Origin of the sequence: Nocardia sp. NPDC049190, from assembly GCF_040648115.1 — a bacterium.
Taxonomy (GTDB): Bacteria; Actinomycetota; Actinomycetes; order Mycobacteriales; family Mycobacteriaceae; genus Nocardia.
In genome coordinates this window covers 1-57,671 of record NZ_JBEZDE010000036.1, presented here as the reverse complement: position 1 = coordinate 57,671, position 57,671 = coordinate 1, and the positions used below count along the sequence as shown (strand labels likewise).

The following is a 57,671-nucleotide window of genomic DNA, read 5'->3' as shown; positions in this document are numbered from 1 at the left end:
AACAGCTGAGGGTGCTGCAGCGGGCGCAAGAGAAGGCGAACGGCAAGAACGGCCACTGAGCTGCCGCTACGCGACGGCCCCGAGTTGAATCCGACTCGGGGCCGTCGCGTATCACGAGGCGGATGTCACCAGCGGGGCGTCGAGCGTCGAGCCGCCTCGATAGCCTCGAACTTGGCCAGATTATGCCGGGCGTCGGCCAGCGCGTCATGCGCGTCCGAGGGAACCGGGGGGAGCTCGGGCCGGCCGTGCGCCTCCCAGTGCTGGCGCAGCTCGTTGGTGTAGCGCGGCAGCGCATTGGGCAGATCCACCATGGAACCCCACAGCTGGCACAGTGCCACATGGTCGTAGGCCGCGACCCAGGCCCACAGTTCCGGCTGCACGCTCGCTCTGGGGACCAGGAACCGGTAGAGGTCGTCGCGGATCTGTGCGCGGCTGCGCCACAGTGGGGAGGACGGCGGCGGCAGCTGCGGAAGAACGTATTTGCGCACCCACGGGCCTGCACGGTCAGGGTCGAATTCGGTCGACACCGCGTAGTACTCACGGCCGTCCTCGCAGACGAATCCGATCGAGATCAAATCGATGGTCTTACCATCCTCGATGAATTCCGAGTCGTAGAAATATCGCAGCGAGATCGGTCTCTCCTCGACGTTCGGGTGCCGTACGGCAGGTAATGGGTTCCGGGCAACCCTATGCGGACGGTCGGAGAAGCGTGTGCAAGGGGCCATATGGTGGAGATTTCCGCCACCTTGGTGGAGCGGGTTACCCCTTGGCACCGGGTATCCCCGGAGGGCGGTCGGTCCGTATTCTGGACAGGTGAACTGGACTGTCGACGTACCCATCGATCGCCTGCCGGAACTGCCGCCGCTGCCCGTCGGTCTGCGCACGCGGTTGGATGACGCGCTGGCGCGTACCGCGCTGCAGCAGCCGTCCTGGGATCCGGCGCAGGCAGCCGAAATGCGCACCGTGCTGGAGAGCGTGCCGCCGATCTGCGTGCCCGCCGAGGTCGAGGAGCTGCGCAGGCAGCTGGCCGAGGTCGCGCGTGGCGAGGCGTTCCTGATGCAGGGTGGCGACTGCGCGGAGACCTTCGCGGACAACACCGAGCCGCACATCCGTGGCAACATCCGCACGCTGCTGCAGATGGCCGTCGTACTCACCTACGGCGCGAGCGTGCCGGTGGTGAAGGTCGCTCGGATCGCGGGTCAGTACGCCAAGCCACGCTCGGCGGACACCGACTCCCTCGGCCTCAAGTCCTACCGCGGCGACATGGTGAACTCGTTGGTCGCCGACGAGCAGCTGCGCCAGCACGACCCGTCCCGCCTGGTCCGTGCCTACGCCAACGCGAGCGCCGCGATGAACCTGGTCCGCGCGCTCACCGGCGCGGGCATGGCCGACCTGCACAAGGTGCACGACTGGAACCGTGATTTCGTGGCCAAGTCGCCCGCGGGCGCGCGTTACGAGGCGTTGGCCGAGGAGATCGACCGCGGCCTGGCGTTCATGACCGCCTGTCGGGTGAACGACCCGAGCCTGCAGGCCGCCCGTATCTACGCCAGCCACGAGGCGCTGGTGCTCGATTACGAGCGCGCCATGCTGCGCCTGAGTGAGAACGCGAACGGCGAGCCGGTGCTCTATGACCTGTCCGCGCACTTCCTGTGGATCGGTGAACGCACCCGTCAGCTCGATGGTGCGCACGTGGCGTTCGCGGAGCTGATCGCCAACCCGATCGGCTTGAAGATCGGCCCGTCCACCACGCCGGAGCAGGCCGTGGAGTACGTCGAGCGGCTGGACCCGAATAACGAGCCGGGCAGGTTGACCCTCGTGTCGCGCATGGGTAATGGCAAGGTTCGCGACGTGCTACCACCGATCATCGAGAAGGTGCAGGCCACCGGCCACCAGGTGATCTGGCAGTGCGACCCGATGCATGGCAACACCCATGAAGCCTCCACCGGCTTCAAGACCCGTCACTTCGACCGCATCGTCGATGAGGTGCAGGGTTTCTTCGAGGTGCACCATGCGCTGGGCACGCATCCCGGCGGCCTGCACATCGAACTCACCGGTGAGGACGTCACCGAATGCCTGGGCGGCGCACAGGACATTTCCGACCTCGACCTTTCCGGTCGCTACGAAACCGCCTGTGATCCACGCCTGAACACCCAGCAGTCCCTGGAGCTGTCCTTCCTAGTCGCGGAGATGCTGCGCTGAGGGGTGATCGGCGCACCGGTCCCGTTCCGGTGCGCCGAATAGCGCGGCGGTCGTCGCGTAGCGCTTCAGCATGATCTCCCGTGCTGCGATAACGCACAGGGTGGGCACGACTCGGCGTGCCGCAGGGTCAGGGAAGTGCGACAAGGGAGACGCTGCTGCCTGGCTCGACGTTGGCACCGATGGCGGGGGTCTGCGAGATCACCACCGACGCATCCGAGCGCGTGAGCTGGCTGATCTGCACGTGCAACCCCAGGCCCTCGAGGCGGGCGCGGGCATCGCCGACACTCGCACCGAGCAGGCTCGGCATCTTCAGCGCGTTGGACACGAGCAGAACGACCCCATCGCCGCTCTGCACCGTCTTTCCGGCGGTGGGATCGGTGCCGATGACGTGGTCGGCCTCGACGCTGCGATCGAACTGGCTTCTATTCTCGCGCACGGTGATTCCGGCGGCCGTGAGGATCTGCACCGCCTCCGCGGTGGAGCGGCCCTGCACGTCGGGCACCCGCACCGGCTGGGATCCCTTGCTGCGGAAGACCTTCACCTGCGCACCCATGGGTAGCACGGTTCCCGGCTGCGGGTCGATTCTGGCGACGGTTCCCTTGGGTGCGGCGTTGGACTCCTCTCCGGCGTCCACTGGTTGCAGCCCGGCGTTCCGGATCATCTGTTCGACATTCGACACCGAGTCACCAGGTTTGACCCCCGGCACCCTCGGCTTTCCATTGGAGACCAACACCGCGACCGTCGATCCTTTGGTGACCTTGGTCCCGGCCGACGGGTCGCTACCGACCACGCCACCGACGGGGATCGTATCGGACGCCTTCGGCCGGGTCTCGGTCTCGAAGCCGGCCGCTCGGAGCGTGGCGATCGCCTTGTCGGTGTCGAGCCCAGCGATCGGCGGGACCGCCGAATAGCGGCCGAAACCGAGCCACCAGCCGCCGATACCCACCAGCAGCGTGACGATCGCGATGATCGCCACCCACAGCCATACGGTGCGCCGGGACCTGTCGCGGTCGGTGCCGTAGGGCCGATACGGTGGCGCTGGATGCGCTCCTCGCATTTGCTGTGGCTGGTCGTAGCCGTCCGGCGCACCGTAGTCGACCCGCGGCCGCTGTGCGGTGACCACTCTGGTGTGTTGCACGGAGTGCGCCGTGCGCGGCTCGCGTACCGGCGCCACCGCGGTCTGCAGGTCATCAGGGTTGACCGTCCGGTAGCTGGCGCTGAGGTGCTCGGCCGACTCCTGCGGCGCGGGCACCCGGTAGGCGGGTAGCTGCAGCGTCGCGCCGATCTGTCGCAGCGCGTCCACCATCTCGTTCGCGTCGGCGAACCGATGTCCCGGTTCGCGGGCGGTCGCCTTGGCGACCAACTCGTCGAATTCCGCGGGCACCCCGGCGATGAATCGACTCGGGCTGGGCACGTCGTTTTCGATACGTTGGTAGGCCACCGACAGCGAGGTGTCACCAGTGAACGGGACCTGGCCGGTAAGCAATTCGAAGATCAACACGCCGAACGAGTAGACATCGCTGCGCGCATCCGCGGTGCCGCTGGTGACTTGCTCCGGGGACAAGTAGGCGGCCGTGCCGAGAATGACGCTCGCCGAGGTGGTGTTCGCCGCGGCCACCGCCCGTACCAGGCCGAAATCGGCGATCTTCACCTCGCCCGCATCGGAGATCAGGACGTTCTCCGGCTTGATGTCGCGGTGTACCAGCCCCGCCGTGTGCGCGACACCGATCGCCGCGAGCACCGGCTCGGCGACGGCGCGCACCGCGTGTGGTGGCATCGGGCCGCGTTCACGCAGCAACTCGCGCAGCGTGCCGCCCTCGACCAGTTCCATGATCAGGAAGGGGTGGTCGCCGTCGATGCCCTGGTCGTACACCGCGACCAGCGATGGATGCTTGAGCTTGGCGACCGCACGTGCCTCGAACTCGAATCTCGACAGGAACTGCGGGTCACCTGCGAACTTCGGGTCCATCACCTTGATGGCAACCGGTCGGTCCAGGCGGGTATCGACCCCGCGGAAGACCGTCGACATTCCGCCGCGGGCAATCGGCGCATCGATCCGATAGCGCCCTTCCAGCATCTGGCCGATCAAGTGACGTCCTCCGGCTTTCCCAAACCTCGCACCCCTCGCGGTCCATGCCACAAGCGATCAGCCGCCCTGCGCGGCCCTCACGATGGTATCGACCGAACCGGCCCGGGTGTCTCACGACGTGCGAGGAAGGACCGTCTACCGTTGTCCGGGTGAGTGCATTTCCCTGCAGTGATGACGTCCTTCCGCAGTCGGTGGCGCTGGTGCCGCTGCCCGAGGTGGCGGACAACCTCGGACTGGTGGTAACCCGGGTACATCAGATGCTGCGCGACCACCAGCTGATCGCCGTCCGCAGAGACGGCGTGCCCGGCATCCCGGCGCGATTCTTCGACGACACCGGCGCGGTGGTGAAGCCATTGCCTGGGCTGATCACCGTGATGCGCGACGCCAAATACACCGACGAAGAGATCCTGGAGTGGATCTTCACCGAGGACGACAGCCTGCCCGGCAAGCCGATCGATGCGTTGCACGGCCCACTGGCGCGCGAAGTTCTGCGTCGTGCGGCGGCCGATCCGTTCTGAGTTGTCGGCCGCGCGGGCGCGGCGGATTCGCGGCCCCTTGTGGCTTCCCTCCGAGCGGACGACGCTGGCGACTTCGTCGCGTGCCCGTCGGCCGCTCGGACGGAAGCCGGGCCGCGAACGGCGCTCGATGGCCGGGTGGGGTTGTGTGGGTGGGGGTTATGTGTGCGGGGTCGGTAACTGTAGGTGGTCGGCGCTCGATGGTGTTGTGAGTGGGTGAGGTTGGTATCTGGTCGGCGGGGTGTCGGGCTGCGGTCCGGGCGTGATGGTCTTGCGCGGGTATCGGTTTCGGCTGACTTGGATGTGTGTGGTGCGGTCAGTGTGGAGCGGGCCGCGCGGGTGGCGGTTGTGAATTCGGTTGCGGCTACGCGCAAGTGGTGGGGAGTCGTAGCGCGTTGCGCGACGACGGCGCGGTCGAAGCGGTACGAGATGTCGGGTACTGGGGGGTAGCGGTGCACACGGCCTCGGCCGTCAGGTGGCCATTGGTCGTGGTTCGTCGGGTGGCGCCGCTTGCGTTGCGGCGCTCGGCGGACCGGCGCGCAACCGTAGCGGATCCACGGTGCACAGCGACGTCGCCGCCACCACGGCGGCGAAGGTCGCGGCGGCGACGTGCCAGAAGTTGTACAGCCCGATCGAGCCGTCCGGCTGGAACACCAGCATCAGCCAGGTACATACACCGACCAGCGTCATCAGCGTCGTGGTGGACAGCGCGAATCCCGCGGCGAGCGCCAGCGGCCACGAGTAATACCAGGGCAGCGCGGCGGGGGAGAGAATGACGATCGCCACGAACGCGATCAGAATGCCGAGCACTGCTTCCCGCTCGCTGTGCCGGAACCGCCACCACGTCCAGGCGAGCACCGCGACCAGCGCCAGCGCGCACATCGCGCGAGTCACCCCGAGTACCGACTCCATCCGCAGCGGGGTCAACCAGGTGACCGCGTGCGCCATGATGGTCGGCAGCGACAGCCAGTTGATGATCTTCTTGGATCCGGACAACGCGGTGAGCCAGCCGATGCCGACCCCGGCGATCGCCGAGGTGGCCACGAAGACCACCGCGAATACGCTCAGGCCCAAGCCCGCGATCTTGGCGAACATCGTTGCCGGGTGGGGCATGTCCTCGGTCGGCTCGGCGGCATCGTCGGGCTGTGCACTCGCGGGCAGGTGCGCCGGGTCACGCCCGACCCGTTGCGCCGCGCGGCGTTCGCGCTCGTGCAGCATCCAGATCCAGACCAGGAACGGCAGTGCCACGCCCGCGGTCGCCTTGATGGCCACGCCGATCGCGACGACGACGATCCCGGCCACGTGATGACGCTCCAGCACCAGCGCGATGCCCGCGCACATCAAGCCGACCATCAGCATCTCGTTGTGCACGCCGCCGATCAGGTGGATCAGCACCAGCGGGTTCAACACAGCCAGCCACAACGCCACGGTCGGCTTGCCGCCGAGGTGTTTGGTCAGATACGGCACCGCCCACATCATCAGCGCGAGGCCGGGCAGCATGACCAACCGCATCGCGATGGTGCCGGCCACCACGTTGTCGCCGGTTACGGCGGTGATCGCACGTCCGAGTAGCAGGAATACCGGGCCGTACGGCGCGGTGGTGGTGGTCCAGACCGGGCTCACATTGTCCAGCAGCACACCGGGATTCGCCACCGGTCCGACCTGGTACGGGTCGAAGCCGTCGCGCAGCAGTGCGCCCTGGGCCAGATAGGAGTAGGTGTCCCGGCTGAACATCGGCACGGCGAACAGCAGGGGGAAAATCCAGATGCCGACGATCGCACGCAGCTCGTTCGGTGTCACCCCGGCGCTGGTTCGATTACCCGTCCCGATCGTGGCGCGACCCAGCCGGACCCAGGCGGTGATCATCAGCAGCACGCCGATCCAGATGCAGATGGTCGAGAGGGCGTACCCGTGGCCGAAGCGCAGCCAGGACAGGTGCATAGCCTCCAGCAGCGGGTCGCGCTTGCGGACACTACCCGCGCCGAACCCACCGAAGGTGATCATGATGGCGCCGACGAAACCGAGGAGGGCGGCGTGACCCTCGGGACTTCTGGCGAAGTCGGCGCAGGCGCGCATCCACCACAGGGAACCACGGGCGGTGGCCGATTCGCGGCGTGCCGAGGTGTCGGGCGCCTGGCCGGTGCTGTCGGTGGTGGCGGCCTCTGCGGTGCGCGTTTCGGGGGATGCCATCTGGTGTCGGTCCCCCCGAGTGGTCGGCGGTCGCAACCGCGAGCGAATAGGTCGGCGCTCAGTTTACGGCGTCGATCCGAACACTATGCCGCTGGTGCTCGGGGTTTCGCACGGAGTGGGCCGGATATCGCCGGAAAAGTGGTTTGCCGCTGGTTTTCTGGAGCGCCGTGCGGTGCGCCCGCCAACCCCGGTCGTGGTGCCGCAACCAGCGATAACTACATCATCGCTGGAGGCTGGAAAATTGCGCGGTCGACGTGGCCCGGTTTGCCGGAAAAGGTGCGCGGAACGGTGTGCCCGCGATCATCCTCGATCCAGCCACGCTTGCCGTAGCCGACCCGCCAACCCGGCGTCGACGACGACCACGCGATCGGTCGGTCCTGCCACGGATTTCGTTCAGCCGTTTGGGCATCGTCGCGGCGCGCGAGAGCCGTACCCGCTCGGCTCACGCGGAGCGTTCGGTAGCGGCCAGCGCCATCGCGCGCAACCGTTCCTTCGCGGCGGCTGTCGCGGTGCTGGCCTCGATCGCGGCCACGCCGCGTGCGGTGAGTTCGGAGATCATGCGCTCCACCTCGTCGACCGCGCCGAGTTCGGTGAGCACCTCGCGCAGCCGTTGTACCTCGTCGGCACTCAGATCGGTGCCGATGCTGGTCCGCAACAGCGTGCCCGCGGCGGGATCGGTCGCATCGGCCCGACGCAGCGCCTCGGCCAGTAGCGCGGTCCGCTTTCCTTCTCGCAGGTCGTCGCCGGAAGGTTTGCCCGTCACCGCCGGGTCGCCGAAGACGCCGAGCAGGTCGTCGCGCAGCTGGAAAGCGATGCCGATGTCGGTGCCATACGTGCGAAAGGATTCGATGAGGTCCTGATCGGCATCCGCTATGGCGGCGCCGAGGTGCAGTGGGCGTTCGACGGTGTAGGCGGCGGTTTTGTACCGGTTGATCCGCAGCGCGGCTTCGACCGATTCGTCGGCGCCCGCCTCGCCGTGGATATCCAGCAGTTGGCCGCCGAGCACTTCGGTGCGCATTCCGGCCCAGACCGGTGCGAACCTGGCGATGGCCGCCGGGGCGAGGCCGGAGGCGTGCACCATGTCGTCGGCCCAGGCCAACGCCAGGTCGCCGATCAAGATGGCCACGCTGGTGCCGAAGTGTGCCGAGTCGCCCGCCCACTCGCGTTCCCGGTGGCGCCGCTCGAAGTCGACGTGCACGGTGGGGAAGCGGCGACGGGTACGGGACGAGTCGATGATGTCGTCGTGGACCAGCGCGCAGGCCTGCACCAGCTCCAGCGCCGAACAGGCGGTGAGCACCGCGTCCGCCTCGGCGGCGTGCGGATCGCCGCCGGCGCCGAGCCAGCCGGTCCACGCGAACGCGGGTCGGGTGCGCTTTCCGCCGCGCAGGACGAACAGCTCGAGCGCCTCCGCCGCCTCGATGACGACCGGCCCCAGGTGTCCGACGATTTCACGGCGGGTCAGGAAGAACCGTTTCAGGGCCTCCTGCACGGCGGAGACGAAGGCGGGGGTGCCCGGCACCGGCACGGCGGCCTGCGGGGTGTGGGTACCGATTCCGGCGGACAGAGTGGAGCCTCCAAAGTCGTGTGGCGGTGGACACGCGGGGTGCGGTGCACGGGTGCCGGCCACTGCGTGTGATCCGGCACCGTGCGGGGTGTTCGCAGGTGGCGCCGGGCGCGGCGTATGAGTTGCCTGATCCGAGAGAATACGCGGGGTGGCCGAGCGACTTGCCGGCGCTGCCGTCGGCCACCTCTAGACTGAACCGGTGACTTTCGACAACGTGCGGGGACGCTCGACTCCGGGCCGGGCCTCCCGGACGCACCCGAACGTCTCTGGAACACCCTCGGTTGTGCAGAGTCTGCAGGTTCACGCCGGGAGCGCGGTGCCGTTCTCCGTAGAGTTCAATCCGCCCCGGGACGGCGCCACCGAGGCGAGGTTGTGGCGTGCGGCGCGCCAGTTCGAACGGATGCACCCCGCGTTCGTATCGATGACCTACGGCGCCGGCGGTTCCACCCGTGACCGTACCGTGCGCGTGACCGGCGAGCTCGCCGAAGAGACCACTCTGCTTCCGGTCGCGCACCTGACCGCGGTGGAGCACAGCGTCGCCGAGTTGCGTTCACTGGTCGGCGCCTACGCCGACTCCGGCATCCGCAACATCCTGGTGCTGCGCGGTGATCCGCCGGGCGATCCGCTCGGTGAGTGGCACCGGCATCCCGAGGGCGTCTCCTACGCCGAGGAACTGGTGCGCATCGTGCGCGACCTCGGTGATTTCCATGTCGGTGTCGCCTCGTTCCCCCAGGGGCACCACCGCTCGCCGGATCTGGCGACCGACACCGCGTTCCTTGTCGCGAAACTGCGCGCGGGTGCGGAGTATTCCATCACCCAGATGTTTTTCGACGTCGAGCACTATTTGCGGCTGCGTGACCGGGTCCTGGCCTGCGATCCGGTCGAAGGCGCCAAGCCGATCATCCCGGAGCTGATGCCGATCACCTCGCTGCGCACCGTACAGCGCGCCGAAGAACTCTGCGGCAGACCGCTGCCCGACGCGATCATGCAGCGGCTGCGCAAGGCCGCGGGCGACGGTCCCGAGGAGAACGGCGCCGCGGTGCGCGCGGCAGGTATCGAGATCGCCACCGAGATGGGGCAGCGGCTGATCGACGAGGGCGCGCCCTGCCTGCACTTCATCACGCTCAACTTCGCCAAGGCGACCAGCGAGGTGCTCACCAACCTCGGCTACGGCGTCACCGCCGCACCGATCAGCGCCTGACCTCCACGTTCCGGATCGGACGTGCCCACCCCGGCGTCGAGGCCCGGTACCGCTGGTCTATACCTGCGCTGTCGCGTGATTCGACCACATCGTGTGATCGGCTGCGGCGCCGGTGCGGACGACCGAGGCGTGCGATCGACCGAGCGTGCTGACGGGTAACGCCGGTGATCAGCAGTTCGTCCGCGGATCCTGCTCGCCCGCCTCGACGGCCACCCGCAGCCGGTTCTGTGCGGGCGCGACCGGGCATGTCGCGAAATCGGTGAAGGCGCACGGCAGATTCGTCGCCCGGTTGAAGTCGAGCAGCACCGCGCCCTCTGCCTCGGGTGCGCCGACGGCCAGCGAGCGCGCCGCGGGATAGGTGGTGACACCACTGGTGGCGTCGGTGAACAGCACCCTTAGCTGGTCCGGGTCGCCGAACGCGACGATCCGCTCGGTCACCCCGCCGAGGGTGAATTCGATGGTGCCCGAGACGATGTGGTGGTGTTCGAGCCCTACCACCACCGCACCCGTGGTCAGCGTCTGTTTCCGGTCGAACGGCGTGAACCGACCGGGCACCACCCAGCGCGGATCCGGCGGGTAGGTCGGGATTCCGGCGAAGCTCAGCAGGCCGGGGGCGGCCGGATCGTGCACCCGGACGGCGTAGCGGCTGGTGCGTCGGATCACCTCGAGCACCCGGTGTTCCTGCAACACACTCAGTCCCGGCGCGCCCTCGGCAGGCGTGATGATCTGCACGCCTGCGATGCCGAGGCCGTCGTACTCCAGCCGGTCGGCAGGTTGCGCGGTGATGAACACCTTGTCGTCGGTGACCCACCAGGTGCCGGGAACATCCGGCAGTCGCTCGGGCCGGTCGGTAAGCCAGTGCAGTCCGGTCAGACTGAGGACGCCGAGCGGGTCACGCAACTGGTCTTCCCTCGCGTGGTGCCAGCGCGCCCATTCTGTCTCGAAAATACTGGTGATGCTGGTGGTCATGACGCTTCGGTTCCTTCGTCGACGGTGCTGCGATGGTGGGGATGGCGCAGGCCGAGGTTCATCGGACAGGTGGATCGCCTCGTGGCCGAGCTGCTCGGGTCGGTGGGCGGAGTCGGGTCGGCGGCTGCGGGAAATCAGCGACGACAACCCGCGGAGCGGACGGTGCGGTGGTCGATGTGGCGACGGGTCCCTCGGACGTCGCGGGTGGCGGAGCTGATCACTGCGGTCCTCCATCGGTCCCGGCGGAAGCACCCACGCCCGGTGACCGGGGGGTTGCTGCGACATCGATGAGCCAGGTCTCTCGGCCGCTCTGGATGGTTGATGTCGGCGCCCGGCGCGCCGATCCCAGGTCGGGCCGAGTCATCATGCCCAGCAAGCGAGCCTTGGAACAAGGGAAGTAATCATCGTGAGCACAGATCTTGCCGCGTGCCGAGCTACCGGATCTGTGTGTAACCAGATATCCGCCGTCGCGGGGGAACGGCCTACCTCGGTCAGTCCGACCCGGGCGAATATCACCGACTGTCCGGGGGCCGCGGCATTCGCAATGGCGGGCGCTTGCGAGGTGCTGCACGCGGACGGGTCGTGGCACTATCCGCTCGTCGGTTCGAGCGTACGACCCTTCCAGCGCAGCGCGCCCCGGTGGCGGGCGCGGTGTGAGCGCGCCCATAGCAGCAGATAAACCGCGACCGAGAGCGGGTGTGCCAGGGCGACAACGACATCCGAGCGCGTGGGTGGGCCGCCGATCTCCGTGGAGCGGGCGAGCAGCCTGCTCGTCACGGCGGCCAGGGAGCCGAGCAAGCCCGTCCACCGGACGCCCGATTTACCGAGCACGGCGGCCATCGGCGGCGCCCAATGGATCAGGGCGGCAAGCAGTCCCACCGCTGCTCCGCGGGGAATCGTGCCGCCGTGGGCCGACCAGAGCCAGCGGGTGTACCCCGCCTCGAGGTCGATCGCGCTGTGGTACATCCTGGTGTGTGCCAACGGCCCGGCGGCCACCACGGCGGTGGAATATCCGGCTCGGCGCAGGGCTCGGGCGATATCGAGGTCCTCGGTGACGGACGCGGCCACCGCGGCGTGACCACCGACGGCGCGGTAGTCGGCGTTGTCGAACACCAGGAACTGGCCGCAGGCCACCGCGGACGACGGCCGTGAACTGCGATCGTCCGCCGTGATCGGCAGCGTCGCGGCCCAGGACCAGCACAGCAGCGGCTGCACCATGGCCTCGGCAGCCGACTCGGCCAGCTGTAGCGGCCACGGTGATACCAGAGCGACGCCTCGCCTGCGCAACTCGGCCACTGCCGCCGCGATGGCGGTGGGCGCCAGGCGCACATCGGCGTCCAGGAAGACCAGCACCGGCGTACGCACCCCGTCGGCCAACCGGGCGCAGGCGGCGGACTTCCCGGTCCAGCCTGGGGGAGGTTCGGACTCGGTGCGCAGCAGCGTGAATCGCGGGTCGCCGTCGATGGCGGTGCTCGCCGCTGCGGAGGTGTCGTCGGTCGAGGAATCGTCGAGAATACGCACCGACATGCCCGGAATGCGTACCTGAGCACGCAGATCGGCGATCAGACCGGGTCGCCGATCGGCCTCGTCCCGTGCGGGGACGCACACCGTGACCGGCTCGATCGCCGTCGGGGGTGTCCTCGCCAACCGTCGCAGGGTGAGCCTGTTGTACAGGGCGATGCCCGCGCCCAGCACTGCGAGCGCTGCGGCGCACGTCACGGGGACCGCGGTCACTGGCGTCTTCGACCGATCGGCACGCACCATGGCGCCACGCTATCGCGGCGTGCCGACGAAATGCTCAGCGATTCTGCGTCACCGAGCGCCACCAGCGGCTCAGTGAGAACCCGATCTCCGGCGCGGCGGGCGCGGCCGGGTTGCGATCCATGAACGCCATGGCGGCGATGATCGCGGCCACAGCGAGGGTGATGCCGCCGACGATGCCCGCCCAGCCCGCGAATGAGCGGGTGTTCGGGTCGGCATAGCTGACCTCGGCGCGCAGCGTGGAGACATCACCGGGCGGCAGCTTCCAGGAGACGATGTTGTCGCCCTCGCGGCTGCCGTTGGTCTTCGCGACGCGGGCCGGGAACGCGATGGTGAACTGTACGTCGGAGCCGTGTGGCGGCACGGATTTCAGATCGACCCGGCCGGTGAGGCTGACCAGATCGCCGGTACGCACGAACTGCAGTTGGAACATGCCCTGGGTCTGCTCGGACAACTGCCCGAGTTGCTGCACTTCGCCGAATGACAGATCGTCGAAGAACACCTGGCTGCCCGCGTAACCGTCCTGGGCGTACGCCTCCACCCGCACCTTCGCCGCGAGCGACTCGGGCGCCTTCAACTGCGGTCCTTTGTCGTTGGGGTCCGTGGGCACCACCGCGGCGACGATCCGGCCGGACACCCGATCGTTGGATGAGACACCCATCGAGACCTGGACTCGCAGGCAGCCTGCGAGCACCGGGGCCAGCAACACCGCGAGCAGGACAGCCGCGGCGATACGCACGCCACGGCGTGGTGTCCGTTGCGGCGGGAGTACCAGGGCATCGGGCATCGTGGTCTGCACGGGTGACATCGTGCCAGGCCACTCGCCCGGCATGCCACGCGACGGGCGCAACCCGTGTCGCACCCTGGCAGCGCGGGGGACATCGGGTCAGGTCAGCGCCGTGATCGGAGCAGGACAACCAGCAGCGGGACGCCGAGCACACCCATCCCTACCAGTCCATAGCAGGCGGAATAGGGCAAGCCGAGGAACACCGCGTGGGCCAGTGCCGACCCGAGCCAGGTCCACACGAACATCGCGCCCGGGACGGCGAGACCGGATACCGGGGCGCCGGCGGGCGCCGCACGCTCCCACACCGCGAGTAGACCGGCCATGACGAGCGCGACGCCGAACCACCCCAGGTAATTCACGGACGGGATCTGCTCGAGACCAGGTAGGCCGGAGCCAGCATCACACCAGGTCCACTGCCCGTCGGCGACCATCTGCGGGTCGAGGAACAGGTCCCAGCCGACGGCGCCGAGGGCGGTCAGCGTGATCCGCGCCGTTGTCCGCCGAGATACCGCCCCGGCTACCACCCACGCCGGATACATCCCGCCGATCCAAGTTGTCGCGACGATCAGCGGCACCCCGAACAGCGCGGGCCCGAGCCGGTCCACCGCGTATCCGTAGCAGCCGAACGGCGCACCCGTCGCGGTGCCGACCACCTCGGCCAGCAGTCCGATTCCGGAGACGAGCACCACGCCGACGGCATAACGCAGTCCCCGGGTCGCTGACGCGTGGGCGAGCGCCGTCCCGGTGGACAGCAACACGACCGCGATCGTGATCCGGTCACGCCCGTCGCCGGAAGTCAACGGATAGCCGATCTGCGCGGCGACTGCCAGCACCGCGCAGGCCACCGACAATTCGAACAGTGCGGAACGATGTTCCGGCATCGGTCGCACGGCGCCGATCTCGGCGGTCACGGAAGGTGTCCGGGCAACGGCTCGGATGTTTCGGCGCACCCGCGTGACGCCGACGGTGGGTCGCCCGCGCCCGTCACCGTCGGTGCCGTCGGAGAAATTGGCCGAGTCGAAGGTCGTGTAGGGCCGAAGTGGTCGCCGTGGCGCGGAGGATGTGGGCGTTCGGTGGCGGGCCGGGCGGGAATCCCCATCGATCGCCATCGATGTATTGCAGCCCGAAATGGGTGAACTCGAGTTCTTCGATGATCCCGGTGTGCCGGACCATGAGGTGCTCCGACGACCGGCGATCGACCCGATGGCAGGGAAACCGCTGCACCGTCGACACCGCCCCACCGCGCATCTCGTCGCGTTCGAGCACCTCTACCGGGTGCCCGGCGCCAGCCGGATAACACGGGGCGACCACCGCGTTGTGGCCGGAGCCGACGACAACCGTCACCCGGCCCTCACAGCGGCAGCCGCCTGCCGAGGATCGCGAAGGGCCGATTGTCGCCCGCGAACACGAAATCGCGTACCACGTCGTCGAATCCCTGCCTGCGGTAGAGCCGCCACGCGCGGTTGTCCTCGCCGTCGACTTCGGGCGTCGACAGCAGCACGGCGCGCTCGGGTCGGTCGCGAAGCAGTCGTTCCAGTAGCGTGGCGCCGATACCGCGGCCTTGCGCGGTGGGATGCACATGCAGTTCGGTGAGTTCGAAATAGTCCGCGAGCAGTTCGCGTGTGGAGTTCTCCGGCCAGCCGCAGCGGCGCATCCCACTGTGCACCTGTTGATGCCACCACTGGTGCGCGGCGCCGCGGTAGCCGTAGGCGATCGCCACGATCGGCGCGCACCGCAGATCGATTCGACCGGAATCGTCGGGCACCACGGCGGCCACCGCCTGCCAGCCCGACCTGGTGGTGTGCTCGGTCCACATCGGCGCGCGGTGGTGCTCCGTGCCGCGCGGATAGGCCATGGCCGCGACGTAAACCGCCAACGCGTCGTGCAGCCGGGCGCGCAGGTCCGCGACCGAGAGGTCGACGATGGCGGGTGCGGGGGTGTGGTTGGGCTTGACGGCGGTCATGGCTCTCGTGGGCCGCGCGGACGCGGAAGTTTGTCGGTGGGCGTCTCTATATTCAAGCTCAATTCAAACGTTCGAATACCTGTTCGGTCCGTGCGGTGGTGGGAAGCGGAGTGATATGCCGCCTCCCATGCAGGCTACGGGCCAGGGTGTGCGATTGCTGCGACTACTGCGACTACTGCGACTACTGCGACTACGGAGGGCAGGCTGATGTCTGGTCGAGTCGAACATCCAGGGCAGCCGGGCCGGGCCGGCAAGTTGCTGCTGCGGGCCGATGGTTTGCTCATGCAGGCGCACGGGGAGCGGGATCCGCGCGAGCGGTTCCGCACCGCCTACCTGGCCGCGCTGCGCGGCGCGGGTGCGGTGATCGCGCTCACCGGTGCCGATGCCGCGGCCAGGGCGCGCTCGCGCAATGCGTGGGTGCTCTTGCAGCGCGCCGCGCCCGAGTTCGTGATGTGGGCGGACTACTTCAGCGCGCGCTCGGAGATCCGGGCCGCACTGGAGGCCGGATTGGACCGGGATGTCGATGATCACGAGGCCGACGAGTTCTCTTCGCGGGTGGGCGCATTCCTACATGACGTCGAAGACCTCCTGTCCGTGTCGGCGCGGTTGCGCCCCGCGCCGGGATGGAGCGGCGGCATGACCGCTTAGTTATCGACGAGAAGGTGGTACGGCTGTGATCGAACTCGTATCATTGGTGACAGATAGCCGCCAAGGTCGGCTATCTGTCGCCTACCCGGAGGCGGCAGCCACGTCCTAGTGCCGGGGGAGGTACCGTGCCACTCTCCGAGCACGAGCAGCGCATGCTCGAACAAATAGAGAGCGCTCTCTATGCTGAGGATCCCAAGTTCGCCTCGTCCGTTCGCGGCGGGCGGCTACGTTCGACCTCGAGTCGCCGCAGACTCCAGGCCGCGGCGTTGTTCGTCCTCGGCCTATTTCTCCTCGTCGCCGGCATCGCCGCACCGGTGAAGCCCGGCGGCTTCCCGATCATCAGCCTGATCGGATTCATCGTCATGTTCGGTGCGGGCGTGCTCTTGCTGCTCGGCAGTACCAAGAGCATTGCCAAGAACAGCCGAGCCGGCGGTGACACCCCGTCTGGTGGTCCGGGCGGATCGAGCGGACGCGGGCGTCAGCGCAAGTCCGGTGGTTTCTCCGATCGCATGGAGGACCGGTTCCGGCGGCGGTTCGAGCAGGAGTAGCCCGCCGCCGGACTCTCGTCAGATAGACGCGACGCCGCACCGTGATGGTGCGGCGTCGCCGTTTTGTGCGTTCGGGCGCCGAACGCGCGGGATGCTCTCCACCTGATTCGGCACCGGACTTTCGAGCTTCCCCACACCTCCCCGCATACTTCCCCCACCATGCCCCTCCGGTCGGTTCCGACAGGGCTGTCCAGGGGGTTTGCTAGGTGTTATCGGACATTTGCTCCGTGGCCTGGCGCGTGTCGGTAGAACTCGCAAAAGGTCGCCATGCCGGTGATAGCTGGGGTGACCTGCGGAATCGTCTGAGTCGGGAGCCAGATCACCGCTTGTTTCGATTGAAAGTGGGGGAAAGTGGGGTAATGTGGAGCGCGCACTTACTGAAAGGGCCGACCATCGAGGTGATCGACTAGGGAGGTGTCGAGATGTTTCTCGGTACCTACACACCTCGCTTGGACGACAAGGGGCGACTCACGTTGCCTGCGAAGTTTCGAGACGATCTGGCGGGAGGGTTGATGGTCACGAAGGGGCAGGATCACAGCCTTGCCGTGTACCCGAAAGAAGAGTTCACCGCGCTCGCTCGGCGAGCCGCGGCCGCGTCTCGAAGTAATCCGCAGGCTCGCGCGTTCGTCCGGGCGCTCGCGGCCGGAACGGACGAACAGCGTCCGGACGCTCAGGGCCGGATCGTTTTGTCGGCAGACCATCGCCGCTACGCCAACCTGGATAGAGATTGCGTGGTGATCGGGTCGGTCGATTTCCTGGAGATATGGGACAAGCAGGCGTGGGAGTCCTACCTCGCCGAACATGAGGAGGACTTCTCGCAAGCCAGAGACGAGTCGCTGGGCGGAATCTTCTAGCCCCGACCGAGCGAGTGCCGCGCGGTCTCTGCCCGGACACGGACCCTGACGTACTTCCCCGACGCCAGGTGCCGAGGTTCGGTCAGAGACCACGGGGCATTCGTGTCCGTATCAAAAGCACTGTGTATCAACGCGGCCCGTGTGCGGCGCGCGACGACGTGAGGCAGGATTCCGGGAGGTCGAGGTGAACCGTGAACAGCGCGGCCCTCGTCATGTTCCGGTTCTGCTCGAGCGGGCCGATGCGCTGCTCGGTCCGGTCCTCGGCGAACCGGGTGCGGTGTATGTCGATGCGACCCTCGGCCTCGGCGGCCACGCCGAACATTTTCTGCGCTCCTATCCGAACCTGCATCTGGTCGGCTTGGATCGCGACACCACCGCACTGAAGCTGGCTGGTGAGCGGCTCGCGCCGTTCGCGGATCGGATCACGTTGGTGCACACCCGCTATGACGGCATCGCCGCGGCGTTGACCCAGGCGGGACTGTCGGCCACCGGCTCGGTCTCGGCGATCCTGATGGACCTCGGGGTCTCGTCGATGCAGCTCGACGAGACCGACCGTGGCTTCGCCTACTCGGTCGACGCGCCGCTGGACATGCGGATGGATCCGACCACCGGTCCCACCGCCGCCGACGTGCTCAACACCTACAGCCACGGTGATCTGGCCCGGGTACTGAAAACCTATGGCGACGAACGATTCGCGGGCCGCATCGCGGCCGAGGTGGTCCGCCGTCGCAAGCTGAAGCCGTTCACCACCAGCGGTGAGCTGGTGGAACTGCTGTACGCCACGATTCCCGCGGCGACCCGCCGCACCGGCGGGCATCCGGCCAAGCGGACCTTCCAGGCGTTGCGCGTGGAGGTCAATCGGGAGCTCGATTCGCTACGGGACGCGTTGCCCGCCGCGTTGGCCGCGCTGCGTGTCGGCGGCCGCGTGGTCGTCATGTCCTACCAATCGTTGGAGGACAAGGTGGTCAAGCAGGCGTTGGCTCCGCGCGCGATGTCCAGGACGCCGGTGGATCTACCGGTCGAACTGCCCGGGATGGGGCCGGAATTCCGCATGCTCACCCGTGGCGCGGAGAAGGCGACCGAGCAGGAGATCGAGGAGAACCCACGGGCAGCGCCGGTGCGGATGCGCGCAGCGGAGCGGATTCAGGAGGCGCGGTGAGGCATCATCGCGCAGCGCCTTGTCGCGCCGACCGGGTGCGGGTGTCCCGCAAGATCCAGTGGCGCGGTGCGGCATCATCGCGCAGCGCCTTGTCGCGCCGACCGGGTGCGGGTGTCCCGCAAGATCCAGTGGCGCGGTGCGGCATCATCGCGCAGCGCCTGTCGCGCCGACCGGGTGCGGATGTCCCACACGACACAGGAGGCCGGATGAGACAGCGTCGCGCTGCGCCGATCCGGCATCTCGTGCGGACAGAGGAGGGGAACCGATGAGCGTGCGGACACGGACCGTCGAAGCGCCGGGCCGGATCGCCCGGCGGGTCCAGGAAGCCGAACGGGTGAAGTCCGGTGCGGCACAGCGGGCTTACGCCCGGCGCAGACTGCGTGCCGAAGGTCGTTCGGATGCGATGCCGCCCGCCATGCGGCGCTCCGCGATGGCCGCGCGGATTCCGTTCGTCACGGCCATCATCGCGCTGCTCGGCTGTGGCCTCGCGCTGACCCTGTTGCTCACCACCCGGGCCGCGGAGGACAGCTACCAGCTCGGCGACGCGCGGGCGACCAACCGGAAATTGGCCGACGAGCGCGCCGCCTTGCAGCGGGAGGTCGAGGCCGCCGATTCGGCGCCCGAGCTGGCCGCGCGGGCGCGGGAACTGGGCATGATCCCGGCCAAGGACCCGGCCCGCCTCGTCATCGCGCCGGACGGCACTGTCACGGTGATCGGCACACCGACGCCCGCCCAAGGCGCGCCGGTGCCACCGCTGAATGTCTCGCCGTCGGGCCCGCGGGTCGGTAACGCGCAGGCCAGGGGCGAGCGGGTGATACCGGTCACCACGATGCCCGCCGTGCCTGGGCAGGGCCAGGCGGCTACCGGAGAACAGAACACCGTCCGGGGCGATGCCGCGCCCGCGAGCCCGGTGCCGGTCGCCCCCGTGGTGGTCGGCCCCACTCTGCCCGGCCCGGTGCCCGCCGCCCCGCAGGCGACGGATCAGCAGTCGCACGCCGACGTGGAACCAGGGCCCCGGCCGCCAGCTGGAGCGCCGCAGGCCCAAGCAGAAGAATCTCAGCTGCCACAGGTGGAAACACAACAGCCGCCACAGGTGGAAACACAACGGCTGCCGCAGGTGGAAGCGCAACAACCGCTGCAGGTGGAGGTCGCTCCGGCTCGAGTGGAGCAGCAGCCGGACGAGGAGACGCCGCAGTCGCAAGTTCTCCTCGACGGAGGGCCGCTATGACGCGTCCTGGGCCCGCGCCGCGTCGGCGTCGCGGGCCCGCCGCGTCCCAGGGCGCAGGTCCACGCAGGTCCACGGCGCTCGGACCGGATCAGCCGCTGCGGCTGCGGCTCGGCGTCGGCCGCGTCGTCATGTTGGTCGCGCTCGCCGTCGTCGCACTGCAGCTGCTGTGGGTGCAGAGCGTCGCGGCACCGGGGCTGTCGGCGCAGGCGGCCAGCCAGCGCACCACCCATCAGCCCGACCAGGCCACGCGTGGGCCGATCACCGATCGCAACGGCAAGTCACTCGCCTTCACCATCTCCGCCAAAGCCTTGACCTTCCAGCCGGTTCGGGTGCGCAAGGAGTTGTCCGACGCCAGAGCCAAGAGCGACAAGGCGCCTGATCCGGATGAGCGGTTGCGCGATATCGCGCGCATGATCCACGAGAAGCTCGGTAAGGACGCGCCCACGGAAACGGATCTGCTCGCCAAGCTGCGCGGTGACGATCAGTTCGTGTATCTCGCCCGTAACGTCGATCCGCGGATCGCCGGAGAAATTACCGAGAAGTTCTCGCAAGTCGGTTCCGACCACCAGAGCATCCGGGTATATCCAGGTGGGTCACTGGCGGCGAACGTGGTCGGCGCCACCGGGTGGGACGGCCACGGGCAGGTCGGGCTGGAGTCGTCGATGGACTCGGTGTTGGCGGGTACCGACGGATCGCACACCTACGATCGCGGATCCGACGGTGCGGTCATTCCTGGCAGCTGGCGGGATGAACAGCCTGCGGTGAACGGGTCCGCGATCGAGCTCACCGTGGACTCGGATCTGCAGTATTACGTCCAACAGCAGGTGCAGCAGGCCAAGGAACTGTCCGGCGCGGGCTCCGCCTCGGCGGTCGTCCTCGATGCCAAGACCGGCCAGGTGCTCGCGATGGCCAACGACAACACCTTCAACCCGGCGCTGGGACCGCAGAGCTGGGCCAGGGCCGATCTGAACAATCCCTCGGTCTCGGACGTGTTCGAACCGGGGTCGGTGAACAAGATCATTACGGCGGCCGCGGCCATCGAATACGGCTTGACCAGTCCCGAGGAAGTGTTGCAGGTTCCCGGCGATATTCAGATGGCGGGCGTCACCGTCCACGATGCGTGGACGCACGACGTGGCGCCGTTCACCACCACGGGTATCTTCGGCAGATCCTCCAACGTGGGAACGCTGATGCTGGCACAGCGGGTCGGTGAGAACCGGTTCGCCGACATGGTGCACCGGTTCGGGCTCGGTCAGCGCACGGGCATCGGCTTGCCGGGAGAGAGCGCGGGACTTGTGCCCGACCGCGACCAGTGGTCCGGTGGCACATTCGCGAATCTTCCCATCGGACAGGGTCTTTCGATGACGACGTTGCAGATGGCAGGGATGTATCAGGCCATCGCCAACGACGGCGTCCGCATCCCGCCAAGGATCGTCAAAACCGAGATCGCGCCGGATGGCACGCGCACCGAGGAGGCCCAACCGGAGGGGGTGCGGGTGGTGAGCCCGCAGACCGCCGCGACATTGCGGACAATGTTCCAGGCGGTCATGCAGCGCGACCCGATGGACGCCGAGCAGAACGGAACCGGTTGGCCCGCTGCCATCACGGGCTATCAGGTGGCAGGAAAGACCGGCACCGCGCAGAAGGTCGATCCAGATTGTGAATGTTATTCCACGTCGTCGTTTTGGATCACCTTCGCGGGTATGGTCCCAGCCGACAATCCGCGCTACGTGATCGGTCTCATGCTCGATGCGCCCGTTCGGAGTTCCGATGGTAGCGGTGGCGGTTCGGTGGCTCCGCTGTTCCACAACATCGCCTCGTGGGCGCTGCAGCGCGATCGAATCCCGCCGTCACCGCAGCCGTCCAAGCGATTCGTGCTGCAGGCAGGGTGATTCTGTTCGTCGGCTCGGTGCGGCGGCACGCACAGCCGACCGTGGAAGTGGCCGACACCTCGCGCTCCGATCGGCTGGGCGCAGCTGGGCCGCCGGAATGCGGCGGTGCTTGCCTCGCCCGCGATGGGTCACTGTCTTCTGCCGCGTGGCGCGGTCCGTTCACGATGGTGCAGCCCGTAGGGTTCGGGTATCGACATCGCCGACGTTGCGGTGGGGCGCATGGTCCTGCCGTGATCGGTCGCCGGTAACCTGACACGTCGATCGCTGCCCTCGAAAGGAGCCTGGTTTCTGTGCAGTCCGGTCAACCACGCGCATTGCGGCCCGAGCACTCGCCGGCAACGCCGCTGGCGTCTTTGGCCGCCACCATCGGGGCACGAACGAATCTCGAATCGGCTGCGCGTGAATTATCGGTCAGCGGCATCGAGCAACGCTCGGACGCTGTACTGCCCGGCGACCTGTTCGCCGCATTGCCCGGCGCCCGCTCGCACGGCGCCCGGTTCGCCCGGGACGCGGTCGCGCGAGGCGCCGTCGCGGTGCTGACCGACGCGGTGGGTGCGGAGTCGGTGGCGGAACTGGGCGTGCCGGTGCTCGTGCGGGATGATCCCCGCGCGGTGCTCGGCGAGCTGTCGGCGACGATCTACGGCAACCCCTCCGAGCGGTTGCGCATCATCGGGATCACCGGAACCTCGGGCAAGACGACGACCTCGTATCTGGTCGAGGCCGGCCTGGCCGCAGGGGGACTGTCCACGGCACTGATCGGCACCATCGAGACCAGGATCGGCGGCAGGCGCGTGCCCAGCGCGCTGACCACCCCGGAGGCGCCGCAGCTGCACGCGATGTTCGCGCTGATGGTCGAGCAGGGGGTGGACGCGGTGGTGATGGAGGTGTCCAGCCACGCGCTGGCGCTGGGTCGGGTGGACGGTGTGCGCTTCGCGGTCGGCGCGTTCACCAACCTGTCGCAAGACCACCTGGACTTTCATGCCGATTTCGAGGACTACTTCGCCGCCAAGCGCAGACTGTTCGATCCGAATTCGGCGGTGGCGTCGCGCATTCCGGTGATCTGTGTGGACGACGCGTGGGGACGACGGCTCGCCGAAGACGTCGCGAACCCGATCACCGTGTCCACCAAGCGATCCGCGGACTGGAGCCTTTCCGGTGAGGTGTCGGCGCATGGCGGCGAGCAGGATTTCACGGCGTCCGGCCCGCAGAGGGATGTGCCGGTGCGGCTGCGACTTCCCGGCCACTACAACGTCGCCAACGGTCTGCTCGCGATCGCCGTGTGCGCCGCCGCGGGAGTCGAACCGGCGGTTGCCGCACCTGCGTTGGCCACCGTGGACGTCCCCGGCCGAATGCAACGGGTGGAGCGCGGGCAGGAATTCTTGGCGATCGTCGACTACGCGCACAAACCCGCGGCGCTGGAGTCCGTAATCGCCACGCTCCGTGGGCATCTCGCCGCGGACACAGCCGGACGGCTCGCTGTGGTCGTCGGCGCCGGTGGTGACCGCGATGCGGGCAAGCGGCCGCTGATGGGCGCAGCCGGTGCACGCGGCGCCGACCTGCTGATCATCACCGACGACAACCCGCGCACCGAGGACCCGGCAGCGATCCGAGCCGCGGTCCGCTCCGGTGCGTCGGAGGTGCCGGAGGCCGAGCGCGGCGAAGTGCGTGAGATCGGCGATCGGGCCGAAGCCATTGCGGCCGCGGTGGAGTGGGCGAACCCCGGTGACGTGGTTCTGATCGCGGGCAAGGGACATGAGGTAGGGCAGGAGATCCAGGGCGTGAAGCATCCCTTCGACGACCGCGAGGTGCTTGCGGTCGCATTGGAAAGACGAAGTCCGCAAGGAAATCACGCGGAGGACTTGACGGTTTCATGATCGAGATGACACTGCGGGAGATCGCGGACGTCGTCGGCGGCACGCTGCACGACGTTCCCGACCCGGAGGTGCGAGTGACCGGTGCGGTCGAATTCGATTCGCGCCGAATAGGTTCCGGTGATCTCTTCCTGGCGCTGCCGGGAGAGCGCTCCGACGGCCACGAGTACGCAGGGGCGGCGATCGCCGCCGGGGCGGTCGCGGTACTCGCCGCGCGGCCGGTGGGTGTGCCTGCCGTTGTCGTCGCACCGAATCGCGACTCGGTGCCCGCGAGTTCGGTTGCCCTGTCCCATGATTCGGACGGCTCGGGCGCCGCGGTACTCGCCGCGCTCGCGGCACTGGCGCGCGCGAGCGTGTCGCGCCTGGTCGCGGACGGCGGGCTCACCGTCGTCGGCGTGACCGGGTCCTCCGGCAAGACGTCCACGAAAGATCTGCTGGCCGCGGTACTCGCCCCGCTGGGCCCGGTCGTCGCACCGCCTGGATCGTTCAACAACGAACTCGGCCACCCGTGGACCGCGCTGCGCGCCGATGCCGAGACCCGCTTCCTGGTGCTCGAGATGTCGGCACGTGGTCCGGGCCACATCGCCGCGCTGGCCGAGGTGGCACCGCCGAGTATCGGTGTCGTGCTCAATGTCGGCACGGCGCATCTCGGCGAGTTCGGCAGCCGCGCGGCCATCGCGCAGACCAAGGGCGAGCTGGTCGAGGCGCTGCCGGCGACCGGACTCGCGGTACTCAACGCCGACGATCCCCAGGTCGCCGCGATGGCCGCACGGACGACGGCCCGCGTGGTGACCGTCGGCCAGGCCGAGACCGCCACCATCCGCGCCACCGGCATCCGGCTCGACGAGCAGGCACGGGCCGAGTTCACCGCGCACACTCCCGTGGGCGAGATCCCGGTGCGGTTGGCTGTGCACGGCGAGCATCACGTCGGCAACGCGCTGTCCGCGATCGCGGTCGCACTGGAGTGCGGCGCGGATCTCGAAGCCCTCGCCCGGACGCTGTCGGGTGCGCACGCTGCGTCGGCCCGCCGGATGGACGTGCGGACCACTGCCGACGGGATCACGGTGGTCAACGACTCCTACAACGCCAACCCGGACTCGGTGCGCGCCGCGCTGAAAGCGCTGGTGAGCATGGCGCGAGCGGGGGAGACCCCACGGCGCAGCTGGGCGGTGCTCGGCGAAATGGGGGAACTCGGCGCGGAATCCGTCCTGGAACACGACGCGATCGGCCGACTCGCCGTGCGACTGGATGTCAGCCGCGTGGTGGTGGTCGGGACCGGACGGCCCTCCCGCGCGCTGCACCAAGGAGCGGTGATGGAAGGGTCATGGGGCGAGGAGTCGATCCTCGTACCGGACATCGAGGCGGCGATCGCTCTGCTCGACGAAGAAGTCACCGCGGGTGACGTGGTGCTGGTCAAGGCATCGAAGTCGGTGGGCCTGTGGAAGGTCGCCGAACATCTGACCGATGCGGCTTCCGCGGCAGGACGCGACGCCGCCGCGCCGGGCAGCAGGGCGGGACATGACACGGAGGCAGCAGGATGAGACAGATTCTCTTCGCGGCGGCGATCGCGCTGACGGTCTCGATCCTGCTCACCCCGTTGTTGATCAAGATGTTCGCCAAGCAGGGTTTCGGCCAGGAGATCCGGGTCGACGGTCCTGCCAGCCACCAGGCCAAGCGCGGCACCCCGACCATGGGCGGAGTGGCCATTCTGGTCGGGCTGTGGGCGGGATATCTGGGTTCGCATCTGATCGGTATCGGGTACGACGCCGAAGGACCGTCGGCCTCGGCACTGCTGGTACTCGGCCTGGCCACCGCACTCGGCGCGGTGGGCTTCCTCGATGACTTCATCAAGATTCGTAAGCAACGCAACCTGGGTCTGACCGCGGCAGGTAAATATCTCGGCCAACTGACCGCGGCGGTGATCTTCGGTGTGCTCGCACTGCAGTTCCGCGGCGCGAGCGGGCTGACCCCTGCCAGTAGGCACCTGTCCTACGTGCGCGACATCAGCACGGTGACCATGGGTGTGGTCGTGTTCCTGGTGTTCGTGTGCTTCGTCGTGGTCGCGTGGTCCAATGCGGTGAACCTGACCGATGGCTTGGACGGCTTGGCCGCCGGATCGATGAGCCTGGTCCTCGGCGGGTACGTGGTCATCACGTTCTGGCAGTACTACCACGCCTGTGAGACCAAGCCGGAGACCGGCTGCTACAACGTTCGCGATCCGCTGGATCTGGCCCTGGTATGCGCCGCGGGGGCCGCCGCGTGTGTCGGCTTCCTGTGGTGGAACGCCGCGCCGGCGAAGATCTTCATGGGTGACACCGGTTCGCTGGCATTGGGCGGCATGCTCGCCGGTCTGTCCATCACCACCCGGACCGAGCTGCTGATGATCGTCATCGGCGCGCTGTTCGTCGCCGAGACGGCGTCGGTGGTGTTGCAGGTTGCCGTGTTCCGCACGACGCGTAACCGGTTGTTCAAGATGGCGCCGTTCCATCATCACTTCGAGCTCAGCAAGTGGGCCGAGACAACGGTGATCATCAGGTTCTGGCTCTTGGCCGCGATGGCCTCGGCCGTCGGTCTCGGCTTGTTCTACAGCGAATACCTCTCTGCGGTCGGGTGAACGAGATGGTCGAACATTCTCCTCGGGCCCTTCGTTCACCAGGGCCCATGCTCGAATTCCTGCGCGGACGTGACGTTCTGGTCGCGGGTTGGGGTGTATCGGGGCGTTCGCTGGTCGAGCCACTGCGGGATATCGGCGCGCGACCGGTGGTCACCGACGGCGGCGCCGCCGCGCTGTCGGAGGCCGCCGGGCTCGGACTGGATGTGGCCACCCCCGCCGAGCTGGAATCCACCGACTGGAGCCGGTTCGCGCTGGTGATCACCAGTCCGGGCTGGCGGCCGGATTCTCCGGTGCTCGCCACCGCGGTAGCCGAGGGCACACCGGTGTGGGGTGACGTCGAATTCGCCTGGTGGGTCGATCAGGCGAGGATCTACGGGCCGGTTCGCAAATGGCTAGTCGTCACCGGCACCAATGGCAAGACCACCACCACACAGATGACCCACGCGATTCTGCGCGCCGCGGGTATCGCCAGCGTCGCCTGCGGCAACATCGGCCTTCCGATTCTGGACGCGCTGCGCCGCAATCCCGGTCCGCAGGTGCTCGCGGTCGAGCTGTCGTCGTTCCAGCTGCACTGGGCGCCGTCGGTGCGGCCAGAGGCGGGTGTAGTGCTCAATGTGGCCGAGGATCACCTGGATTGGCACGGTGGCTTGGACGCCTATGCTGCGGCGAAGGCGCGGGCTCTGGTCGGCCGAGTCGCCGTGGTCGGTCTGGACGATCCCGTCGCGGCTTCGCTGGCGCGCAAGTCCAAGGCGCGCAGGACAGTGGGCTTCCGGATCGGAGTGCCCGCGGATGGCGAGCTGGGCGTGGTCGACGGCAAGCTGCTCGACCGGGCGTTCACCAAAGCCGCCATCCTCGCCGAGGTCGGCGATATCAGCCCGCCCGGTCCGGCCGGTGTCGCCGACGCGCTCGCCGCGTCCGCGCTGACCAGGGCGATCGATGTCGCGCCGCAGTTCGTCCGCGAGGGTCTCATCGAGCACAAGGTGGGTCCGCACCGCGCCGAACTGGTGCGTGAACTCGCCGGCGTCGAGTTCGTCGACGACTCCAAGGCCACCAACCCGCACGCCGCGCGCTCCTCGATTTTGGCGCACCCGCAGGTGGTCTGGGTGGCCGGCGGCCAGCTCAAGGGCGCGCACGTCGAGGATCTGGTGGAGGAGGTCGCCGAGCGGCTGGTCGCCGCGGTGCTCATCGGCGCCGACGCCCCGGTGATCGCGGCCGCGTTGGCGCGACACGCGCCCGAGGTCCCCGTCGTCGAGTTGATCGCGGGAGACGATGCAGGGATGGGTGACGAAGCGGCGAACACCGAGGCGTCCGACGCGATGATGGCCCGTGCCGTTCGCGCGGCCGCCGGATTCGCCCGCAGCGGTGACACCGTGCTGCTGGCTCCCGCCGCCGCGTCGCTGGACATGTTCGCCGACTACACGCACCGGGGCCGCAGCTTCGCCGCGGCGGTGCACACCTTGGAAGACGGTGACATCGGGCGGCGGCTATGACGACATCGGCGCGGCGTGATCCCGCGCCGGCCACCCGGTTCGGGGCCTGGCTCGCGCGGCCGCTCGCGTCGTTCCACTTGGTGGTCACGATCGCCACGCTGTTGACGACACTCGGACTGGTCATGGTCCTGTCGGCATCGGGGGTTGTGGAGTACGCGGTGGGTGGGTCGGCTTACTCGCTGTTCATCCAGCAAGCGTTGTTCGCGGCCCTCGGCGCCGTCCTGTTCTATCTCGCGTTGCGGGTTCCGCTGCGCCGATTGCGCCAGGTGTCGTTCCCGCTGTTCGCGATGTCGGTCTTGGCGCTGGTACTGGTCCTTGTTCCCGGTATCGGTACCCGCGCTCAGGGCGCACGCCGTTGGCTGATGCTCGGCCCTGTTTCGGTGCAGCCGTCGGAGATCGTGAAGGTGACGCTGATCGTCTGGGGCGCCCACCTGCTGGCTTCCCGACGGGCCAGCGGTTCGAGCTTGCGAGATCTTCTCGTTCCGCTGGTCCCGGCGGGTCTGCTGGTATGTCTGTTGATCGTGGTCCAGCCGAACCTCAGCACCACGGTCGCGGTGGGACTCGTTCTCGGTGCGCTGCTGTGGTACGGCGGGCTACCGGTCCGCCTCTTCGTGACGATCGCGGTTTCCGGTGTCGTGGCTGCGGGCGTGCTCGCGATGTCCGCCGGTTATCGGTCGAACCGGGTCCGGTCCTTCTTCAACCCGGGTTCGGACCTGCAGGGCGACAATTATCAAGCTCGACAGGCTCTCTATTCCCTTGCCGACGGCGGAATCTGGGGTAGAGGGCTGGGGCAGAGCCGCGCCAAATGGAGCTACTTGCCGAACGCGCACAACGACTTCATCTTCGCGATCATCGGCGAGGAATTGGGCTTTCTCGGCTGCGCGCTGGTGCTGGGGCTTTTCGCACTGTTCGTCTACACGGGACTGCGTATTGCCAGCCGGTCGGTAGATCCTTTTCTCCGGTTGTTGACCGCTGCCGCGACGACGTGGATCGCTGGACAAGCCATGATCAACATCGGGTATGTGGTCGGTTTGTTGCCGGTCACCGGTCTACAGCTACCACTGGTGTCCGCGGGTGGTTCCTCGCTGGCGATCACCCTGATCATGTTCGGCTTGATCGCCAATGCTGCTCGGCACGAACCGGAAGCGGTCGCGGCGCTACACGCCGGACAGGACGGTCGCTTCAGTAGGCTGTTGCGGTTGCCCAAACCCGAGGTGTACGCACCGGCTCGGGCGAGCGCCCGGGCCGCGGCGGCGCGCCGCGGTCGGGCGCCCGACCGCGGATCCTCCGCGCTGCCGATCGGTGGCCGTACGCGATACGGTGCGGAGCCGGTGCGGCGTCGTGCGTCGGAGAGTCGCGGCACCAGCTCGGCCCGCGCCACCAGGGCGTGGGAACCCAGCTATCCGGTCAATCACGCAAGAGAACGGGGAAGGTCCAGGTGATCTCGGTAATCGTCGCGGGCGGCGGTACGGCGGGCCACATCGAACCGGCACTGGCGGTGGCGGATGCGTTGCGGCGGCTCGACGCCTCGATCCGGGTGACGGCGCTGGGCACCGAACGTGGGCTGGAGACCCGCCTGGTTCCGGAGCGCGGCTATCCCCTCGAGCTGATCCCGCCGGTTCCGCTGCCGCGCAAGCCCACCGCCGATCTGCTGCGGCTGCCAGGGCGGGTGCGGGCCGCGGTGGCCAGGACCCGAGCGGTGATCGACGCGGTCGAGGCCGACGTGATCGTCGGCTTCGGCGGATATGTCGCTCTGCCCGCGTATCTCGCCGCGGGTGCGGGCGTCCTGCGTCGTCGGCGTGCCGTGCCGGTGGTGGTGCACGAGGCCAACGCCAAGGCGGGAATCGCGAACAAGGTCGGCGCGCGCGGCGCCGCGCGGGTGCTCGCCGCCGTTCCGGATTCGGGCCTCGCGAACGCCAGGGTCGTCGGCATCCCGGTGCGTGAATCGATCACGAGTCTGGACCGAGCCGCGCTGCGCGAGGAAGCACGTGCCCATTTCGGCCTGCCGGCCGAGGGCCCGGTGCTGCTGGTATTCGGTGGTTCGCAGGGCGCGCGAACCCTGAACGAGGCCGTGTCCGCGGCCGCGCCCCAGCTGTCCGCGGCGGGCATCTCGGTCCTGCACGCGCACGGTCCCAAGAACACGCTCGAGCTGGCGGAGTCCGGTGAGGATGGCTCCCGCTACCTGGCGGTGCCGTATCTGTCCCGGATGGACCTCGCCTATGCCGCCGCCGACGCGGTGGTGTGCCGGTCGGGTGCGATGACGGTCGCGGAGGTCTCCGCGGTCGGGCTGCCCGCGTTCTATGTGCCACTTCCGCACGGCAACGGGGAGCAGGAACTCAACGCGCGACCGGTGGTGCGCCACGGCGGCGGCAGGATTGTGCCGGATGCGGAACTGACGCCGAAGTACGTGATCGATGAGGTGATTCCCTTGCTCATGGACACCGCAGGGCTGATCGAGATGGGCCGGGCCGCCGCGGGCGCCGGGCACCGTGACGCCGCCGACGAGGTAGCCCGGATCACGATGGAGGTGGCAGGCCGGTGAGCGAGACCACGGCGAACGGGGTGGGGTCGGAGACCGCCGGCGAGCGTTGCGCATTGCCCCCGGAGTTGGCACGGGTGCACATGGTCGGGATCGGCGGTGCGGGGATGTCCGGGATCGCGCGCATCCTGCTCGCCCGGGGCGGCGCGGTGTCGGGTTCGGATGCCAAGGAGAGTCGCGGCGTGCTGGCGTTGCGCGCACGGGGCGCACAGGTGCGCATCGGTCACGATGCGACCGCCCTCGACCTGCTACCCGGCGGCCCGACCGCGGTGGTCACCACCTACGCGGCCATCCCGAAGACCAACCCGGAGCTGGTCGAGGCGAATCGGCGCGACATCCCGGTGCTGCTGCGCCCTGCCGTGCTCGCCTCGCTGATGCGAGGCCATCGCACCTTGCTCGTCTCGGGTACCCACGGCAAGACCTCGACCACGTCGATGCTGATCGTGTCGTTGCAGCATTGCGGGTACGATCCGTCCTTCGCGGTCGGCGGCGAACTGAACGAGGCGGGCACCAATGCCCACCACGGCACCGGCGATATCTTCGTGGCCGAGGCCGACGAGAGCGACGGTTCGCTGCTGCAGTACGACCCGGATGTCGCGGTGGTGACGAATATCGAGTCCGATCACCTCGACTTCTTCGGCTCCGATGAGGCATACGTCCAGGTTTTCGACGACTTCGCCGACCGCCTCGCCGCAGGCGGACTGCTCGTGGTGTGCCTGGACGATCCGGGCTCGCGGGCGCTGGCCGAGCGGGTCGGCGCGCGGCTGGCCGAGAAGAATGTGCGGGTGCTCGGTTACGGATCGGGTGACCTCACCGACGCCCCGGTCGCGGTGGGCGCCCGCTTACACAGCTGGGAGCCACGCGATGTCGGCGGTATCGCGCAGTTCCAACTCGCCGACGAGGCCGCGCCGCGGACGCTGCGACTGTCGGTGCCGGGCAGGCATATGGCGCTCAACGCACTCGCCGCCCTGCTCGCCGCCCGCTCGGCCGGTGCCGACGTGGGCGAAATCGTGCAGGGCCTGGAGGGTTTCGGCGGAGTGCACCGCAGGTTCCAGTTCGCTGGACGGGAGAACGGCGTGCGGGTCTTCGACGACTACGCCCACCACCCGACCGAGGTGCGCGCCGTGCTCGGCGCGGCTGCCGAACTGGTCCAGCAGGAGGCCCGCGATGGTGCTCGGTCCAGACAGGGGCGGGTCATCGTGGTGTTCCAGCCGCATCTCTACAGCCGTACCGCGACGTTCGCACAGGACTTCGGCGCGGCGTTGAGCTTGGCCGACGAGGTCGTCGTGCTCGATGTCTACGGCGCACGGGAGAAGCCGCTGCCCGGCGTGAACGGCGCACTGGTAGCCCAGGCGGTGACCAAACCGGTGCACTACCAGCCGGATATGTCCCGGGTCGGCCGTCAGGTCGCGGGTCTGGCCCTGCCTGGCGACGTCGTGATCACGATGGGTGCGGGTGATGTGACGATGCTCGGCAGCCAGATCCTCGATGGGTTACGGGCGCGGCCTCAGCACGGACGGTGATCCGGCGTGCGCGGGGTCGGATCGATGCGCGACATGGGGCGATCCGCGAGTGATCGGTTCGGCGCGGACGAATGGCGCCGAATTCGGCTGTGGGGATTGCTGGGTGTGTGCGTTCTCGCCGTAGTCGGCGTCGTCTGCTGGTTCACGCCTGTGCTCTCGGTGCGCACCGTGCGGATCGAGAGCACGCTTGCGGTACCCGAGCAGCAGGTGCGCGATCTGCTCGAAATCCCGTCCGGCCGCTCCATACTGCGAATCGACACCACGGCCATTGCGCAACGAGTGGCCAGCATTCCGAGGGTGCGCACGGCACGGGTACAGCGGGTATTTCCATCCACCGTCCGAGTGACGGTCGTGGCGCGCATTCCGGTGTTGTTCTACGACAGTCCGCAGGGCGAGCATCTACTGGACGCGGACAGCGTGGAATTCGCGATCGAGCCCGCACCTATCGGTGTGGCGAAACTGATCGCCGATCATCCCGGTGCCGACGATTCGGTGACCCGCGCCGCGGTTTCGGTCCTTGCCATTGTTCCCGCTGCGCTGCGTGTTCAGGTGGGTGAGGTTGTCGCACGGTCCATTTCGGATATTTCGCTGAATCTGAAGGACGGACGCACGGTACTCTGGGGCGGGACCGACGACGCCGAGCGCAAGTCAGCGGTCGTGTTACCGCTGTTGACGCGCCCCGGAACGGTGTTCGATGTCTCGAGTCCCAATCTGGTCACGGTAAAGTGATCCACACCCATTGTGTCCAGGGAATTTTCGGCGGTTCGGGAGCGGTTCCGGCGCCGAGAAGATGGCCGGGGGGCAACCGTCCACCATACGACGTGTGGAGTGGCGAGACGAGCGGGATCACACAAGATTCTGACTCTCGTTTCGGCGCGCCTGCGCACGTATCGCGGCGGCTGCGAATAGCGTTCGGCACCAGTCGGATACTTGACATAACGCTAACCCTATGGTTCAGGTTTAGGGTTTGCTCGGTTCTCGGGTCGCTTTCCGAAGCGAATCGACCCACGGGCCGGGTCGAAAAGCAGTGTGCCGAGAATCCGGAAACGACAGGCTTTAGATCGAAGGAAGGCGAGAGCCCATGACGCCCCCGCACAACTACCTTGCGGTGATCAAGGTCGTCGGTATCGGCGGCGGCGGTGTGAATGCCGTCAACCGGATGATCGAACAGGGACTCAAAGGTGTCGAGTTCATCGCGGTCAATACCGACGCACAGGCCCTGCTGATGAGCGATGCCGACGTCAAACTCGACGTCGGTCGTGAGCTCACCCGCGGTCTCGGGGCCGGCGCCGATCCCGAGGTCGGACGCAAGGCCGCCGAGGACCACAAAGACGAGATCGAAGAGGTGCTCAAGGGCGCCGACATGGTCTTCGTCACCGCGGGCGAGGGAGGCGGCACCGGTACCGGTGGCGCGCCGGTCGTCGCGCAGATCGCGCGTAAGCTCGGCGCGCTCACCATTGGTGTGGTCACGCGTCCGTTCTCGTTCGAGGGCAAGCGTCGTGGCAACCAGGCCGAGGTGGGGATCAACCTGCTGCGCGAGTCCTGTGACACGCTGATCGTGATTCCCAACGACCGGCTGCTGCAGCTCGGCGACGCGGCGGTGAGTCTGATGGACGCCTTCCGCTCGGCGGACGAGGTGCTGCTCAACGGTGTGCAGGGCATTACCGACCTGATCACCACGCCCGGTCTGATCAACGTCGACTTCGCCGATGTCAAGAGTGTGATGTCCGGAGCGGGCAGTGCGCTGATGGGTATCGGTTCCTCGCGCGGCGAGGGCCGATCGGTGAAAGCTGCCGAGGCGGCGATCAATTCGCCGCTGCTCGAGGCGTCGATGGATGGTGCGCACGGAGTGTTGCTGTCGATCGCGGGCGGGTCGGATCTGGGTCTGTTCGAGATCAATGAGGCGGCGTCGCTGGTGCAGGAGGCCGCGCACATCGAGGCCAACATCATCTTCGGCACCGTCATCGACGACTCGCTCGGTGACGAGGTGCGGGTCACCGTGATCGCCGCGGGCTTCGACGGCGGAGGCCCGGCCCGGCGGACCTTCGACACCACGAGCCGGGGCACCATCGGGTCGGCGCGGTCCGGCGAGATCGGACAGAGCCGCACCAGTGAGGTCGTCGCCCGCGGCACCGACACCCCGCCGAGTATCTCCAGCAGCCGAGGCGCGGTGCCGAGCTACCGCGACACCGAACGGCAGCGCGCGCTGTCCGAGCCGACGATCGCGAACAACCCACGTTCGCACATCACGCCGCCGGATGACGATGACGATGACGACGACGTGGATGTGCCTTCGTTCATGCGGCGGGGCTAGCAGCTGGACCGTGGGTTCCGGCCGCGGCCGGAACCCAGCTCGAAATAGGGGGTGAGCTCTCGGTCTTCACCGGGACGCTCGGGGGCATCGGGGCGTGGTGCCCGGTTGTGTCCGGATAAGGCAAGCGATTTCGTGGATGTCGGCGACGCGAGATGCTCGGCGTGGGCGGGTATGGGGTGCTTCGGTGAGACGCGGCGACCTGTGGGTGTTCCGGCTCCGGCGTGGGCCTTTCGTCGGCCTTCGCCGAACGCCACTAGGCTCGTCGCTATGACTATCGCGCCGACTACGATCGTTCGACGGGTCACGACGACCAGGGCAGGGGGCTTCTCGTCGCCGCCGTATGACTCGTTCAACCTCGGCGACCATGTCGGCGACGATCCGGCGACCGTGCGGCGCAACCGGGATCGGCTGGCCGAGGGGATCGGCCTGACGCCGGACCGCTTGGTGTGGATGGAACAGATCCATGGTCGCAATGTCGAAATCGTGGACGGTCCGCGGCCGCGGCCGGTTCCCGCGACCGACGCTATCGTCACGACGGTGCCCGGCCTCGCGCTCGTGGTGCTCACCGCCGACTGTGTCCCCATCCTGCTGTCCGACGATGAGGCAGGTGTGATCGCGGCTGTGCACGCCGGCCGCATCGGCGCTCGGATCGGCATCGTGCCGCGGGTGTTGGACGCGATGGTCTCCGTGGGCGCGCGCGTGGATCGCATCGGCGCTTTCCTCGGTCCCGCCGCCTCCGGTCGCCAGTACGAAGTCCCCGCGGCGATGCGCGACGATGTCGAGGCGCATTTGCCGGGAAGCGCGACCATCACCGTTCGCGGCACCCCCGCGCTCGACCTGCGCGCCGGCATCTCCCGGCAGCTCTCCGAGGCCGGGGTAGCCGGGATCGCCGTGGATCCGCGCTGCACGATCGAGGACCGCACCCTGTTCAGTCACCGCCGCGGCGCCCCGACCGGCCGAATCGGTGGGGTGATCTGGCGGGAGGACACCGCGTGAGTGAGCGTCAGCGCGCGCAATGGGACCACCGTGCGCGGTCGGCGCAGCCGAGCCCGAGTGAGTTGCCGTCGTGAGCGCCGACATCGAGTCCGTGTCGGCCGACGCGGTCGCGGCCCGTACCGCGGAGTTGATCACCGCCTTGGCGGGCCTGCTTGCCCGGATCGATGCGGGCTGCGTCGCGGCGGGCCGGGATCCGAACTCGGTCCGGCTGCTACCGGTGACGAAATTCTTCCCCGCTTCCGATGTGGCGATCCTGTATCGGCTGGGTCGACGTGACTTCGGTGAGTCGCGCGAGCAGGAGGCCACCGCCAAAGTGGCGGCCGTGCGTGATGAAGAACTCTCCGGCATACGCTGGCACATGATAGGGCGCCTGCAACGGAACAAAGCGCGGGTTGTGGCCCGTTGGGCGCACACCGTGCACTCGATCGATAGCGAACGGCTGGCAACTGCCCTTGACGCCGGTGCGCGGGCCGCGTTGGACGCGGGGGAACGCACCGAGCCGGTTCGGGTATTGCTCCAGGTGAGCCTGGACGACGACCCGGCGCGCGGCGGTGTGTCGGCGGCCGATCTCGCTCCGCTCGCCGAACAGGTCGCGGCCGCGCCGGGACTACGGCTGTCGGGTCTGATGGCCATTCCGCCGCTGGGGGCGGAGTCTGATGCGGCATTCGCACGTCTTGCGACGTTGCACACCCTGTTGCTCGCCGATCATCCGGAGGCGACAGAACTTTCGGCAGGCATGTCCGGCGATCTGGAATCGGCGATCGAACACGGGGCCACGGTTGTGCGTGTCGGTACCGCCTTGATGGGCGGCAGGCCGATAACCTCGGCGTAGCAAAGAAACCTCATCAGTCACATTCGACACATATGCTGGGAACTGGCGAGGGCTGAGCAAGACTTCAACACCCGGCTGCCACCGGGGCCGAAGGAAGGTCGACCAGAATGAGCGAGCGCAGCGAGCGAGTAATCGACGCAGCCACCATCGTGGTCATGACGGAGCCGAGCGACAGCGAGGTGCGGTCATGAGCACGCTGCACAAGTTCAAGGCGTACTTCGGCATGGTTCCGCTCGACGACTACGAAGACGACTATGTGGACGATCGCGCCCCTCGGGGTGTCGACGAGCGCGGTGCGCGCCGGCCCCGGCCCCGTGACTACTCCGACCGTGACGGTTATGCCGATCGCTACGGCGAAGACCGTTACGGCGCGGACCGTTTCGACGACGTCGAGTATCCGGAGCCCGCCTACAAGTCGCCGTACAAGGCGGGGTACCCGGTGTCGCGGCGCGACGACTACGCCGACGAGCCCTACGGTGACGACCGCTACGAGGCGTCGCGGCGCCCGACCCGGATCGAGTCCGCCCCGTCGGGCCGGTTCCGGGCGGGTGGGAGCGCGCCGATATTACGCGGAGCCACCCGGGGTGCGCTCGCCGTCGATCCCGACGCCGAGGAGCGCAGGCTGGAGGAGCGCGTGCGTCCCGAGCCCGCCCCGGTGCGGCGGCCCGGGATCTTCGAGGACGGAGGCCCCTTGTCCAAGATCACGACGCTGCGCCCGCGGGATTACAGCGAGGCTCGGATCATCGGCGAACGCTTCCGCGAGGGCAATCCAGTGATCATGGACCTGGTCGAGCTGAGCAATGCCGACGCCAAGCGATTGGTCGATTTCGCCGCGGGCTTGGCCTTCGCGCTGCGCGGCTCGTTCGACAAGGTCGCGACGAAGGTGTTCCTGCTCTCACCCGCCGATGTCGACGTATCGGCCGAAGAGCGCCGTCGAATCGCCGAGACCGGCTTCTATAACCAGAAATAAAGCGGTGATCCGGGGGGTGGGGGAGACCGGTCGCGGGTGGTGCGGCGCGGTCATTTTGCGCGAAGCGATTTTTGCGGCAGAGTGAACTGGTGGCCTTGTTCGCGGTGCTGTACTTCGTACTGTTCATCTTCTGGCTGTTGCTGATCAGCCGCGTGATCGTCGAGTTCATCCGAAGCTTTGCCCGCGACTGGCGCCCTACCGGTGTCGTGGTTGTCGTACTAGAGGTGATCTTCACGATCACCGACCCTCCGGTGAAACTCCTGAGGCGGTTGATACCCCCGGTGTCGCTGGGCGGAATTCGGCTGGATCTGTCGATTATGGTCTTGCTATTCATCGTCTTCATCTTGATGTCGATCGTGGGCAGGCTCGGGCAACCGGTAGCTCCGGTGTGACAGAATGGGCCGGGAAGACAGCTTGCTAGATCTGCTAGATCTCCAAAAGACGCGTGAAGGGATCCTTCCATGCCGCTGACCCCAGCCGATGTGCACAACGTCGCGTTCAGCAAACCGCCGATCGGGAAGCGTGGCTACAACGAGGATGAAGTCGACGCGTTCCTGGATCTCGTGGAGCAGGAGCTCTCGCGTCTGATCGAGGAGAACGCCGACCTGCGCCAGCGGGTTGCCGAACTCGACGCGGAACTGGCCGACGCCAAGAAGAATCGCGGCCCGGCCACGGTGAACGCCGCGAAGGTTCCGGTACCACAAGCTCCGCCGCCCGAGCCGATCAAGCCGCCGGTTCCGGTCGCCCCGCCCGCCCCGATGGCCGCGCCGGTGGTCAAGGATGCGGGCGCGGACGCGAACCTGCAGGCCGCCAAGGTGCTCAGCCTCGCCCAGGAGATGGCGGACCGGCTGACCAGCGACGCCAAGGTCGAGGCGGAGAACCTGCTGTCGAATGCCAGGGCGAACTCCGAGCGCCTGGTAGGTGATGCGAGGACGCGGTCGGAGTCGATGATCGTCGATGCTCGCCAGAAGTCGGACGCGCTGCTGTCGGACGCCCAGACCCGGTCGGACAACCAACTGCGCCAGGCCAAGGAGAAGGCCGACGCGCTGCAGGCCGACGCGGAGCGCAAGCACACCGAGATCATGGCCACCATCACCCAGCAGCGCACCGTGCTGGAGAGCCGAATCGAGCAGCTCAAGACATTCGAGCGGGAGTACCGGGTACGCCTCAAGTCGTACCTGGAGTCGCAGCTCGAGGAGTTGGAGAATCGCGGCTCGGCGGTACCGGTCGACGGCGGCGAAGCGTTCGCCGACGCCAACACCGCGAGCAACCTGGCGCCCGCCTCCTTTGCCAAGGGTGGCAAGTAACGCGGCTCGCTCTGCGTGCAGCAGGTCATACTGCTAGAGGAAATGTCGAGCCGCCTGGCATGCCTTGGGGGTCACCATGCTCGTCTTGACGCTCGTCCTTGCCGCGATCGGCTTCGCGCTACTCGTGGCCGCCCTCACCACCGGATCGGTGATCTGGGCGTGGGGCTGCATCGTGGTATGTGTCATCGGTGCTGTGCTGTTGCTGGTGAGTGCCCTATCCATGCGGAGGCCCGAGGGTGAGTCCATACAGCCTCCTGGTCGTCATGCCAAACGGTGAGGGCTGCCCTGCCGGCCGAGCGTGACCTGCCCTGCGAATTGGGTTGACCGCTCTGGCTAGAATCAAACATGAATACGACGTCGATCCGGCAATCACCGGGGAGTCTTCGGAAGAACAGCAGCACGGTCCCCTGGCCGGGCGCTCAGTAGAACCGAACGGGTGAGCCCGTCACAGCTCCCGAACGAGAGGTCCGGCGGATACTGTGCCGGGCAAGCGGGGTGGTACCGCGGTTTCGGCGCACCGGGCGCTGTCATCGTCCCCGTGCCAACGACACGGCACGAGGAGACGTATCCGCGATGGCGGACCACACTTCCAGCAGCAGCGCGTATCCGCGGGTCGACCTCGGCGTCGGCAGCGGGACATCGTTCCCCGAGATGGAGCGCCGCGTGCTCGACGCATGGGCGGCCGCCGACACCTTCCGCGCGAGCATCGAAAAGCGTTCCGGCGCATCAGAATTCGTTTTTTACGATGGGCCGCCCTTTGCGAATGGTCTTCCGCATTACGGTCATTTGCTCACCGGATATGTCAAAGACCTCGTCCCGCGTTTCCAGACTATGCGTGGCAAGCGGGTCGATCGTCGATTCGGTTGGGACTGCCACGGTTTGCCCGCGGAAATCGAGGCGGAAAAGCAGCTCGGTATCACGGACAAATCACAGATCGATGCCATGGGTCTCGCCGAATTCAACGCGGCCTGCAAAACATCGGTACTGCGCTACACGAGCGAATGGCGCGACTACGTGACGCGCCAGGCCCGCTGGGTCGACTTCGACAACGACTACAAGACGCTGGATACCGACTTCATGGAGTCGGTGATGTGGGCGTTCAAGTCGCTCTATGACAAAGGCTTGATCTATCAGGGCTTCCGGGTGCTGCCCTACAGCTGGTACGAACAGACGCCGTTGTCGAATCAGGAGACTCGCCTCGACGACGCGTACAAGATGCGCCAGGACCCGGCGGTCACCGTCGACATGGTGTTGCGCGTGTCCGCCGACCATCCGCTGAGCGCGCTCGACGGCGCCAATGCCCTGATCTGGACGACCACGCCGTGGACGCTGCCGTCCAACCTGGCCATCGCGGTGCACCCGGACGTCCGCTACGTGCACCTGCGTGCCGCCGACGGCAAGCGCTATCTGCTTGCGGTCGAACGGGTGTCGCACTACGCCCGAGAGTTCGGCGAGGACCTCGAGGTGCTCGGCGAGTACGACGGAGCAGCGCTGGCCGACCTGGCCTATACCCCCCCGTTCGACTTCTTCCTCGGCCACCCGAACGCGCACCGTGTGCTCACCGCCGATTACGTGACCACCGACTCCGGCACCGGAATCGTCCACCTCGCACCGGCTTTCGGTGAGGAGGACATGGATGTCGCCGCGGCCAACGGGATCGAGCTGGTGCAACCGCTGGATCCGGGCGGCAAGTTCACCTCGATGGTGCCGCCGTACCAGGGGCTGATGGTGTTCGACGCCAACCCGGTGATCATCAAGGATCTCAAGACCGCGGGAAAGGTGTTGCGGCACGAGACGATCGAGCACTCGTATCCGCACAGCTGGCGTTCCGGGCAACCGCTGATCTACATGGCCGTGCCGTCCTGGTTCGTCGCGGTCACCCAGTTCCGTGATCGAATGGTCGAACTGAACAAGCAGATCACCTGGGTGCCCGAGCACATCCGCGACGGACAGTTCGGCAAGTGGCTGGAGGGCGCGCGGGACTGGAACATCAGCCGCAACCGCTACTGGGGCAGCCCGATTCCGGTCTGGGTGTCCGACGACCCGGCCTACCCACGCGTCGACGTGTACGGCTCGCTCGACGAACTGGAACGCGATTTCGGCGTGCGCCCCACCGATCTGCACCGGCCGACGATCGACGAGTTGACCCGCCCGAACCCCGACGATCCGACCGGCAACTCGACCATGCGCCGGGTGCCCGAGGTGCTCGACTGCTGGTTCGAGTCGGGCTCCATGCCATACGCCCAGGTGCACTACCCGTTCGAGAACAAGGACTGGTTCGGCGGCCACTTCCCCGGTGACTTCATCGTCGAATACAACGGACAGACGCGCGGTTGGTTCTACAACCTGCACGTCCTGTCGACGGCGTTGTTCGACAGCCCGGCGTTCAAAACCGTGGTCGCGCACGGCATCGTGCTCGGTGATGACGGGCTGAAGATGAGCAAGTCCAAGGGCAACTACCCGGATGTGAACCAGGTGTTCGACCGGGACGGCTCCGATGCCATGCGGTGGTTCCTGATGAGCTCGCCGATCCTGCGCGGCGGCAACCTCATCGTCACCGAGCGCGGCATCCGCGAGGGTGTCGGGCATGTGCTGCGTCCGCTGTGGAATGCGTGGACCTTCCTGCAGTTGTACGCGTCGAAACCCGGGACGTGGCGGACGGATTCGCCGAACGTGCTCGACCGCTACATCCTGGCGAAACTGGCGCAGACCAGGAATGTGATGACCGAGGCGCTGGAGGTCTATGACATCGCGGGCGCCTGCGAGGAGCTGCGCTCGTTCGCCGACGCGCTGACCAATTGGTATGTGCGCCGATCGCGTTCCCGGTTCTGGAGCGAGGACGCGGACGCGGTGGACACCCTGCATACGGTGCTCGAGGTGGTCACCCGGCTGGCCGCGCCGCTGTTGCCGCTGCTCACCGAGGTGATCTGGCGGGGACTGACCGGCGGCGAGTCGGTGCATCTGGCGGACTGGCCGGCGGGAGCGGAGCCTGCGGAGCGAACAGAAAAGTCCGCGGGTGTGCTTCCTGACGACCCGGAGTTGGTCGCCGCCATGGACGAGGTGCGCGTGGTGTGCTCGACGGTGCTGAGCCTGCGCAAGGCACAGAACCTGCGGGTGCGGCTGCCGCTGGCCGAAGTCACCATCGCCGCGGCCGACGCGGAGCGGTTGGCGCCGTTCGCGGACATCATCGCCGACGAGGTCAATGTCAAGAAGGTGGATCTGACCACCGATGTGGACGTGCACGGCCGCTTCGAACTGGTGGTCAACGCCCGTGCGGCGGGTCCGCGCCTCGGCAAAGACGTGCAGACGGTGATCAAGGCGGTCAAAGCGGGGGAGTGGTCCGAGGGCGCCGATGGTGTGGTCACCGCGGCCGGCATCGCCCTGCTCCCCGAGGAATACACGCAGCGCTTGGTCGCCGCCGAGCCGGAGTCCACCGCGGCGCTGCCGGGCAATGCGGGTCTGGTGGTGCTGAACTCGGTGGTCACCGAGGATCTGGAGGCGGAGGGGTGGGCCCGTGACCTGATCCGTGACCTGCAGGAGACCAGGAAGACCTCCGGCCTCGAGGTCTCCGATCGCATCACCGTAGTGCTCGACGTTCCCGCGGAACGGGCCGGCTGGGCCGAGACCCATCGTGAGTTGATCGCGGGCGAGATCCTCGCCACCACCTTGGCATTCGGCGACGCCGGCCCCGATGCCGCCGATCTTGTCGGTGGTGTGCGGGCGAAGGTCACCAAGGTCTGAGGTCCAAGGTATGACGAGTCGGGGGTGAGACCGAAAGGTCTTGCCCCCGAACTGTATTCGCGGTGGGATGGCCGGGCTGCCTCGACCACGCCCATCGCTCGGGGATACTTCGATGGTCAGTGCGCCCATGGATCACATCGACCATAGTCGCGTGTGCTGCTCGGTCGGTGGTGTGGTGCGATTCGTCGACGGGCGCACGATGTTCGGCCTGTTCAGCTCGACGGCCACCGCCATAGCGCTTCCGGGAGGGGCGCTGGTCGCGCGGTGCGCTGGAACCGGGCTGCCTGAGACCCCCCTCGGTACGCACATGCGTTCAACGCGTAGGAAAGTCGCAGTCCGAACGGAGTGGGGTCGGCACAAACCCCAATCGTCGCTGCACGCTGCACGCTGCACGCTGCACCTTCGCGGGCAATCTGATCGCAAACGCCTGGACGGGGTACCGGTACGTGCATACCCAACCGATGGCTGTCAGGGCGCGTTCCCAGTCATCCGCTGGCCGTGGTTCACCAGTGCTCATCGCGAGCTGCGCGCACAAGTGGTGGACTGATACGGGCGATGTCAAGAGTTTGCGTTGTGATATAGATCACACGCTAGGAATTTGCTGAACCGATTGTGCTGCCGCGGTGAGCGCGGCACAATCGGCGATGTTGCTGCTGTTGCGCAGGTTAACTGCTGGGGCGGCAGTGTCTGTTCGCGGAGTGTCCTACTCGAAATGCTCTGCGCCGGGCGTGCTTTCGCCAGGCGCGGTAGCCGCGGCGCCATCTCGATGACCCTGCTGATGCCAAGTGTTAGCCAGGGCTGTCGGTGGGTGCCCTGTCAGTCGGGTCAACGGAAGGGACGAGCACGTGACGAGGAAACCGCTGCGCCGCATCGCACTCGGATTCATGGTGTCGACGATCGCGACACTTGTCCTCGCAGGACCGGTCTGGTCCGACACCGGTAGTGCGTCCGGCAGCGGACCGGGCAGCGGCTCCGCCGGCGAGTTGGGCGCGACCCTCAGCGCCAGTGGCTCGGCGGCATTGCCGGTGCCCAGTTCGCGCGGCCTCGCCGCACTGGCCGTGGCCTTGACACAGATCGGCAAGCCCTACCAGTGGGGTGGCACCGGTCCGTTCGCCTGGGATTGCTCTGGTCTGGTCCAGTGGGCGTTTCGCCAGGTGGGGGTGAGCCTGCCACGGACAACCTGGCAGCAGGCGAAGGCTGGAGTGGCGGTTCCGCGCAGCGCCCTCGCGCCCGGCGATGTGGTGGTACTCAACGACGACGGCTCGCACGTCGGTATCTATGCCGGCTTGGGGCAGGTGTTCAACGCCTACGGCTCCGGCGTGCCGGTCGGATTCACCCCGCTCAGCCGTTTCGACATCTACGCCATCCGCCGCTTCTGAGCACGCCGCACCGGCCTGATCGCGTATCCGCGGCGATGCGCACCACTCACCCACCGTGGTCACGACCCGGCGCAGTGCGGATCGTGACCACGGCGACAGCATCGCCGCGGGTCATGCGAGGTATCGGCGGGTGACGGTGTCGGTCAGGTGCCGAGCGCCTCGGCGAGCGTGCGCAGCAGCGGTCCGTACTGCGGATGCGCCAGCGCCGAGGCGAATTGCGCGACCAGATAGTCGGCCGGATTACCGGTGTCGTACCAGCGGCCCCGGATCACCTGCCCGAAGACCGGGTTGCCGGCCGCGTGCAGGTTGATCGCGTCGGTGAGGTACACCTCGCCGGTGCGGTGCTCATACCACGCGTCGGTCTGAATGCGTAGTTCCTCGATGATTCCGGGCGTGACCACATAGCCGCCGATCGCGGCGAAATTCGACGGTGCGTCCTCGGGCTTGGGCTTCTCTCGAAGTCCGGTGATACGCAGCAGACCGTTGCCGTGGTCGTCGGCCACCACCGGCACGCCGTAGCGCTGCGATTCGGCGGGGTTCATCGGCATCAGCGCGAGGACCGGGGACCCGGTGGCCTCGTAGGCGTCGATGAGCTGCTGGGCGCGTGGCACCTCGGCGACGAACACGTCGTCGGGCCACAACACCAGCATCGGCTCGTCGCCGAGATTTCGGGCGGCGTTGAGCACCGGGGTGCCGTTGCCGTACGGGCCGTGCTGGTCGAGGTAGGTGATATGACCGCGCCGGGACAGCTCGCCCACCTCCTCCACCGCGTCGGCGTAGGCGGTTTTTCCCTCCGCGCGCAGTTGGTCCACCAGCGCCGGGTTGGGGCGGAAGTGATCCTGGATCAACGATTTTCCGCCGCTGACCACAATGGTGATGTCGGTGATGCCCGAGGCGACCAGCTCACGGACCGTGTGCTCGATCACCGGCTGGTCGCCGACCGGCAGCATCTCCTTGGGGATGGCCTTGGTCAGCGGGAGCAGCCGGGAGCCGATACCGGCGGCCGGGATGACGGCCTTACGGATCTTCATGGGTCCGATCATCACATACCAAGTCCGATGGTAGACCTCGTCCCCGCGGTTCGTCATCGGCGATTCGGGACGGCGCAGTACCTCGGTCGGTGCGGAAAAAGGCCAGATCAGAAGGCGTGCGCCGATGAAAAGCGCGGGTAACTCGGGTCTCGGGCACCCAGCGATCCGAGCGGGAACCGGCAGCTGGCGCACAGCGCCACCCGATGGCGTGAACGTCCGCTCGGACCTGTCGGTGTCCGGGCGTACATTGCTCGACGTGAGCATCGAGATCGGGGTGCGTCCGGCGGGTTCGGCTCGGCGGCGGATTGTCGTGCCGCACCCCGTCGACCGGTGGGCCGGACGACGCGCGGCGAAGCATCGGTGAGCGGTCGGCGTCTTCCCGAGCTCGCCGATGCGGACAGCACCGCCCGGCGCTGGGTCCTGCACATCGATATGGACGCGTTCTTCGCCTCGGTCGAACAGTTGACGCGCCCGACGCTGCGTGGTCGACCGGTGCTGGTCGGCGGTACCGGTGGGCGCGGGGTCGTGGCCGGGGCCAGCTACGAGGCCAGGGTCTTCGGCGCCCGCTCGGCGATGCCGATGCACCAAGCGCGCCGGCTCGTCGGCGTGACCGCGGTGGTGGTGCCGCCGCGCGGAGCGGTGTACGGCGTGGTGAGCGGACAGGTTTTCGACGCGCTGCGCCGCCGGATCCCGGTGTTGGAGACCCTGTCGTTCGATGAGGCTTTCGCCGAGCCCGCCGAGCTCGCGGGCGCGACCGTCGCGCGAGTGTACGAGTTCTGCGCGGAACTGCGAGCCCTGGTCCGCGCACGTACCGGGCTGACCGCGTCGGTCGGTGCGGGAACTGGCAAGCAGTTGGCCAAGATCGGCTCTGGACTGGCCAAACCCGATGGGATTCGGGTGATTTCGCCGGTCGAACAGCAGCGGTTGCTCGCCGCGCTTCCGGTACGCAAGTTGTGGGGGATCGGACCGGTCGCGGAAAGCCGGTTGCGCGCAGTGGGTATCGAGACCGTGGGCGCGTTCGCCGCACTGCCGGAATCGGAGGCGGTGTCGCTCCTCGGCGGCAGCGTCGGCGCGGCTCTGCACCGCCTGGCGCGCGGCATCGACGACCGTCCGGTCACCGAGCGCGCCGAGGCCAAGCAGATCAGTGCGGAGACCACCTACGAAACCGATATCGTCACCCTCGCCCAACTGCGGCCCGCCATCGAGGATATGGCCGCCGCCGCGCACCGGCGCCTGGCCGGTGACGGACGCGCCGCTCGCACCGTGGTGCTCAAGCTGAAAAGGTCCGACATGAGTATCGTCACACGCTCCTACACGCTGCCCTACGCGACCGAAGACCTCGCCACGCTCGCCGCCGCCGCGCAACGTTCGGCACTGGATCCACAAGAGCTGGGCCCGATCCGGCTGGTCGGGGTGAGCTATGGCGGCCTGTCGACGGTCCGCCAGGGATCGCTGTTTCCGGAACTCGATCGCGGTCTGGGCACCGAGACCGCCCAGGAGGAGTCCGATGCCGACGTGTCGTCGCGATATGACGACACGGCCGGTGCACCACAGTCCGGCGCGTCCCTTCCGATCACTGTCTGGCAGCCCGGGATGGACGTGACCCATCCCGACCACGGGCACGGCTGGGTGCAGGGCGCGGGACTCGGCGTGGTGACTGTTCGCTTCGAAACCCGTTCGACCGGCGCGGGTCCCGCGCGCACCTTCGCCGCGGGCGACTCCGCGCTCACCCCGGCCGATCCCCTGGGCAGCCTGCTCTGACAACGGTTCGACAATGCCCGGACCGACGCGTACGTTCGCTGCCGACGACATCCGTCTGTCCCGGGTGGATCCGGGCGGCGGTTTCCGCCGCCGGGTAACCTGGGGCCTCGTGCAGCGCCGCCGGTTCGGGTGGCGGCTGCCATCGTGGAACACGACATGGACGTACTCGAACGCAAAGGACGAGCAGTTGAAGCTTCGTAAGACTGGACGCATCGCGATCGCCGGCTTGGCCGTCGTTGCCGCGCTCGGCATGACCGCCTGCGGCAGCGACGACAAGGACAGCAAGCCCGCCGCCAAGACGTCGACCAGCGCCAAGGCGTCGGCGGCCGCGAGCGCGAACCTGCCGCCGGTCCCGACCGCCGCGGAGCTGAACACCGCCCTGTCTCGGGCGCTGGACCCGTCGGTGCCCGCCACCGAGAAGCTGGACAATGTCCAAGGCGTCGAAGCCGATCCGACGCTGCCGGACCGGCTTTCCCAGGCCGCGGCGGGCGCTGACGTGAAGATCGAGGTCACCGACGTCACCTCGTTCGGCGACAGTGTGAACGCCAAGGCCAAGTTCACGCTGAACGACCAGGAGAACATCGTCGAGGTGCCGTTCGTCGCCGACAACGGCAAGTGGAAGATCCAGAAGGCTTGGGCCTGCGCCATGTTGACCAATCTGGGCCAGCAGTCGGCTGCCTGCGGCTGATCGGGTTCGAGCGTTCGGGCCGGTCACCGGGGTTCGCCCGGTGACCGGCCCGCTGTCATGAGCGGTCTATCGTCGGGCATCACCAGGGAATTCGAGCGGTCACACGCCTGTGTGGTCGGCGGTCCCCGCTCCGGGAATGTCCGAAGTCGCACGCCGGTATCGATGTCCGTGTCCCACCTATCGGTGTGGCTGAGGCCGCCATTCGTCGAGCGCTCCGAATCTGGGCCGGCACAATCGACTGCGCCGGGGCGAGCGTCGTAGCGCCCGCGAAAGTGTCGGATCCGACACTTTCGCGCCATTTCCGGCTCCTGGCCCCGGGTGACACCGCTGCCCGTGTGTTGTTCCGATCAGCCGACGGTGTTCTTCGTCGCGATTCGGAGGGCAAGTGCGACCACGTCGTCGCCCGTCGATCCCGGGTAGCCGTGCAGTATCGCGCGCCAGCGCTCCGGGACTGCGCTCGCGCCCCAGCGGGCGCCGAGCAGGCCGCCCGCGATCGCGGCTGTCGTGTCGGTGTCACCGCCCGCTCGCACACACAGTTCCAGTGCCTGTGGCAGATGCCAAGGGCCGGATTGTTCCGCGTGCGTGATGGCCCACCAGGCGGTCTGTAGCGCGTGCACCACCCAGCCGTTCTTCGGAAAATCGTGTGGCGCGCCGGTTTCGGCCTGATCGAGCAGCGGCTCCCAGTACGCGGCGCTCGCGGAGTCGGCCACGAAGTCCCGCACGCCGTCGAAGCTCGCGTGCAGTACCGCGTGTCGAATGGCGTACGTCCAGATCTGGCATGCCTCGATGGCTTGCTTGTCGTGATGGGTCAAAGCGCCGACGGCGGCTGCCATGCGCACGCATTCCGCGGCGTCGTCGAGGTAGACGAGCGCGACGGGGGCTGTGCGCATGAGCGATCCGTTGCCGCCGGTCAACCCGTCCAGGCTCGACGCGCGATGCTGCATGGCCTGCGCCGAATCCGGGCGCTCCGAGAGCACCCGCGAGGTCTGGAGCCCGACGTCCCGTGGCGCGCTGTCCCACCACGCGACGAATTCCGCTGCCACATCGTCGAGGTCGATGCCGGGACCTCGGTCGGCCGCCAGCGCGATCGCCATCGCCATGGACGTGTCGTCGGTCCACTCGCCCGGCGCCCATTGGAACGCCCCGCCGCCGATCATGTCGATCACCTGGAAGGGGCCAGGATGGGTGAACTCGTATCCGGCCCCGAGCGCATCGCCCGCCGCGGTGCCGAGCAGCGCCCCCGCTGCCCGATCCAGTTGCCATTCGTCCAGCATGTATCAACACTCCGATCTCGCCGTTCGATTCGGTCAATGTAATGAAGAGGGCGCGGCCCCGAACCTGTCGGGCTCGACCGGCAATCGGTCGTATGCCTTCAGCTCGGTTGGGTGCTGGGCGAATTCGGCGACTGGGTCGCCCCGACCACGTCGCCGGCTCCGGATCCATGTCGTCTCCACCGCACGCGCCGGCGCCCGGTCAGACGTGGCTGGCGGGTGGTTCCGACGTGGTCACCCGGTTGCGGCGCCCGCGTCGGGCGCGCAGCAGGGCATCGGTGGTGAAGATCGCCAGAGCAGCCCAGATCAGCGCGAAACCTGCCCACCGGGACGCGGCCATCGGCTCGTGCGCGACCATGACGCCCCACGCCATCTGCAAGGCGGGGGTGAGGTATTGCAGCAAGCCCATGGTGGACAGCGGAACCCGTTGAGCCGCAACGGCGAACAGCAGCAGCGGCACCAGGGTGACCGGCCCGGTGGCCACCATCAGTGCGGCATGCTCAGCGCTGGAACCGAATTCGCTGCCTCCGGTGACAGCTAGCGCGATGCTGAACCCCAGCGCGAACGGCGCGGCGACCAGCCCTTCCGCCGCGATGCCGCGCAACGCGTCCAGCGGGATCACTTTCTTCACCAGACCGTAGGTGGCGAACGAGCAGGCCAGCGCCAGAGCGATGATCGGAGGCCGGCCGTAGTCGACGGTGAGCACCGCCACCGCGGTCGCGCCGACGGCAAGCGCCGCCCACTGTGCGCGGGTCAGCCGCTCGCGGAAGATCACCACGCCGAACGCGACGGTGACCAGCGGGTTGATGAAGTACCCCAGCGCGCACTCGACGACGTGTCCCGAGGTGACGCCGTAGACGTACACGCCCCAGTTGAGCGCGATCGCCGCCGAGGCGAGCGCCGCGAGCCCCCAGACTCGTCGACCGATGTCGCGCAGCGACGCCAGTCGTCCGCTCGCCGCCAGCACGACGAGCACCAGGACCAGAGTCCACAGAATCCGCTGGGCTACCACCTCACCCGCGCCGGCGAACGCCAGCAAGCCGAAGAAGGCAGGGAACAGGCCCCACAAGAAGAAGGCGCTTGTGCCGAATACCACACCGGGGAGAGACCTGCTTTGCCGCACGATGACGACGGTAGTTGTCACGTAGCCTTGCGGTCATGTCGACTACCGCGCAGACATCGCGCGCCACCGGGCTCACTACGGCGGAGGTCGAGCAACGTCGCCGTGACGGCAGCGCCAACGACGTGCCGGATCGCGCGAGCCGCTCGGTCGGCGACATCGTCCGCGCGAACGTCTTCACCCGGATCAATGCCATCCTCGGTGTCCTGTTCATCCTGGTGCTGGCCACCGGCTCGATTGTCGACGGCATGTTCGGTCTGCTGATCGTCGCCAACAGCGCGGTCGGCATCATCCAGGAGATTCGGGCCAAACGCACCCTGGACGAACTGGCCATCGTCGGCCAGGCCAAGCCGACGGTGCGCCGCGACGGCACGGCTGTCGAGATCGCGCCGCGTGAGGTGGTGCTCGACGATCTGATCGAGCTCGGCCCGGGCGATCAGATCGTGGTCGACGGTACGGTCGAGGAGTCCGCGCTGCTCGAGGTGGACGAATCGTTGCTCACCGGCGAGGCCGACCCGGTCGACAAGTCGGTCGGCGCCGCGGTGATGTCCGGCAGCTACGTGGTCTCCGGGTCCGGCGCCTACCGTGCGACCAAGGTCGGCAAGGACGCGTACGCGGCGCAGCTGGCCGAGCAGGCGAGCAGGTTCACCCTCGTGCACTCCGAGTTGCGGGCCGGTATCGACAAGATCCTGAAGTTCATCACCTACCTGCTCATTCCGGCCGGTCTGCTGAGCATTTACAACCAGCTGTTCTCCAGCAAGGAATCGTGGCGGCCCGCGGTCACCGGCATGGTCGCCGCCCTGGTGCCGATGGTGCCCGAGGGATTGGTGCTGATGACCTCGATCGCGTTCGCGGTCGGCGTCGTGCGGCTGGGCCGGCGCAAATGCCTGGTGCAGGAGCTGCCCGCGATCGAGGGCTTGGCCCGCGTCGACGTGGTGTGCGCGGACAAGACCGGCACGCTGACCGAGAACGGCATGCGGCTGTCGGACCTGAAGACGCTGGAGTCCTTCGACGACACCGAGGTCCGCGCCGCGCTGGCCGCGCTGGCCGCCGACGATCCCCGCCCGAATGCGAGTGTGCAGGCGATCGCCGAAGGGCTGCCCGAGGGCCCCGGCTGGCCGCGGACCGCGGTGGCGCCGTTCTCCTCGGCCAAGAAGTGGAGCGGTTGCTCCTACGGTGCGCACGGCGATTGGCTGCTCGGTGCGCCGGACGTGCTGCTTGACCCGGCCTCCGAGCACGCGCGGGTCGCCGAAGACCTGGGTTCGTCCGGATTGCGCGTCCTGCTGCTGGCCCGCGGTGACCGTCCAGTGGACGCCCCGGATGCCCCGGGCACGGTGCGGCCGGCCGCGCTCGTCGTGCTGGAACAGAAGGTCCGCCCGGACGCGGGGGAAACCCTCGAATACTTTGCGAGCCAGAATGTTTCCATCAAGGTGATCTCCGGCGACAACGCCGTATCGGTCGGCGCCGTTGCCTCGTCGCTCCGCCTGCCGGGCGGCGATCACCCCATCGACGCGCGCGAACTGCCCGAGGACCGCGACCAGCTGGCCGACGTGGTAGAGCACAGCACCACGTTCGGCCGGGTGCGGCCGGATCAGAAGCGCGCCATGGTGTCGGCGCTGCAGTCGCGCGGACACACCGTGGCGATGACCGGTGACGGCGTGAATGACGTTCTCGCGCTGAAGGATTCCGATATCGGCGTCGCGATGGGCGCGGGCAGCCCCGCCACGCGCGCGGTCGCCCAGATCGTGCTGCTGGACAACAAATTCGCGACGCTTCCCTATGTGGTCGCCGAGGGCCGCAGGGTGATCGGAAACATCGAGCGGGTCTCGAACCTTTTCCTCACCAAGACCGTCTACTCGGTCCTGCTCGCGTTCCTGGTCGGTCTCGCCGGGATCGGTTCGCAGATTTTCGACTACGAGCCGATCGGTTACCCGTTTCTCCCGCGCCACGTCACGATCGCGGCCTGGTTCACCATCGGCATCCCGGCGTTCATCCTCTCGCTCGCGCCGAACAACGAGCGCGCTCGCACCGGGTTCGTCTCGCGTGTCATGCGATTGGCCATCCCGTCGGGTGTCGTGATCGGCGCGGCGACCTTCGTCGCCTATCTGATCGCCTATGCCGGTCCGGATGCGGGGGAGCAGCAGAAGATCCAGGCGGGCACTGCCGCGCTGATCACCTTGATCATGATCGCGGTGTGGGTGCTGGCCATCGTGGCTCGGCCGTACGTGTGGTGGAAGGTGGTGTTGCTGGCGGCGTCGGTCGCGGCGTACGTCGTCCTGTTCACCGTTCCGTTCACCCGGGAGTTCTTCAAACTCGATCCTTCCAACGTCAGGCTGACCGGCGCGGCGGTGGCCTGTGGCGTGGTCGGCATCGTGTTGGTCGAAGCCGCCTGGTGGGTGAGTGCGGCGCTGCTCGGGGAGCGCCGGCAACTGTTCCCGAGCTCGCCGGGCGGGGCCGCCGACCAGCTGGACGCCTGACTCGCCGCGCCACGAGAACCCTTGTGCGAGGACGCCATTCGGGATTGGAGTACCTTTTCGACTATGGAGGTACTGCTGCACCAGATCGACGCGTTCGCCGACGCACCGTTCTCTGGCAACCCGGCCGCGGTGATGCCGCTCCCGTCGTGGCTCCCGGATGCGTTGCTGCAACAGCTGGCCGAGGAGAACAACCTCGCCGAGACCGCCTTCTACACCTCACAATTACCGTCCGAGGCGGGTACGCCCCCGGGCGACTGGCCCGCCTTCCATCTGCGTTGGTTCACGCCGAGGGTAGAGGTCGCCCTGTGCGGACACGCCACCATGGCCAGTGCCGCACAGATTCTGGCGGACATGCATCCAGGTGAAGACCGGGTGAGTTTCTACACGCGCAGCGGCTGGTTGCAGGTCGACCGCACCGACGACGACGAATTCGTGTTGGATCTGCCGATTGTGCCCAGTATTCCGGTGTCGGCCGATCCCGTGTTGGTCGCTGCGCTCGGGGTGCGCCCGGTGCGGGCCTATTCCGGCACGGACGAGGTGATCGTCGTCGCGTCCGAACAGGAAGTTCGTGCTGCCGCGCCGGTGTTCGCCGCGTTTCCGGCCCTGCCGCGTGCCGTGATCGTCACCGCGCTCGGCGATTCGGCCGACTTCGTCTCCCGGGTCTTCGCTCCGGCCGTCGGCGTCTCCGAGGATCCGGTCACCGGATCGGCGCACGCTCAGCTGGTTCCGCTGTGGAGCGAGCGACTGGGGCGCACCACGCTGAATGCCAGGCAGTTGTCACGCCGCGGCGGGACGCTGCGCTGCGAACTCGTCGGTGACCGCGTCCTACTCCTCGGCCGATGCCGCCGCTACCTCGACGGGGTAGTCATCTTGCCGGACTGACGCCACGCTCACCCGCACGACTCACCGATCCGGAACCGGGCCGTCATCGGGGCCGGGGGCCACGACATCCCGCTGGTCCGGCAGCAACGGGACCACTCCGAAGCGGCCCGCCACGGCGTCGGCGGGCAAGGCTTGGACAGCGCGGATGCCGCTGTGTGCGGCCAGGTGTCGCAGATTCGCCAGTGGTCCGCGGACCACGAGTCCGATGACGCACGCGCAGCCTGCGCGCAGCCGCGTGGCGGAGACGGCGACGGTGCGGGCGGTGCGGTCGTCAGCGGGTGGCGGGAGCAGCCAGGCCGCGTAATCGGTCGAATCCACCGCCGCGCGGACGTCGCCCGGGACCGGTACGGCGACCAGAGGAGTCTGGACCCGGGGAATCGGCACCCGATACAGCACCTGCGCGATGCGCACGCCGCCGCTGTGGTCCGGGATTCGTTCGGGCGCAAGTGGCTCGGTGAACGACAGCAGCGCCCAGTGCTGCTCGCCAGCGGTGCCGGTCAGCGAATCCCGCGCCCGCACGAGATAGTCCGCGACCTGTTCACCCTGCTCCGGTCCGAGCCGGTCGGTGAACACGCCGGCCTTGCGCGGCGGATTCAGCACGCCGAGCGCGCCGACCAGCGCGACCAGCGCGACGGCCGCTGTCGTGCGGGCGATGCCACGCCATGGCAGCGCGCGCCGGTCAAGCATTGCGCAAGACGTCCAGGGCGTGCTTCAGGTCGTCGGGGTACGCGCTGGTGATCTCCAGGTAGCGTCCGTCCACGGGATGCTGGAACCCCAGTGAACGAGCGTGCAGCCATTGCCGCTGCAGCCCGAGGCGTTCGGCCAGCCGCGGGTCCGCACCGTAGGTGAGGTCGCCGCAGCAGGGGTGGCGGATCGCGGAGAAATGCACCCGGATCTGGTGGGTGCGGCCGGTTTCCAGGTGGATGTCGAGCAGGCTGGCCGCCTGAAACGCCTCCACGGTGTCATAGTGCGTGATGCTGGGGCGTCCGTCGGCGGTGACCGCGAACTTCCAGTCGTTGCCGCGGGCCCGGCCGATCGGGGCGTCGATGGTGCCGCTGCTCGGGTCCGGGTGTCCCTGCACCAGCGCGTGATACCGCTTGTCGACGGTGCGCTGCTTGAACGCGCGCTTGAGCACCGTGTACGCGTGCTCGGACTGCGCGACCACCATCACCCCGGAGGTGCCGACGTCGAGACGGTGCACGATGCCCTGCCGCTCATGGGCGCCTGAGGTGGAGATGCGGTACCCGGCCGCGGCGAGTCCGCCGACCACGGTGGGCCCGCTCCAGCCGACGCCGGTGTGTGCGGCGACGCCGACCGGCTTGTCCACCGCGACGATGTCGTCGTCGGCGTAGAGGATTCGCATGCCCTCCACCGGCTCGGCCTCGATCGTGAGTTCCCGCTTGGGCTCCGGAAACACCACCTCGAGCCAAGCGCCCGCCGCGAGGCGGTCGGATTTACCGGCGGCGATCCCGTCGAGCTGGACGGAGCCTTCCTCGGCGAGCGCGGCCACGGCGGTGCGCGACAGGCCGAGCAGCCGGGACAGTCCCGCGTCGACGCGCATGCCGTCGAGCCCGTCGGGGACGGGCATGGTTCGGGTCTCCCTCATGCGGCGCTCTCCCCGCCGCTGCGCTCGCTGCCGCGTCCGACGCGGGTTCCGTTCGGCTCGAAGCCGAACACGGTGAGCGCGACGAGCAGGATCGCGCCACACACGATCGAGGAGTCCGCGACGTTGAACACCGGCCACCAGCCGACCGCGACGAAATCGACCACATGCCCCTGCAGCGGGCCCGGCGCACGGAACAGCCGGTCCACCAGATTGCCGAGCGCACCGCCGAGCACCATGCCCAGACCGACCGCCCACCAGAGTGAGCGCAGGGTACGCCCGACGCGGACCACTCCGATCACGACGCCGGCGGCGATCAGGGTCAACAGCCAGGTCATGCCGGTCGCCATGGAGAACGCCGCACCGGGATTTCGCACCAGGCTCAAGCGGGCGAAGTCGCCGAGGACCGGCACCGGGTCGCCCGGCGTCAGATTCGCGACCACGAGGGTCTTGGTGAGCAGATCGAGGCCGAACAGAACCGCGGCGATGACGAGCAGGGTCCGCAGGCGCTGGGGCGGAGTCGCTGGTGTCGTCGGATCGGCGGTGTTTGCTGGGCTCTCCTCGGGCGGTCGGTCGTCACTCACACCGACCATCATCTCTCGAGCAGGATCGGGGTCGATGCGCGCGTCCGATTGGCCGTGCCCGCGCACCCGGATCGCGGTCACCCGGCACGCCGAGCGGCCGGATACCGAATGTCCCAGCTGACGCTCAGGAAGCGGTCGTACCCTGTTGCTCGTGACGGCGTTGTCTTCCCTCCACATCCCGCGGATCGCGCGCTCGGGTGTGCTGCTGATGGTGCTCGCGGTCGGACTCTCCGCCTTCGGGGTCGGTTGCGGCGACGGCGCCGAAAGACGTAGTGAGGCCGAGGGCACCGAGCCGCTGGGGTTGGGCAAGGAAGTCACCGTGCCGATTCCGGCCGCGGTGACCACGGTCGTCGCGACCGGCGCGGAGCCACGCTCGCTGCTGCGGCCGGACTACCCGGCGGGCACTGTTCAGCGGGTGACGCTGTGTACCGCGCACCGAGTCGAACAGCAGATCAACGAGCAGCCGATGCACGACTTCTCCGCGCCAGCGCTGACCATCCCGATGATCGCCCAGACCACCGCCGCGGGCATCGACCTGACCCTCGGCACCGTCACCTCGCCCGACCCGACACTGGCCGAGGCGCTCACCAATATCGGCGGCTCGCACGCGGGCTTCGATCTCAGCGAACTCGGCGCGATCACCGCGCTGCGACTCGAGCCGTCGCCGGATACCTCGACAGCCGCCCGGTCCGCCCTGGAGCAAGCCTTCTACCAGGCGGTCTATCGCTCGATCGCGTTCCCCGACCAGCCCGTCGGCGAGGGCGCGGTGTGGACGGTGCGCCAAGAGGTCACCGGTGGTGTCGTGCTCGATCAGATCACCACCGCGACCTTGACCAGGCGCGAGGGCGACCGGCTCGTCATCGAACTGAAGGTCACCCAGACGCCGAAGTCCCCGATGTGGAACCTGCCCAACAACGCGGGGGCCCTGGACATCAGGGACTATGTCATGCAAGGCGCCGGCACCATCACCGTCGACCTCGGCTTGCCGCTTCCGGTGTCGGGATCCATCACGGTCGGCGGTCATCAGGCCTACCGCGATCCGCACAGCGAGAGCATGCTGCAGCAGACGATCGATACGCAGGTGTCGTGGACCGAGTGATCCGAGCGCGCGGGCTGCTGTTGGCCGTCGCGTCCACCGCGTTGGTCAGCGGATGCGGGTCCGCGCAACCGGACACACCCGAGCTGCCCGAACTGCCGCCACTCGGTTCCGTGCTAGTCGCCGCCGCAGTGACCGCCGCACCCGAATCCGACTCGAATCGGCTGCGCGGCCTGCTGCTCGACGAGGCGAACCTGCCGCCGAACTTCACCGCCCTGCCGCCGCGCGCCGACCTGCCCCAGGGAGTCACGGCCTCGGCCTCCGGCGCGTCGCCGACGAATCCCGCGGAGTGCGCCGTACTGCTCACCCCGTTGGGTGCGCAGCGCCACGATGCGCTCGCGCAGGCCTCGATCCACTACGCGGGACCGAGTTTTTCCAGTATCGATATCGACGCGGCGAGTTATTCGGGCGAGGCACTGGCTGACGCGTTCTCCGAAGCGCAGGCGATAGTGCGCCGCTGCGCGCGCTATTCCGGCGCCGACGACTCCGATACTCGAGTCGATTATCGGGTCGGCGGCCTGGCCCAGCCGCCCGCGGGCGACGCGTCCACCGCCTTTCAGGTGCGCACCAGCAGCGATGGCTTGATACTCGGCTCGTCGGTCGCGATCGTCCAGGTCGGCAGCACGCTGGCGCAGGTCGCGGTGACCGCGCCGGAATCGGTGGATCCCGGCGTGCTCAGCGCTCTGACTGCCGCGCAGGTGCGTCGGCTGCGCGGTGTCGCCGGTCCCTGATTTCGGGAGATCCGGCCAGCGGGGTGGGTGACGGGAATAGGCTCGGGAGGTCCGACACCATGCCTGGATCGGAGGTTTTCCATGTCTGATGTCAAGCCTGTTCCCGAGGGATATCCGGTGGTCTCGCCGGGACTGTCGATCGACGGTGCGGCGGCCGCGATCGACTTCTACAAGAACGTTTTCGGCGCCACCGAGCGAATGCGTATGCCCGGTCCGGACGGCACGATCGCGCATTGCGAGCTGATGTTCGGCGATTCGGTCGTCATGCTCGGTGATCCCGCACCGGATATGGGCTTCCTCGACCCGAAGACGATCGGCGGCACTCCCGTCAATCTGTACGTGTATGTCGAGGATGCCGACGCCGCGTTCGCCGCCGCCTTGGCCGCGGGCGCCACCGAACTCACCGCGATGACCACCCACTTCTACGGCGACCGCAGCGGCGCTTTCGAGGATCCGTGGGGACACCGCTGGACCGTGGCCACGCACGTGGAGGACGTGCCGCCCGATGAGATGGACCGGCGGATGGCCGAGCAATTCGGCGGTTCCTGAGCCGGTTCGGCGCGCAGACCGGGAGACCTGGGTATGGGAAAGATCGTCGAAAGTACGAATGTGTCCCTCGACGGGCTCATCGACAATATGCAGGACTGGCACTTCGACTACTTCAAAGAGGGCGCGATGGAATTCGCCGGCGCCCAATTGAAGGCGGCCGACGCGCTGCTGATGGGCCGCAAGACCTACGAGGGTTTCGCCTCGGTATGGCCGCACCGCACCGGCGACTGGTTCTCCGACAAGGTCAACGCCATGCGGAAGTATGTGGTGTCGAGCACCGTAACCGATCCGGAATGGACCAACACCGTCGTGCTCGGTCCGGACACTCCGGCCGAGGTCGCTCGCATCAAGGCCGAGACCCGGGGCGACATCCTGCTCTACGGGCACGGCGGGGTGGCCCGTCTGCTGCTGGAACACGGCCTGCTCGACGAGATCCGCCTGTGGATCCACCCGATCTTCGCGGGCCGCGCCGACCCCGAGCACCTGATCTACCGGGCCACCGGCAAGACCCCATTGCAGCTGTTGGACACCACTGTCCTGGAGACCGGCATCATCATCGCCACCTACGGTCCCGACCGGGTGGGCTGAGCGAAGATCGGACGGCGGACCCGGACCCCCTCATCTGCCTTGTGGCCGGGTCCGCCGGTTTGTGGTCAGGTTTTGTTGGTGTGGATGGTGGTGAGGATGGTGGGGTCGAGGAGGGTGGAGGTGTCGCCGGGTTGGCGGCCTTCGGCG

The 57,671-nt window shown here is 67.9% G+C and carries 50 protein-coding genes, 2 pseudogenes and 1 riboswitch (1 of these 53 running past the window's edge); of the genes and pseudogenes, 36 read left to right on the top strand and 16 right to left on the bottom strand.

The features are described from left to right. Window positions 1-59 (top strand): annotated as a pseudogene (locus AB0B25_RS25770) (cytochrome b); its annotated part reaches 136 nt to the left of the window's first position; the annotation flags it as partial. A gap of 66 nt (window positions 60-125) precedes the next feature. On the opposite strand, the gene AB0B25_RS25765 reads toward AB0B25_RS25770, so the two are convergent. Then, entirely contained in the window at window positions 126-626 is a 501-nt protein-coding gene (locus AB0B25_RS25765) for a polyadenylate-specific 3'-exoribonuclease AS (protein ID WP_357184351.1), read from the bottom strand. Window positions 627-813: 187 nt separating this feature from the next. On the opposite strand from AB0B25_RS25765, the gene AB0B25_RS25760 reads away from it, so the two are divergent. Continuing rightward, complete coding sequence (locus AB0B25_RS25760) at window positions 814-2,199, top strand: class II 3-deoxy-7-phosphoheptulonate synthase (RefSeq protein WP_357184322.1); 1,386 nt, start codon at window positions 814-816, stop codon at window positions 2,197-2,199. Between the two features lie 127 nt (window positions 2,200-2,326). Here AB0B25_RS25760 and pknB read toward each other — a convergent pair whose 3' ends face one another. Beyond that, window positions 2,327-4,276, bottom strand: coding sequence for a Stk1 family PASTA domain-containing Ser/Thr kinase (pknB, locus tag AB0B25_RS25755; RefSeq protein ID WP_357184348.1), 1,950 nt, complete (start codon window positions 4,274-4,276; stop codon window positions 2,327-2,329). Window positions 4,277-4,437: 161 nt separating this feature from the next. Between pknB and AB0B25_RS25750 the strand changes: the two genes are divergently transcribed. Then, window positions 4,438-4,806, top strand: coding sequence for an Rv2175c family DNA-binding protein (locus AB0B25_RS25750; protein WP_357184319.1), 369 nt, complete (start codon window positions 4,438-4,440; stop codon window positions 4,804-4,806). Between the two features lie 468 nt (window positions 4,807-5,274). On the opposite strand, the gene AB0B25_RS25745 is transcribed toward AB0B25_RS25750, so the two are convergent. Together AB0B25_RS25745 and AB0B25_RS25740 are read right to left on the bottom strand one after the other, a co-directional pair. Beyond that, a complete protein-coding gene (locus tag AB0B25_RS25745; RefSeq protein ID WP_357184345.1) occupies window positions 5,275-6,879 on the bottom strand; it encodes an alpha-(1->6)-mannopyranosyltransferase A in 1,605 nt (534 codons plus the stop codon). 556 nt (window positions 6,880-7,435) lie between these two features. Beyond that, a complete protein-coding gene (locus AB0B25_RS25740) occupies window positions 7,436-8,518 on the bottom strand; it encodes a polyprenyl synthetase family protein (protein ID WP_357184316.1) in 1,083 nt (360 codons plus the stop codon). A gap of 238 nt (window positions 8,519-8,756) precedes the next feature. Here AB0B25_RS25740 and AB0B25_RS25735 point away from each other — a divergent pair, with 238 nt between their 5' ends. Next, complete coding sequence (locus tag AB0B25_RS25735) at window positions 8,757-9,758, top strand: methylenetetrahydrofolate reductase (protein WP_357184313.1); 1,002 nt, start codon at window positions 8,757-8,759, stop codon at window positions 9,756-9,758. A 168-nt stretch (window positions 9,759-9,926) separates the two neighbouring features. Here AB0B25_RS25735 and AB0B25_RS25730 read toward each other — a convergent pair whose 3' ends face one another. The 6 genes and pseudogenes from AB0B25_RS25730 to AB0B25_RS25705 form a co-directional block, all read right to left on the bottom strand. Further along, window positions 9,927-10,727, bottom strand: coding sequence for a DUF1684 domain-containing protein (locus AB0B25_RS25730; protein ID WP_357184310.1), 801 nt, complete (start codon window positions 10,725-10,727; stop codon window positions 9,927-9,929). 227 nt (window positions 10,728-10,954) lie between these two features. Continuing rightward, window positions 10,955-11,048: riboswitch (SAM riboswitch) on the bottom strand. 267 nt (window positions 11,049-11,315) lie between these two features. Next, entirely contained in the window at window positions 11,316-12,491 is a 1,176-nt protein-coding gene (locus tag AB0B25_RS25725) for a glycosyltransferase family 2 protein (protein WP_357184308.1), read from the bottom strand. A 34-nt stretch (window positions 12,492-12,525) separates the two neighbouring features. Further along, window positions 12,526-13,275: a DUF3153 domain-containing protein gene (locus tag AB0B25_RS25720; protein ID WP_357184342.1), complete on the bottom strand. Its 750-nt coding sequence runs from the start codon at window positions 13,273-13,275 to the stop codon at window positions 12,526-12,528. 104 nt (window positions 13,276-13,379) lie between these two features. Next, window positions 13,380-14,156 (bottom strand): carotenoid biosynthesis protein, encoded by a 777-nt coding sequence (locus AB0B25_RS25715; RefSeq protein WP_357184339.1) that lies wholly within the window; start codon window positions 14,154-14,156, stop codon window positions 13,380-13,382. 196 nt (window positions 14,157-14,352) lie between these two features. Beyond that, window positions 14,353-14,619, bottom strand: a pseudogene (locus AB0B25_RS25710) (NAD(P)/FAD-dependent oxidoreductase); the annotation flags it as partial. 7 nt (window positions 14,620-14,626) lie between these two features. Beyond that, window positions 14,627-15,238 carry a GNAT family N-acetyltransferase gene (locus AB0B25_RS25705; protein WP_357184305.1) on the bottom strand — a complete coding sequence of 204 codons (612 nt, stop codon included), beginning with the start codon at window positions 15,236-15,238 and terminating at the stop codon, window positions 14,627-14,629. 207 nt (window positions 15,239-15,445) lie between these two features. On the opposite strand from AB0B25_RS25705, the gene AB0B25_RS25700 reads away from it, so the two are divergent. The 23 genes from AB0B25_RS25700 to AB0B25_RS25590 all read left to right on the top strand — a co-directional run bounded on the left by AB0B25_RS25700 (window position 15,446) and on the right by AB0B25_RS25590 (window position 43,143). Beyond that, complete coding sequence (locus tag AB0B25_RS25700; protein ID WP_357184303.1) at window positions 15,446-15,886, top strand: SAV_6107 family HEPN domain-containing protein; 441 nt, start codon at window positions 15,446-15,448, stop codon at window positions 15,884-15,886. Between the two features lie 125 nt (window positions 15,887-16,011). Then, window positions 16,012-16,434 carry a DUF3040 domain-containing protein gene (locus AB0B25_RS25695; RefSeq protein WP_357184300.1) on the top strand — a complete coding sequence of 141 codons (423 nt, stop codon included), beginning with the start codon at window positions 16,012-16,014 and terminating at the stop codon, window positions 16,432-16,434. A gap of 422 nt (window positions 16,435-16,856) precedes the next feature. Further along, window positions 16,857-17,288 (top strand): division/cell wall cluster transcriptional repressor MraZ, encoded by a 432-nt coding sequence (mraZ, locus tag AB0B25_RS25690; protein WP_355079635.1) that lies wholly within the window; start codon window positions 16,857-16,859, stop codon window positions 17,286-17,288. Window positions 17,289-17,472: 184 nt separating this feature from the next. Continuing rightward, the gene (gene rsmH, locus AB0B25_RS25685; protein ID WP_357184297.1) at window positions 17,473-18,447 is read left to right on the top strand and encodes a 16S rRNA (cytosine(1402)-N(4))-methyltransferase RsmH; all 975 of its coding nucleotides are present in this window, start codon (window positions 17,473-17,475) and stop codon (window positions 18,445-18,447) included. A gap of 265 nt (window positions 18,448-18,712) precedes the next feature. Further along, window positions 18,713-19,675 (top strand): hypothetical protein, encoded by a 963-nt coding sequence (locus tag AB0B25_RS25680; RefSeq protein WP_357184294.1) that lies wholly within the window; start codon window positions 18,713-18,715, stop codon window positions 19,673-19,675. 128 nt (window positions 19,676-19,803) lie between these two features. After that, complete coding sequence (locus AB0B25_RS25675; RefSeq protein WP_357184336.1) at window positions 19,804-21,567, top strand: penicillin-binding protein 2; 1,764 nt, start codon at window positions 19,804-19,806, stop codon at window positions 21,565-21,567. A 290-nt stretch (window positions 21,568-21,857) separates the two neighbouring features. Continuing rightward, complete coding sequence (locus AB0B25_RS25670) at window positions 21,858-23,441, top strand: UDP-N-acetylmuramoyl-L-alanyl-D-glutamate--2,6-diaminopimelate ligase (protein WP_357184291.1); 1,584 nt, start codon at window positions 21,858-21,860, stop codon at window positions 23,439-23,441. Next, window positions 23,438-24,979 (top strand): UDP-N-acetylmuramoyl-tripeptide--D-alanyl-D-alanine ligase, encoded by a 1,542-nt coding sequence (gene murF, locus AB0B25_RS25665; protein WP_357184288.1) that lies wholly within the window; start codon window positions 23,438-23,440, stop codon window positions 24,977-24,979. The genes AB0B25_RS25670 and murF overlap by 4 nt, the downstream gene beginning before the upstream one ends. Further along, window positions 24,976-26,052, top strand: a complete 1,077-nt coding sequence (mraY, locus tag AB0B25_RS25660) for a phospho-N-acetylmuramoyl-pentapeptide-transferase (protein ID WP_357079624.1) — start codon at window positions 24,976-24,978, stop codon at window positions 26,050-26,052. The genes murF and mraY overlap by 4 nt, the downstream gene beginning before the upstream one ends. Before the next feature lie 47 nt (window positions 26,053-26,099). Next, window positions 26,100-27,542, top strand: coding sequence for a UDP-N-acetylmuramoyl-L-alanine--D-glutamate ligase (gene murD, locus AB0B25_RS25655; RefSeq protein WP_357184285.1), 1,443 nt, complete (start codon window positions 26,100-26,102; stop codon window positions 27,540-27,542). Beyond that, on the top strand, window positions 27,539-28,984 hold the full coding sequence (ftsW, locus tag AB0B25_RS25650) for a putative lipid II flippase FtsW (protein WP_357184282.1): 1,446 nt from the start codon (window positions 27,539-27,541) through the stop codon (window positions 28,982-28,984). Before murD ends, ftsW begins: the two co-directional genes overlap by 4 nt. Continuing rightward, the gene (gene murG / locus AB0B25_RS25645) at window positions 28,981-30,084 is read left to right on the top strand and encodes an undecaprenyldiphospho-muramoylpentapeptide beta-N-acetylglucosaminyltransferase (protein ID WP_357184279.1); all 1,104 of its coding nucleotides are present in this window, start codon (window positions 28,981-28,983) and stop codon (window positions 30,082-30,084) included. The genes ftsW and murG overlap by 4 nt, the downstream gene beginning before the upstream one ends. Before the next feature lie 80 nt (window positions 30,085-30,164). Then, entirely contained in the window at window positions 30,165-31,604 is a 1,440-nt protein-coding gene (gene murC, locus AB0B25_RS25640) for a UDP-N-acetylmuramate--L-alanine ligase (RefSeq protein ID WP_357184334.1), read from the top strand. 33 nt (window positions 31,605-31,637) lie between these two features. Beyond that, a complete protein-coding gene (locus AB0B25_RS25635; RefSeq protein WP_357184276.1) occupies window positions 31,638-32,333 on the top strand; it encodes an FtsQ-type POTRA domain-containing protein in 696 nt (231 codons plus the stop codon). 352 nt (window positions 32,334-32,685) lie between these two features. Then, on the top strand, window positions 32,686-33,918 hold the full coding sequence (gene ftsZ / locus AB0B25_RS25630) for a cell division protein FtsZ (RefSeq protein WP_357184274.1): 1,233 nt from the start codon (window positions 32,686-32,688) through the stop codon (window positions 33,916-33,918). A 267-nt stretch (window positions 33,919-34,185) separates the two neighbouring features. Further along, the gene (gene pgeF / locus AB0B25_RS25625; protein ID WP_357184271.1) at window positions 34,186-34,914 is read left to right on the top strand and encodes a peptidoglycan editing factor PgeF; all 729 of its coding nucleotides are present in this window, start codon (window positions 34,186-34,188) and stop codon (window positions 34,912-34,914) included. Between the two features lie 70 nt (window positions 34,915-34,984). Then, window positions 34,985-35,746, top strand: a complete 762-nt coding sequence (locus AB0B25_RS25620; protein WP_357184268.1) for a YggS family pyridoxal phosphate-dependent enzyme — start codon at window positions 34,985-34,987, stop codon at window positions 35,744-35,746. A gap of 187 nt (window positions 35,747-35,933) precedes the next feature. Further along, the gene (gene sepF / locus AB0B25_RS25615) at window positions 35,934-36,716 is read left to right on the top strand and encodes a cell division protein SepF (RefSeq protein WP_357184265.1); all 783 of its coding nucleotides are present in this window, start codon (window positions 35,934-35,936) and stop codon (window positions 36,714-36,716) included. A gap of 89 nt (window positions 36,717-36,805) precedes the next feature. Next, window positions 36,806-37,108, top strand: coding sequence for a YggT family protein (locus AB0B25_RS25610; protein ID WP_039797136.1), 303 nt, complete (start codon window positions 36,806-36,808; stop codon window positions 37,106-37,108). Between the two features lie 69 nt (window positions 37,109-37,177). Further along, window positions 37,178-38,023 (top strand): DivIVA domain-containing protein, encoded by an 846-nt coding sequence (locus AB0B25_RS25605; RefSeq protein ID WP_357184262.1) that lies wholly within the window; start codon window positions 37,178-37,180, stop codon window positions 38,021-38,023. A gap of 76 nt (window positions 38,024-38,099) precedes the next feature. Next, the gene (locus AB0B25_RS25600; protein WP_357184259.1) at window positions 38,100-38,300 is read left to right on the top strand and encodes a hypothetical protein; all 201 of its coding nucleotides are present in this window, start codon (window positions 38,100-38,102) and stop codon (window positions 38,298-38,300) included. A gap of 296 nt (window positions 38,301-38,596) precedes the next feature. Further along, complete coding sequence (ileS, locus tag AB0B25_RS25595; RefSeq protein WP_357184256.1) at window positions 38,597-41,764, top strand: isoleucine--tRNA ligase; 3,168 nt, start codon at window positions 38,597-38,599, stop codon at window positions 41,762-41,764. 884 nt (window positions 41,765-42,648) lie between these two features. Beyond that, window positions 42,649-43,143: an NlpC/P60 family protein gene (locus AB0B25_RS25590; RefSeq protein WP_357184331.1), complete on the top strand. Its 495-nt coding sequence runs from the start codon at window positions 42,649-42,651 to the stop codon at window positions 43,141-43,143. Window positions 43,144-43,286: 143 nt separating this feature from the next. Here the strand turns inward: AB0B25_RS25590 and AB0B25_RS25585 are convergent, their stop codons facing one another. After that, complete coding sequence (locus AB0B25_RS25585; RefSeq protein WP_357184253.1) at window positions 43,287-44,174, bottom strand: UTP--glucose-1-phosphate uridylyltransferase; 888 nt, start codon at window positions 44,172-44,174, stop codon at window positions 43,287-43,289. Between the two features lie 124 nt (window positions 44,175-44,298). Here AB0B25_RS25585 and AB0B25_RS25580 point away from each other — a divergent pair, with 124 nt between their 5' ends. Genes AB0B25_RS25580 through AB0B25_RS25570 form a run of 3 tightly spaced genes read left to right on the top strand, consistent with a single transcriptional unit; the run spans window position 44,299 to window position 46,623 of the window. After that, a complete protein-coding gene (locus AB0B25_RS25580; protein ID WP_357184250.1) occupies window positions 44,299-44,538 on the top strand; it encodes a hypothetical protein in 240 nt (79 codons plus the stop codon). Continuing rightward, on the top strand, window positions 44,535-45,935 hold the full coding sequence (locus AB0B25_RS25575) for a DNA polymerase IV (protein WP_357184247.1): 1,401 nt from the start codon (window positions 44,535-44,537) through the stop codon (window positions 45,933-45,935). The genes AB0B25_RS25580 and AB0B25_RS25575 overlap by 4 nt, the downstream gene beginning before the upstream one ends. Before the next feature lie 13 nt (window positions 45,936-45,948). After that, the gene (locus AB0B25_RS25570; protein WP_357184244.1) at window positions 45,949-46,623 is read left to right on the top strand and encodes a hypothetical protein; all 675 of its coding nucleotides are present in this window, start codon (window positions 45,949-45,951) and stop codon (window positions 46,621-46,623) included. Window positions 46,624-46,970: 347 nt separating this feature from the next. On the opposite strand, the gene AB0B25_RS25565 is transcribed toward AB0B25_RS25570, so the two are convergent. Further along, window positions 46,971-47,897 (bottom strand): ADP-ribosylglycohydrolase family protein, encoded by a 927-nt coding sequence (locus AB0B25_RS25565; protein ID WP_357184241.1) that lies wholly within the window; start codon window positions 47,895-47,897, stop codon window positions 46,971-46,973. A 199-nt stretch (window positions 47,898-48,096) separates the two neighbouring features. Then, window positions 48,097-49,017 (bottom strand): EamA family transporter RarD, encoded by a 921-nt coding sequence (gene rarD / locus AB0B25_RS25560; RefSeq protein WP_357184328.1) that lies wholly within the window; start codon window positions 49,015-49,017, stop codon window positions 48,097-48,099. A gap of 35 nt (window positions 49,018-49,052) precedes the next feature. On the opposite strand from rarD, the gene AB0B25_RS25555 reads away from it, so the two are divergent. Both AB0B25_RS25555 and AB0B25_RS25550 read left to right on the top strand, forming a co-directional pair. After that, window positions 49,053-51,491, top strand: coding sequence for an HAD-IC family P-type ATPase (locus AB0B25_RS25555; protein WP_357184238.1), 2,439 nt, complete (start codon window positions 49,053-49,055; stop codon window positions 51,489-51,491). A gap of 63 nt (window positions 51,492-51,554) precedes the next feature. Next, a complete protein-coding gene (locus AB0B25_RS25550) occupies window positions 51,555-52,373 on the top strand; it encodes a PhzF family phenazine biosynthesis protein (protein ID WP_357184235.1) in 819 nt (272 codons plus the stop codon). 21 nt (window positions 52,374-52,394) lie between these two features. Here AB0B25_RS25550 and AB0B25_RS25545 read toward each other — a convergent pair whose 3' ends face one another. The 3 genes from AB0B25_RS25545 to lspA are packed head-to-tail and all read right to left on the bottom strand — an operon-like array spanning window position 52,395 to window position 54,572. Beyond that, window positions 52,395-53,060, bottom strand: coding sequence for a hypothetical protein (locus tag AB0B25_RS25545; RefSeq protein ID WP_357184232.1), 666 nt, complete (start codon window positions 53,058-53,060; stop codon window positions 52,395-52,397). Then, entirely contained in the window at window positions 53,053-53,979 is a 927-nt protein-coding gene (locus AB0B25_RS25540) for an RluA family pseudouridine synthase (protein ID WP_357184229.1), read from the bottom strand. Before AB0B25_RS25540 ends, AB0B25_RS25545 begins: the two co-directional genes overlap by 8 nt. Next, complete coding sequence (gene lspA / locus AB0B25_RS25535; protein ID WP_357184325.1) at window positions 53,976-54,572, bottom strand: signal peptidase II; 597 nt, start codon at window positions 54,570-54,572, stop codon at window positions 53,976-53,978. The genes AB0B25_RS25540 and lspA overlap by 4 nt, the downstream gene beginning before the upstream one ends. A gap of 139 nt (window positions 54,573-54,711) precedes the next feature. Between lspA and AB0B25_RS25530 the strand changes: the two genes are divergently transcribed. From AB0B25_RS25530 to AB0B25_RS25515, 4 genes are all read left to right on the top strand, one after another. Then, on the top strand, window positions 54,712-55,659 hold the full coding sequence (locus AB0B25_RS25530) for a hypothetical protein (protein ID WP_357184226.1): 948 nt from the start codon (window positions 54,712-54,714) through the stop codon (window positions 55,657-55,659). Further along, window positions 55,647-56,387, top strand: coding sequence for a hypothetical protein (locus tag AB0B25_RS25525; protein ID WP_357184223.1), 741 nt, complete (start codon window positions 55,647-55,649; stop codon window positions 56,385-56,387). The genes AB0B25_RS25530 and AB0B25_RS25525 overlap by 13 nt, the downstream gene beginning before the upstream one ends. Window positions 56,388-56,468: 81 nt before the next feature. Then, window positions 56,469-56,936 carry a VOC family protein gene (locus AB0B25_RS25520; protein WP_357184220.1) on the top strand — a complete coding sequence of 156 codons (468 nt, stop codon included), beginning with the start codon at window positions 56,469-56,471 and terminating at the stop codon, window positions 56,934-56,936. A gap of 33 nt (window positions 56,937-56,969) precedes the next feature. Then, window positions 56,970-57,524 carry a dihydrofolate reductase family protein gene (locus AB0B25_RS25515; RefSeq protein ID WP_357184217.1) on the top strand — a complete coding sequence of 185 codons (555 nt, stop codon included), beginning with the start codon at window positions 56,970-56,972 and terminating at the stop codon, window positions 57,522-57,524. Window positions 57,525-57,671: the final 147 nt, after the last annotated feature.

Excerpts from the sequence above, each read along its gene's own strand:
- AB0B25_RS25545 (WP_357184232.1), bottom strand. The coding sequence starts at position 53,060 with ATGCTTGACCGGCGCGCGCTGCCATGGCGTGGCATCGCCCGCACGACA.
- murC (WP_357184334.1), top strand. The coding sequence starts at position 30,165 with ATGGTCGGGATCGGCGGTGCGGGGATGTCCGGGATCGCGCGCATCCTG.
- ileS (WP_357184256.1), top strand. The coding sequence starts at position 38,597 with ATGGCGGACCACACTTCCAGCAGCAGCGCGTATCCGCGGGTCGACCTC.
- AB0B25_RS25680 (WP_357184294.1), top strand. The coding sequence starts at position 18,713 with ATGAGCGTGCGGACACGGACCGTCGAAGCGCCGGGCCGGATCGCCCGG.
- AB0B25_RS25570 (WP_357184244.1), top strand. The coding sequence starts at position 45,949 with ATGCCCGGACCGACGCGTACGTTCGCTGCCGACGACATCCGTCTGTCC.
- AB0B25_RS25675 (WP_357184336.1), top strand. The coding sequence starts at position 19,804 with ATGTTGGTCGCGCTCGCCGTCGTCGCACTGCAGCTGCTGTGGGTGCAG.
- AB0B25_RS25745 (WP_357184345.1), bottom strand. The coding sequence starts at position 6,879 with ATGCGCGCCTGCGCCGACTTCGCCAGAAGTCCCGAGGGTCACGCCGCC.
- AB0B25_RS25590 (WP_357184331.1), top strand. The coding sequence starts at position 42,649 with ATGGTGTCGACGATCGCGACACTTGTCCTCGCAGGACCGGTCTGGTCC.
- mraZ (WP_355079635.1), top strand. The coding sequence starts at position 16,857 with ATGTTTCTCGGTACCTACACACCTCGCTTGGACGACAAGGGGCGACTC.
- AB0B25_RS25715 (WP_357184339.1), bottom strand. The coding sequence starts at position 14,156 with ATGCCGGAACATCGTTCCGCACTGTTCGAATTGTCGGTGGCCTGCGCG.
- AB0B25_RS25550 (WP_357184235.1), top strand. The coding sequence starts at position 51,555 with ATGGAGGTACTGCTGCACCAGATCGACGCGTTCGCCGACGCACCGTTC.
- pgeF (WP_357184271.1), top strand. The coding sequence starts at position 34,186 with ATGACTATCGCGCCGACTACGATCGTTCGACGGGTCACGACGACCAGG.
- AB0B25_RS25635 (WP_357184276.1), top strand. The coding sequence starts at position 31,638 with ATGGGGCGATCCGCGAGTGATCGGTTCGGCGCGGACGAATGGCGCCGA.
- murD (WP_357184285.1), top strand. The coding sequence starts at position 26,100 with ATGCTCGAATTCCTGCGCGGACGTGACGTTCTGGTCGCGGGTTGGGGT.
- AB0B25_RS25725 (WP_357184308.1), bottom strand. The coding sequence starts at position 12,491 with ATGGTGCGTGCCGATCGGTCGAAGACGCCAGTGACCGCGGTCCCCGTG.
- AB0B25_RS25700 (WP_357184303.1), top strand. The coding sequence starts at position 15,446 with ATGTCTGGTCGAGTCGAACATCCAGGGCAGCCGGGCCGGGCCGGCAAG.
- AB0B25_RS25605 (WP_357184262.1), top strand. The coding sequence starts at position 37,178 with ATGCCGCTGACCCCAGCCGATGTGCACAACGTCGCGTTCAGCAAACCG.
- lspA (WP_357184325.1), bottom strand. The coding sequence starts at position 54,572 with ATGATGGTCGGTGTGAGTGACGACCGACCGCCCGAGGAGAGCCCAGCA.
- pknB (WP_357184348.1), bottom strand. The coding sequence starts at position 4,276 with ATGCTGGAAGGGCGCTATCGGATCGATGCGCCGATTGCCCGCGGCGGA.
- AB0B25_RS25585 (WP_357184253.1), bottom strand. The coding sequence starts at position 44,174 with ATGAAGATCCGTAAGGCCGTCATCCCGGCCGCCGGTATCGGCTCCCGG.
- AB0B25_RS25555 (WP_357184238.1), top strand. The coding sequence starts at position 49,053 with ATGTCGACTACCGCGCAGACATCGCGCGCCACCGGGCTCACTACGGCG.
- AB0B25_RS25540 (WP_357184229.1), bottom strand. The coding sequence starts at position 53,979 with ATGAGGGAGACCCGAACCATGCCCGTCCCCGACGGGCTCGACGGCATG.
- ftsZ (WP_357184274.1), top strand. The coding sequence starts at position 32,686 with ATGACGCCCCCGCACAACTACCTTGCGGTGATCAAGGTCGTCGGTATC.
- AB0B25_RS25730 (WP_357184310.1), bottom strand. The coding sequence starts at position 10,727 with ATGACCACCAGCATCACCAGTATTTTCGAGACAGAATGGGCGCGCTGG.
- AB0B25_RS25720 (WP_357184342.1), bottom strand. The coding sequence starts at position 13,275 with ATGCCCGATGCCCTGGTACTCCCGCCGCAACGGACACCACGCCGTGGC.
- AB0B25_RS25580 (WP_357184250.1), top strand. The coding sequence starts at position 44,299 with ATGAAAAGCGCGGGTAACTCGGGTCTCGGGCACCCAGCGATCCGAGCG.
- murF (WP_357184288.1), top strand. The coding sequence starts at position 23,438 with ATGATCGAGATGACACTGCGGGAGATCGCGGACGTCGTCGGCGGCACG.
- AB0B25_RS25520 (WP_357184220.1), top strand. The coding sequence starts at position 56,469 with ATGTCTGATGTCAAGCCTGTTCCCGAGGGATATCCGGTGGTCTCGCCG.
- mraY (WP_357079624.1), top strand. The coding sequence starts at position 24,976 with ATGAGACAGATTCTCTTCGCGGCGGCGATCGCGCTGACGGTCTCGATC.
- AB0B25_RS25565 (WP_357184241.1), bottom strand. The coding sequence starts at position 47,897 with ATGCTGGACGAATGGCAACTGGATCGGGCAGCGGGGGCGCTGCTCGGC.
- AB0B25_RS25705 (WP_357184305.1), bottom strand. The coding sequence starts at position 15,238 with ATGACCGCCGTCAAGCCCAACCACACCCCCGCACCCGCCATCGTCGAC.
- sepF (WP_357184265.1), top strand. The coding sequence starts at position 35,934 with ATGAGCACGCTGCACAAGTTCAAGGCGTACTTCGGCATGGTTCCGCTC.
- AB0B25_RS25600 (WP_357184259.1), top strand. The coding sequence starts at position 38,100 with ATGCTCGTCTTGACGCTCGTCCTTGCCGCGATCGGCTTCGCGCTACTC.
- ftsW (WP_357184282.1), top strand. The coding sequence starts at position 27,539 with ATGACGACATCGGCGCGGCGTGATCCCGCGCCGGCCACCCGGTTCGGG.
- AB0B25_RS25515 (WP_357184217.1), top strand. The coding sequence starts at position 56,970 with ATGGGAAAGATCGTCGAAAGTACGAATGTGTCCCTCGACGGGCTCATC.